General features: G+C 63.1%; 50 protein-coding genes and 5 tRNA genes (1 of these 55 only partly in view). 38 read left to right on the top strand and 17 right to left on the bottom strand.

The window, feature by feature from the left end:
* From CCOS865_RS19060 to CCOS865_RS19035, 6 genes are all read left to right on the top strand, one after another.
* On the top strand, positions 1 to 803 hold the 3' portion of the coding sequence (locus CCOS865_RS19060; protein WP_119143674.1) for a PHP domain-containing protein. 58 nt of this gene lie to the left of the window's left edge; 803 of the gene's 861 nt are visible here — the last part of the coding sequence; the start codon falls outside the window, past its left edge; it ends in the stop codon at positions 801 to 803.
* Between the two features lie 13 nt (positions 804 to 816).
* Complete coding sequence (locus CCOS865_RS19055; RefSeq protein WP_119143866.1) at positions 817 to 1,446, top strand: L-threonylcarbamoyladenylate synthase; 630 nt, start codon at positions 817 to 819, stop codon at positions 1,444 to 1,446.
* Between the two features lie 110 nt (positions 1,447 to 1,556).
* On the top strand, positions 1,557 to 2,270 hold the full coding sequence (locus CCOS865_RS19050) for a segregation and condensation protein A (RefSeq protein ID WP_167469081.1): 714 nt from the start codon (positions 1,557 to 1,559) through the stop codon (positions 2,268 to 2,270).
* Positions 2,271 to 2,291: 21 nt separating this feature from the next.
* A complete protein-coding gene (gene scpB / locus CCOS865_RS19045; RefSeq protein WP_119143672.1) occupies positions 2,292 to 3,077 on the top strand; it encodes an SMC-Scp complex subunit ScpB in 786 nt (261 codons plus the stop codon).
* 158 nt (positions 3,078 to 3,235) lie between these two features.
* Complete coding sequence (rluB, locus tag CCOS865_RS19040) at positions 3,236 to 4,351, top strand: 23S rRNA pseudouridine(2605) synthase RluB (RefSeq protein WP_119143670.1); 1,116 nt, start codon at positions 3,236 to 3,238, stop codon at positions 4,349 to 4,351.
* A gap of 708 nt (positions 4,352 to 5,059) precedes the next feature.
* The gene (locus tag CCOS865_RS19035) at positions 5,060 to 6,478 is read left to right on the top strand and encodes an amino acid permease (RefSeq protein ID WP_167469079.1); all 1,419 of its coding nucleotides are present in this window, start codon (positions 5,060 to 5,062) and stop codon (positions 6,476 to 6,478) included.
* Positions 6,479 to 6,611: 133 nt separating this feature from the next.
* On the opposite strand, the gene CCOS865_RS19030 is transcribed toward CCOS865_RS19035, so the two are convergent.
* Positions 6,612 to 7,496: a LysR substrate-binding domain-containing protein gene (locus CCOS865_RS19030; protein ID WP_119143666.1), complete on the bottom strand. Its 885-nt coding sequence runs from the start codon at positions 7,494 to 7,496 to the stop codon at positions 6,612 to 6,614.
* A 151-nt stretch (positions 7,497 to 7,647) separates the two neighbouring features.
* On the opposite strand from CCOS865_RS19030, the gene ydiJ reads away from it, so the two are divergent.
* The gene (ydiJ, locus tag CCOS865_RS19025) at positions 7,648 to 10,668 is read left to right on the top strand and encodes a D-2-hydroxyglutarate dehydrogenase YdiJ (RefSeq protein WP_119143664.1); all 3,021 of its coding nucleotides are present in this window, start codon (positions 7,648 to 7,650) and stop codon (positions 10,666 to 10,668) included.
* A gap of 138 nt (positions 10,669 to 10,806) precedes the next feature.
* Here ydiJ and CCOS865_RS19020 read toward each other — a convergent pair whose 3' ends face one another.
* The 3 genes from CCOS865_RS19020 to phhA form a co-directional block, all read right to left on the bottom strand.
* The gene (locus tag CCOS865_RS19020) at positions 10,807 to 12,006 is read right to left on the bottom strand and encodes an MFS transporter (protein ID WP_119143662.1); all 1,200 of its coding nucleotides are present in this window, start codon (positions 12,004 to 12,006) and stop codon (positions 10,807 to 10,809) included.
* A 420-nt stretch (positions 12,007 to 12,426) separates the two neighbouring features.
* Positions 12,427 to 12,783, bottom strand: a complete 357-nt coding sequence (locus CCOS865_RS19015) for a 4a-hydroxytetrahydrobiopterin dehydratase (protein ID WP_119143661.1) — start codon at positions 12,781 to 12,783, stop codon at positions 12,427 to 12,429.
* A gap of 39 nt (positions 12,784 to 12,822) precedes the next feature.
* The gene (gene phhA, locus CCOS865_RS19010; RefSeq protein WP_119143659.1) at positions 12,823 to 13,611 is read right to left on the bottom strand and encodes a phenylalanine 4-monooxygenase; all 789 of its coding nucleotides are present in this window, start codon (positions 13,609 to 13,611) and stop codon (positions 12,823 to 12,825) included.
* A gap of 256 nt (positions 13,612 to 13,867) precedes the next feature.
* Here phhA and CCOS865_RS19005 point away from each other — a divergent pair, with 256 nt between their 5' ends.
* Positions 13,868 to 15,427, top strand: a complete 1,560-nt coding sequence (locus tag CCOS865_RS19005; RefSeq protein ID WP_119143658.1) for a sigma-54-dependent transcriptional regulator — start codon at positions 13,868 to 13,870, stop codon at positions 15,425 to 15,427.
* Between the two features lie 83 nt (positions 15,428 to 15,510).
* Here CCOS865_RS19005 and CCOS865_RS19000 read toward each other — a convergent pair whose 3' ends face one another.
* A complete protein-coding gene (locus CCOS865_RS19000; RefSeq protein WP_119143656.1) occupies positions 15,511 to 15,768 on the bottom strand; it encodes a DUF2790 domain-containing protein in 258 nt (85 codons plus the stop codon).
* Between the two features lie 408 nt (positions 15,769 to 16,176).
* On the opposite strand from CCOS865_RS19000, the gene acs reads away from it, so the two are divergent.
* From acs to mgtE, 21 genes are all read left to right on the top strand, one after another.
* Complete coding sequence (acs, locus tag CCOS865_RS18995) at positions 16,177 to 18,138, top strand: acetate--CoA ligase (protein WP_119143654.1); 1,962 nt, start codon at positions 16,177 to 16,179, stop codon at positions 18,136 to 18,138.
* A gap of 523 nt (positions 18,139 to 18,661) precedes the next feature.
* Positions 18,662 to 19,447 carry an ABC transporter substrate-binding protein gene (locus CCOS865_RS18990; protein WP_119143652.1) on the top strand — a complete coding sequence of 262 codons (786 nt, stop codon included), beginning with the start codon at positions 18,662 to 18,664 and terminating at the stop codon, positions 19,445 to 19,447.
* Between the two features lie 91 nt (positions 19,448 to 19,538).
* Positions 19,539 to 20,228 carry an ABC transporter permease gene (locus CCOS865_RS18985; RefSeq protein WP_119143650.1) on the top strand — a complete coding sequence of 230 codons (690 nt, stop codon included), beginning with the start codon at positions 19,539 to 19,541 and terminating at the stop codon, positions 20,226 to 20,228.
* Complete coding sequence (locus CCOS865_RS18980) at positions 20,225 to 20,923, top strand: ABC transporter permease (RefSeq protein ID WP_119143648.1); 699 nt, start codon at positions 20,225 to 20,227, stop codon at positions 20,921 to 20,923. The genes CCOS865_RS18985 and CCOS865_RS18980 overlap by 4 nt, the downstream gene beginning before the upstream one ends.
* Positions 20,924 to 20,945: 22 nt before the next feature.
* A complete protein-coding gene (locus CCOS865_RS18975; protein ID WP_119143645.1) occupies positions 20,946 to 21,710 on the top strand; it encodes an ABC transporter ATP-binding protein in 765 nt (254 codons plus the stop codon).
* A 99-nt stretch (positions 21,711 to 21,809) separates the two neighbouring features.
* Positions 21,810 to 22,790, top strand: coding sequence for a transcriptional regulator ArgR (argR, locus tag CCOS865_RS18970; RefSeq protein ID WP_119143644.1), 981 nt, complete (start codon positions 21,810 to 21,812; stop codon positions 22,788 to 22,790).
* Positions 22,791 to 23,061: 271 nt separating this feature from the next.
* Positions 23,062 to 24,270 carry an aspartate aminotransferase family protein gene (locus CCOS865_RS18960; protein ID WP_119143642.1) on the top strand — a complete coding sequence of 403 codons (1,209 nt, stop codon included), beginning with the start codon at positions 23,062 to 23,064 and terminating at the stop codon, positions 24,268 to 24,270.
* 148 nt (positions 24,271 to 24,418) lie between these two features.
* Positions 24,419 to 25,438, top strand: coding sequence for an arginine/ornithine succinyltransferase subunit alpha (gene aruF, locus CCOS865_RS18955; protein ID WP_119143640.1), 1,020 nt, complete (start codon positions 24,419 to 24,421; stop codon positions 25,436 to 25,438).
* A gap of 80 nt (positions 25,439 to 25,518) precedes the next feature.
* Positions 25,519 to 26,550, top strand: a complete 1,032-nt coding sequence (gene astA / locus CCOS865_RS18950; protein ID WP_119143638.1) for an arginine N-succinyltransferase — start codon at positions 25,519 to 25,521, stop codon at positions 26,548 to 26,550.
* Positions 26,547 to 28,010, top strand: a complete 1,464-nt coding sequence (gene astD, locus CCOS865_RS18945) for a succinylglutamate-semialdehyde dehydrogenase (protein ID WP_119143636.1) — start codon at positions 26,547 to 26,549, stop codon at positions 28,008 to 28,010. The genes astA and astD overlap by 4 nt, the downstream gene beginning before the upstream one ends.
* Positions 28,011 to 28,033: 23 nt before the next feature.
* The gene (gene astB, locus CCOS865_RS18940) at positions 28,034 to 29,383 is read left to right on the top strand and encodes an N-succinylarginine dihydrolase (RefSeq protein WP_119143634.1); all 1,350 of its coding nucleotides are present in this window, start codon (positions 28,034 to 28,036) and stop codon (positions 29,381 to 29,383) included.
* Positions 29,384 to 29,396: 13 nt separating this feature from the next.
* Entirely contained in the window at positions 29,397 to 29,690 is a 294-nt protein-coding gene (locus tag CCOS865_RS18935; protein WP_119143632.1) for a topoisomerase II, read from the top strand.
* Positions 29,691 to 29,700: 10 nt separating this feature from the next.
* The gene (gene astE, locus CCOS865_RS18930) at positions 29,701 to 30,708 is read left to right on the top strand and encodes a succinylglutamate desuccinylase (protein WP_119143630.1); all 1,008 of its coding nucleotides are present in this window, start codon (positions 29,701 to 29,703) and stop codon (positions 30,706 to 30,708) included.
* A 342-nt stretch (positions 30,709 to 31,050) separates the two neighbouring features.
* The gene (gene alaS, locus CCOS865_RS18925; RefSeq protein WP_119143628.1) at positions 31,051 to 33,675 is read left to right on the top strand and encodes an alanine--tRNA ligase; all 2,625 of its coding nucleotides are present in this window, start codon (positions 31,051 to 31,053) and stop codon (positions 33,673 to 33,675) included.
* Between the two features lie 85 nt (positions 33,676 to 33,760).
* Positions 33,761 to 34,996: an aspartate kinase gene (locus tag CCOS865_RS18920; protein ID WP_119143626.1), complete on the top strand. Its 1,236-nt coding sequence runs from the start codon at positions 33,761 to 33,763 to the stop codon at positions 34,994 to 34,996.
* Between the two features lie 167 nt (positions 34,997 to 35,163).
* On the top strand, positions 35,164 to 35,352 hold the full coding sequence (gene csrA / locus CCOS865_RS18915) for a carbon storage regulator CsrA (RefSeq protein ID WP_119143624.1): 189 nt from the start codon (positions 35,164 to 35,166) through the stop codon (positions 35,350 to 35,352).
* A 72-nt stretch (positions 35,353 to 35,424) separates the two neighbouring features.
* Positions 35,425 to 35,515, top strand: a tRNA-Ser gene (locus CCOS865_RS18910).
* A 109-nt stretch (positions 35,516 to 35,624) separates the two neighbouring features.
* Positions 35,625 to 35,701 (top strand) — tRNA-Arg (locus CCOS865_RS18905).
* 72 nt (positions 35,702 to 35,773) lie between these two features.
* Positions 35,774 to 35,850: transfer RNA gene (locus tag CCOS865_RS18900), tRNA-Arg, on the top strand.
* Between the two features lie 73 nt (positions 35,851 to 35,923).
* Positions 35,924 to 36,000, top strand: a tRNA-Arg gene (locus CCOS865_RS18895).
* Between the two features lie 397 nt (positions 36,001 to 36,397).
* On the top strand, positions 36,398 to 37,840 hold the full coding sequence (gene mgtE, locus CCOS865_RS18890; RefSeq protein WP_119143622.1) for a magnesium transporter: 1,443 nt from the start codon (positions 36,398 to 36,400) through the stop codon (positions 37,838 to 37,840).
* Positions 37,841 to 37,978: 138 nt separating this feature from the next.
* On the opposite strand, the gene CCOS865_RS18885 is transcribed toward mgtE, so the two are convergent.
* Positions 37,979 to 38,305 (bottom strand): Arc family DNA-binding protein, encoded by a 327-nt coding sequence (locus CCOS865_RS18885; RefSeq protein ID WP_003254499.1) that lies wholly within the window; start codon positions 38,303 to 38,305, stop codon positions 37,979 to 37,981.
* 345 nt (positions 38,306 to 38,650) lie between these two features.
* Here CCOS865_RS18885 and phnN point away from each other — a divergent pair, with 345 nt between their 5' ends.
* The 4 genes from phnN (at position 38,651) to CCOS865_RS18870 (ending at position 40,152) form a co-directional block, all read left to right on the top strand.
* The gene (gene phnN, locus CCOS865_RS18880) at positions 38,651 to 39,262 is read left to right on the top strand and encodes a phosphonate metabolism protein/1,5-bisphosphokinase (PRPP-forming) PhnN (RefSeq protein ID WP_119143620.1); all 612 of its coding nucleotides are present in this window, start codon (positions 38,651 to 38,653) and stop codon (positions 39,260 to 39,262) included.
* Positions 39,263 to 39,376: 114 nt separating this feature from the next.
* Positions 39,377 to 39,453: transfer RNA gene (locus CCOS865_RS18875), tRNA-Arg, on the top strand.
* Positions 39,454 to 39,567: 114 nt separating this feature from the next.
* Positions 39,568 to 39,723 (top strand): hypothetical protein, encoded by a 156-nt coding sequence (locus CCOS865_RS28220; RefSeq protein WP_167469078.1) that lies wholly within the window; start codon positions 39,568 to 39,570, stop codon positions 39,721 to 39,723.
* A gap of 6 nt (positions 39,724 to 39,729) precedes the next feature.
* Complete coding sequence (locus CCOS865_RS18870; protein ID WP_119143618.1) at positions 39,730 to 40,152, top strand: type II toxin-antitoxin system YafO family toxin; 423 nt, start codon at positions 39,730 to 39,732, stop codon at positions 40,150 to 40,152.
* Positions 40,153 to 40,260: 108 nt separating this feature from the next.
* Here the strand turns inward: CCOS865_RS18870 and CCOS865_RS18865 are convergent, their stop codons facing one another.
* The 3 genes from CCOS865_RS18865 to CCOS865_RS18855 form a co-directional block, all read right to left on the bottom strand.
* Complete coding sequence (locus tag CCOS865_RS18865) at positions 40,261 to 41,634, bottom strand: LLM class flavin-dependent oxidoreductase (RefSeq protein WP_119143862.1); 1,374 nt, start codon at positions 41,632 to 41,634, stop codon at positions 40,261 to 40,263.
* A 139-nt stretch (positions 41,635 to 41,773) separates the two neighbouring features.
* Complete coding sequence (locus CCOS865_RS18860) at positions 41,774 to 43,027, bottom strand: HipA domain-containing protein (protein WP_119143616.1); 1,254 nt, start codon at positions 43,025 to 43,027, stop codon at positions 41,774 to 41,776.
* Positions 43,024 to 43,251 (bottom strand): helix-turn-helix domain-containing protein, encoded by a 228-nt coding sequence (locus CCOS865_RS18855; RefSeq protein ID WP_119143614.1) that lies wholly within the window; start codon positions 43,249 to 43,251, stop codon positions 43,024 to 43,026. The genes CCOS865_RS18860 and CCOS865_RS18855 overlap by 4 nt, the downstream gene beginning before the upstream one ends.
* A gap of 515 nt (positions 43,252 to 43,766) precedes the next feature.
* On the opposite strand from CCOS865_RS18855, the gene CCOS865_RS18850 reads away from it, so the two are divergent.
* Entirely contained in the window at positions 43,767 to 44,765 is a 999-nt protein-coding gene (locus CCOS865_RS18850; RefSeq protein WP_119143612.1) for a sensor domain-containing diguanylate cyclase, read from the top strand.
* Between the two features lie 58 nt (positions 44,766 to 44,823).
* On the opposite strand, the gene lpdA is transcribed toward CCOS865_RS18850, so the two are convergent.
* From lpdA to CCOS865_RS18830, 4 genes are read right to left on the bottom strand one after another with little or no spacing between them, the layout of a single operon-like run.
* Complete coding sequence (lpdA, locus tag CCOS865_RS18845; protein WP_119143610.1) at positions 44,824 to 46,203, bottom strand: dihydrolipoyl dehydrogenase; 1,380 nt, start codon at positions 46,201 to 46,203, stop codon at positions 44,824 to 44,826.
* A 2-nt stretch (positions 46,204 to 46,205) separates the two neighbouring features.
* Positions 46,206 to 47,489 (bottom strand): dihydrolipoamide acetyltransferase family protein, encoded by a 1,284-nt coding sequence (locus CCOS865_RS18840; protein WP_119143608.1) that lies wholly within the window; start codon positions 47,487 to 47,489, stop codon positions 46,206 to 46,208.
* Positions 47,490 to 48,548 carry an alpha-ketoacid dehydrogenase subunit beta gene (locus CCOS865_RS18835; protein ID WP_119143607.1) on the bottom strand — a complete coding sequence of 353 codons (1,059 nt, stop codon included), beginning with the start codon at positions 48,546 to 48,548 and terminating at the stop codon, positions 47,490 to 47,492.
* Between the two features lie 2 nt (positions 48,549 to 48,550).
* Positions 48,551 to 49,783: a 3-methyl-2-oxobutanoate dehydrogenase (2-methylpropanoyl-transferring) subunit alpha gene (locus CCOS865_RS18830; RefSeq protein WP_119143605.1), complete on the bottom strand. Its 1,233-nt coding sequence runs from the start codon at positions 49,781 to 49,783 to the stop codon at positions 48,551 to 48,553.
* Positions 49,784 to 49,980: 197 nt separating this feature from the next.
* On the opposite strand from CCOS865_RS18830, the gene bkdR reads away from it, so the two are divergent.
* The gene (gene bkdR / locus CCOS865_RS18825; RefSeq protein ID WP_027593063.1) at positions 49,981 to 50,466 is read left to right on the top strand and encodes a Bkd operon transcriptional regulator BkdR; all 486 of its coding nucleotides are present in this window, start codon (positions 49,981 to 49,983) and stop codon (positions 50,464 to 50,466) included.
* Positions 50,467 to 50,617: 151 nt separating this feature from the next.
* Positions 50,618 to 51,943 carry an MFS transporter gene (locus CCOS865_RS18820; protein WP_119143603.1) on the top strand — a complete coding sequence of 442 codons (1,326 nt, stop codon included), beginning with the start codon at positions 50,618 to 50,620 and terminating at the stop codon, positions 51,941 to 51,943.
* A 135-nt stretch (positions 51,944 to 52,078) separates the two neighbouring features.
* On the opposite strand, the gene CCOS865_RS18815 is transcribed toward CCOS865_RS18820, so the two are convergent.
* The 4 genes from CCOS865_RS18815 to flgA form a co-directional block, all read right to left on the bottom strand.
* Complete coding sequence (locus CCOS865_RS18815) at positions 52,079 to 52,822, bottom strand: flagellar brake protein (protein ID WP_119143601.1); 744 nt, start codon at positions 52,820 to 52,822, stop codon at positions 52,079 to 52,081.
* Positions 52,823 to 52,902: 80 nt separating this feature from the next.
* Positions 52,903 to 53,370, bottom strand: a complete 468-nt coding sequence (locus CCOS865_RS18810; RefSeq protein ID WP_119143599.1) for a flagella synthesis protein FlgN — start codon at positions 53,368 to 53,370, stop codon at positions 52,903 to 52,905.
* A 47-nt stretch (positions 53,371 to 53,417) separates the two neighbouring features.
* Complete coding sequence (gene flgM, locus CCOS865_RS18805; protein WP_119143597.1) at positions 53,418 to 53,732, bottom strand: flagellar biosynthesis anti-sigma factor FlgM; 315 nt, start codon at positions 53,730 to 53,732, stop codon at positions 53,418 to 53,420.
* 152 nt (positions 53,733 to 53,884) lie between these two features.
* Positions 53,885 to 54,637 carry a flagellar basal body P-ring formation chaperone FlgA gene (gene flgA, locus CCOS865_RS18800; RefSeq protein ID WP_119143595.1) on the bottom strand — a complete coding sequence of 251 codons (753 nt, stop codon included), beginning with the start codon at positions 54,635 to 54,637 and terminating at the stop codon, positions 53,885 to 53,887.
* A 65-nt stretch (positions 54,638 to 54,702) separates the two neighbouring features.
* Between flgA and CCOS865_RS18795 the strand changes: the two genes are divergently transcribed.
* Entirely contained in the window at positions 54,703 to 55,632 is a 930-nt protein-coding gene (locus CCOS865_RS18795) for a chemotaxis protein CheV (RefSeq protein WP_119143593.1), read from the top strand.
* A gap of 51 nt (positions 55,633 to 55,683) precedes the next feature.
* Positions 55,684 to 56,511, top strand: a complete 828-nt coding sequence (gene cheR / locus CCOS865_RS18790; RefSeq protein ID WP_119143591.1) for a protein-glutamate O-methyltransferase CheR — start codon at positions 55,684 to 55,686, stop codon at positions 56,509 to 56,511.
* The last annotated feature ends 342 nt before the right edge of the window (positions 56,512 to 56,853 follow it).

Below are 56,853 nucleotides of genomic sequence, written 5' to 3'. Positions count from 1 at the left end.
TTCTGGTCGCCCGCGCCCATGAGCACGGCGTGCAGACCCTGTCGCTGACCGACCACGACACCCTCGAAGGCCTGCCAGAGGCCCGCCAGGCCTGCCTGGAACGGGGTATGCACTGGGTCAGCGGGGTGGAGTTGTCGTGCACCTGGGGCGGCGCCACCATCCACATATTGGGTTACGATTTCCCCCTCGATGCCCCCCCGTTGCTGAAGGCGATCGAGGCGTTGCACCAGGGCCGCTGGCTGCGTGCCGAAGAAATCGACCGGCGCCTGGCGGCCAAGGGCATGCCCGCCACCCTCGAGGGCGCGCGCGCGGTGCAGCAGGAGCTGGGCGACAGCGGCAACGCCCCGGCGCGGCCGCATTTTGCCGAGTACCTGGTGCGTGCCGGGCACGTCAAGGACCGCGGCGAGGCGTTTCGCAAGTGGCTGGGCGCCGGCAAGCTGGGCGACGTCAAGCTGCACTGGCCGACCCTCGAGGACACCGTGGCGACCCTGCGCCAGTCGCATGCCTGGGTCAGCCTGGCGCATCCGATGCACTACGATCTGACCCGCAGCAAGCGCAGACGGCTGATTGCCGACTATATTCAGGCAGGTGGGCAAGCCCTTGAAGTGGTCAATGGCATGATGCCCGCCGAGCAGGTGGGCACGATGTCCATCCTCACCCGTGAATTCGGCCTGCTGGCAAGCGCTGGCAGTGACTTCCACGGCCCCGGCACCTGGGGCGAGATCGGTGCCTACCGGCCATTGCCCGAGGACCTGCCACCTCTGTGGCGCCGATTCAAGCATGAACAGCCTATGGCGTTATGAACAGGACGACTTCGTGAGCCAATTTTTCCAGATTCATGCGGAAAACCCGCAAGCGCGCCTGATCAAACAGGCCGTTGAAATCATCCGCAAGGGCGGCGTGGTGGTCTACCCGACCGATTCGGCCTACGCAATGGGCTGCCAGATCGGTGACAAGACGGCCATCGAGCGCGTGCGCCGCCTGCGCCAACTGGACAAGCACCACAACTTCACCCTGCTGTGCTGCGACCTGTCGCAGATGGGCCTGTTCGCCAAGATCGACACCGGCACCTTTCGCTTGCTCAAGGCGCATGTCCCGGGCCCGTACACCTTCATCCTCAACGCCACCCGCGAAGTGCCGCGGCTGCTGATGCACGAGAAGCGCCGCACCATCGGCCTGCGCGTGCCGTCCAACCCGATCGTGCTGGCCCTGCTCGAAGAGCTCGGCGAGCCGCTGATGAGCGTCAGCCTGATCATGCCGGGCGACGACGAGCCGATGACAGACCCGTACGAGATCCGCCAGGCCCTGGAGCATCACGTCGACCTGATCATCGACGGCGGCTTCGGCGACCTCAAGGCGTCCACCGTGATCAACCTGGCCGGCGACGAGCCGGAGGTGATCCGGGTCGGCTGCGGTGACCCCGCGCCCTTCATGGTCAACGCGTGAGCCAGCTGATCGAGGCCGAGCCGCCCCTCAGCGAAATCGACGCACCGCAGCAATTGCAGCTGGCGCTGGTCTATGGCGAAGCGTTCAACGAGCTGCCGCTGGACCTGTACATCCCGCCGGACGCCCTCGAAGTGATCCTCGAAGCCTTCGAGGGGCCGCTCGACCTGCTGCTGTACCTGATCCGCAAACAGAACATCGACATCCTCGACATCCCGGTGGCGGAAATCACCCGCCAGTACATGTCCTACGTCGAGCTGATGAAGTCGGTGCGCCTGGAGCTGGCCGCCGAATACCTGCTGATGGCCGCGATGCTCGCCGAGATCAAGTCGCGCATGCTGTTGCCGCGCTCCAGCGAGATCGAGGAGGAGGAGGGCGACCCCCGCGCCGAGCTGATCCGCCGCCTGCAGGAGTACGAGCGCTTCAAGGCCGCCGCCGAGGGCATCGACCAGCTGCCGCGGGTGGGCCGTGACGTCGTCATCCCTCAGCTCGAGGCGCCGCAGGCCAAGGTGCGCAAGCTGCTGCCGCAGGTCAGCCTGGAAGAGGTGCTGCTGTCGATGGCCGAGGTCATGCGCCGCAACGACCTGTTCGAGAGCCACCAGATCACCCGCGAGACGCTGTCGACCCGCGAGCGCATGAGCGATGTGCTCGAACGCCTCAAGGGCGGGGCCTTCGTGCCCTTCGTCGAGCTGTTCACGGCCGAGGAAGGCAAGCTTGGCGTGGTGGTCACCTTCATGGCGATTCTCGAACTGGTGAAGGAATCGCTCATCGAACTGGTGCAGAATGAGCCTTTCGCCCCGATCCACGTCCGCGCCCGGACCGAGTGAAGCAAGCAGACCTGAAGACCCATGAACCTGAATGAGCCGCGTGACCTGGCGTCGCTGATCGAGGCGTTTCTGCTGGCCTCGGGCAAGCCGCAATCCCTGGAACGTCTTTACGAACTGCTGGAAGAGGCCGAGCGCCCTGCGCCTGCCGTGTTCAAGAAGGCCCTTGAGGTGCTGGCCAAGTCCTGTAACGGCCGCGCCTTCGAGCTGAAGGAGGTGGCCAACGGCTACCGCCTGCAGATTCGCGAAACCTATGCGCCGTGGGTGGGCCGGCTGTGGGAAGAGCGTCCGCAGCGGTACTCGCGTGCGTTGCTCGAGACCATGGCGCTGATCGCCTATCGCCAGCCGATCACCCGCGGCGAGATCGAGGATGTGCGTGGGGTGGCGGTCAACACCAACATCATCAAGACCCTCATGGAACGCGAGTGGATTCGTATCGTGGGCTACCGCGAGGTGCCTGGGCGGCCGGCGATGTTTGCCACGACCAAGGCGTTTCTCGATCATTTCAACCTCAAGAGCCTCGACGAGTTGCCGGCCTTGGCCGAGCTACGGGAGATGGAGCCCGAGCCGATGGTCGACCCTGATGAGGCGCCGGTGCCGGCGCACCTGCAGGCCCTGGCGGATGCCAGCCTGGGTGAAGAAGAGGCCGAGGCGGGCGAGCCCGTCGAGGAAACCAGCTTCCGTAGTTTGCTGGTAGAACTCGATGCGATGGAGGAGGGGCTCAAGATCGATTTCGAAGACCTGCGTGAAGAACCGCAGGATCTCGAGGCAGAATCTCCGGTTGAAGATGAGCCCGAGCCAAAGTCCTGACCCGCTCGAAAAGCGACCGCTTGGCGCAAATCCCGGCTGTAGGCACAAAACCCGCTACTCTCCAGTGCGTTCGCCCAGCGAAGCGCGTATGATGCGCGCCCCTCTGGCCCATTCGTTGCCAGAACCCGCATTTCATTCTTACACCGGGAGGTGCCCAGATGAGTGACAAAGACCTGCTAGATCCCCAACCAATCCCTCCATCCGGCGAAAAGCTGCAGAAAGTCCTCGCCCGTATCGGCGTGGGTTCGCGCCGTGATGTCGAGGCGTGGATCAGCCAAGGCCGCATCAAGGTCAACGGCGTTGCCGCCACCTTGGGCCAGCGTGTCGACCTGCACGACGCGATTTCCGTCGACGGCAAGCTGATCAAGCGTGTGGAGGCCTCCGAGGCCACCCGCCGGGTGATCATGTACAACAAGCCCGACGGTGAGATCTGCACCCGTGACGACCCGGAAGGCCGCCCGACCGTGTTCGACCGCCTGCCGCGCCCGAAAGAAGGCCGCTGGATCAACATCGGTCGCCTCGACATCAACACCACCGGTCTGCTGCTGTTCACCACCGACGGTGAGCTGGCCAACCGCCTGATGCACCCGTCCTACGAGATGGACCGCGAATACGCCGTGCGTGTGCGTGGTGAAGTCGACGACGAAATGGTCGACCGCCTCAAGGCGGGCGTGGTCCTCGAAGATGGCCCGGCGAAGTTCACCGACATCCAGAAGGCGCCAGGCGGCGAAGGCTTCAACCACTGGTACCACTGCGTGGTGATGGAAGGTCGCAACCGTGAGGTGCGTCGCCTGTGGGAGTCCCAGGGCGTGATCGTCAGCCGCCTGAAGCGCGTGCGTTTCGGCCCGGTGTTCCTCAACTCCGACCTGCCGATGGGCCGCTGGCGCGAAATGAGCCAGTACGAAATCGACATCCTTGCCGCTGAAGTGGGCCTGCAGCCGGTAGCGCTGCCGACCTTGAACCTCAAGGCCAAGGACAAGATGGAGCGCATGCAGCGCAAGTCCAGCCGTCCGCTGGGCCGTGGCGAGCGCGTGCGCGACCTGCGCCCGGCGCAGGAAGGCCAGGCCGAACGCCCGGCGCGTCAGCCGCGCGAAGACAACACGGCACGCAAGGGCGCCCGCCCGAGCGGCAGCACCGTTGCCGAGCGTCCGAGCGACATGCGCAAGCGCACCAACAAGCCTGAGGGCGGTCGCCCGACTGGCGGCAAGCCTGCTGGTGGCCGACCTGCGGGTGGCAAACCCGCTGGTGGCGGTCGCGGCAAGCCACGCGGCTGATCCGGTCGTTTGCAGTAAAGAGCCAGCCTTCGGGCTGGCTTTTTTGTGCCTGCGAGATTTTGGGGCCGCTTCGCGACCCTTTCGCGACACAAGGCCGCTCCCACAGGGACGGCGCCCTTATGTGGGAGCGGCCTTGTGTCGCGAAAGGGCTGCGAAGCGGCCCCGGCTTTGTGTGGCAAACTTTCTATCCACCTTGTAACGCAATATTTACGATTTTGGCGGGTTTGGCTGGCTAGGCATTGAACTGTAAACAAAAGTTGCCGAATCCCTCGTGCCAGAGCGGTTGCCAGCGGCTCCCCCCTATTGCCCAAGCCCCCGCCACACGCTGATATAGCGCCCATGCCGTGTGCATGACCAGGCCGCAGAGCCCGGTTCTTAGAACAACAAATGGAGGCGCTATGTACGCCGATCACTCCGCCTTATCAGGCAATTACCACAGGCCCGGTGCGCTTTTCCTACAGGAAATGACGCAACGCGTTGACCCCTGCGCGCTCGCGAGGGTATACAATGCGCCGCGTTTTACCTGTGACCCCCTTGCGTACCGCGCACTCCTGCTGACTCCCGGTTGACCGTCCAGGGCATTTTGCTGCCCGCCGCGTCCCCCGAGTCGAGGAAAAATCCAAGGTAACCACCTTGCCCATTCCGCTGCGCCACGAGCGCGGTGGGTCCGATTCCGTCACAGATAAAAACAAGCAGGTGACTCTGTTCATGAGTGGACAAGAAATGCAGTCAGGCGAGCTCAAGCGGGGCCTGAAAAACCGCCATATCCAGCTGATCGCGCTGGGTGGCGCGATTGGTACCGGCTTGTTCCTGGGTTCGGCCGGGGTGATGAAGTCTGCCGGTCCGTCGATGATCCTCGGCTACGCGATCTGTGGCTTCATCGCCTTCATGATCATGCGCCAGCTGGGTGAGATGATCGTCGAGGAGCCGGTGGCCGGCTCCTTCAGCCACTTTGCCCACAAGTACTGGGGCGGTTTCGCCGGCTTCCTGTCGGGCTGGAACTGCTGGGTGCTGTACATCCTGGTGGGCATGTCGGAGCTCTCTGCGGTGGGCAAGTACGTCCACTACTGGTGGCCGGAGATCCCGACCTGGGTCACCGCTGCGGCGTTCTTCCTGCTGATCAACGCCATCAACCTGATGAACGTCAAAGTCTTCGGCGAGGCCGAGTTCTGGTTCGCGATCATCAAGGTCGCCGCGATCGTCGGCATGATCGGCCTGGGTGCCTACCTGCTGACCAGCGGCAGCGGCGGCCCTGAAGCCACAGTGACCAACCTGTGGGCGCATGGCGGCTTCTTCCCGAATGGCGTCAGCGGCCTGGTGATGGCGTTGGCGATCATCATGTTCTCCTTTGGCGGCCTGGAAATGCTCGGCTTCACCGCCGCCGAGGCCGACAAGCCGAAGACCGTGATCCCCAAGGCGATCAACCAGGTCATCTACCGCATCCTGATCTTCTACATCGGTGCGCTGGTGATCCTGCTGTCGCTGACCCCATGGGACACCCTGGTCGCCAGCATCGATGCCTCGGGCGGCAGCTACGGCAGCAGCCCGTTCGTCCAGGTGTTCTCGCTGCTCGGCAGCGACGTGGCCGCCCACCTGCTGAACTTCGTGGTGCTCACTGCAGCGCTGTCGGTGTACAACAGCGGCACCTACTGCAACGCGCGCATGCTCTACGGCATGGCCCAGCAGGGTGATGCGCCGGCCGGCCTGGCCAAGATCGACAAGCGCGGCGTGCCGGTGCGCTCGATCCTGGTCTCGGCGGCGGTGACACTGGTTGCCGTACTGCTCAACTACTTCATGCCGCAGCATGCCCTGGAATTGCTGATGTCGCTGGTGGTTGCGGCGCTGGTGATCAACTGGGCGATGATCAGCTACTCGCACCTGAAGTTCCGTCAGCACCTCGACCGTACCGGTCAGCAGCCGCTGTTCAAGGCGCTGTGGTACCCCTACGGCAACTACGTGGTGCTGGCCTTCGTGGTGTTGATCCTGGGCATCATGCTGATGATCCCGGGGATCCAGATCTCGGTGTACGCGATCCCGGTGTGGCTGGTGGTGATGTACGTGGCCTATGCGCTCAAGAGCAAGCGTGCCGCTCAGGGCAATGGCGCTGAGCAGTCGATCGCCAAGTAAGCGCTGATCGAGTCATCTGAAACCCGATGCCGGCGACCTGGCATCGGGTTTTTTGTTGTCTGGCCGGGCCTCTTCGCGGGTAAACCCGCTCCTACAGGGTTTAGCGTGATTAACCGCTACGGCCCGACAAGGCTCAGATCTGCTCCAGCAGCCAGCTGCGAAACGCCCGCAACGATGGCAGTGCCTCGTTGCGCGGCGGGTAGATCAGGTAGTAACTGCGCTGGCTGGCGATGGCCAGGCCTGGGCTGAACAACTCGCCCTTGGCCAGCTCCTCCTCGACCAGGATCCGCGGCACCAGGCCGATGCCGATCCCCGCCCGGACCGCCTGGATCAGGTGCGACGTCAGTTCGAAGCTAGGGCCCAGGCGCATCGACCGGTGGGCCAGGCCATGGTGGGAAAACCACTCGCCCCAGGCATGCGGGTTGTTCGCCACGTTGAGCAGCATCTCGCCACTGACCCGCGCCGGGCTCCAGCCCTGTGCATCGCCAGCGGCGTCCGGCGGCAGGATCACCACCAGCTCCTCGGCATGCAGGCGATGGCAGATCAGCCCCGGCAGGTCGTGGCTGGCGACGCCGATCGCCGCGTCGATCTCGCTGGTGTCGAAGTTGATCGCTTCGATGCGTGAATGAATGTGCACCAGCATCCCTGGGTGCGCGCCGTAAAAAGCGTGCAGGCGCGGCAGCAGCCATTTCGAGCCAAAGGTCGGCAGGGTGGCCAGGCGCAAGGTGCCGACCCCGGACTGATAGGCCAGCGCCTGCAAGGTCGCGCTGCGGATGCGCCCGAGCGCCTCGCTCAGCTCGCCCTGGTACAGCCGCCCGACGTCGGTCAGCTGCACCTGGCGGCCCTCGCGGCGGAACAGGGTCAGGCCCAGTTGCTGCTCCAGCGCCTGCACCTGGCGGCTGACCGCGCTCTGGGTCAGCGACAGCTCGGCGGCGGCGCGGGTGTAGCTTTCATGACGTGCCGCGGCCTCGAAAGCCAGCAGCAACGACATCGAAGGCGTCAGGTGGCGGTAATTCATTCATAAAGCTCATCAATAGCGGCAGGAATATCCATTTGCCCCTGGCTGGAAAGTACAGGAACATTGGCACATTCGTCATCCCTGCCAGCAGCACTCATGCCGGGATGACAGGTTTACCGTGAATCAGCCCATATCAAGAGGCCATCCAACGATGATCGCCCAGCTGTCTACCAGCGCACCTGCCGTCAATTACCCGGAATTCCTCGAAGCCCTGCGTGGCAGCGGCTTCCGTGGCCAGATCAGCGCCGACTACGCGACCCGTACCGTGCTCGCCACCGACAACTCGATCTACCAGCGCCTGCCCCAGGCGGCGGTGTTCCCGCTGGATGCCGACGATGTCGCCAAGGTCGCCGCGCTGATGAACGACCCGCGCTTCCAGCAGATCCGCCTGACCCCGCGTGGCGGCGGTACCGGCACCAACGGCCAGTCGCTGACCGACGGCATCGTCGTCGACCTGTCGCGGCACATGAACAACATCCTCGAGATCAATCTCGAGGAGCGTTGGGTGCGGGTTCAGGCCGGCGTGGTCAAGGACCAGCTCAACGCCGCGCTCAAGCCTCACGGGCTGTTCTTTGCGCCCGAGCTGTCGACCTCCAACCGCGCCACCGTTGGCGGCATGATCAACACCGACGCCAGTGGCCAGGGCAGTTGCACTTACGGCAAGACCCGCGACCACGTGCTCGAGCTGCACAGCGTGCTGCTCGGTGGCGAACGCCTGCACACCCTGCCGATCGATGCTGCCGCGCTGGAGCAGGCCTGCGCCGCGCCTGGCCGTGCCGGCGAGGTTTATCGCATCGCCCGCGAGATCCAGGAAACCCAGGCTGAGCTGATCGAAAGCACCTTCCCCAAGCTCAACCGCTGCCTGACCGGCTACGACCTCGCGCACCTGCGCGACGAGCAGGGCCGCTTCAACCTCAACAGCGTGCTGTGCGGCGCCGAAGGCTCGCTGGGCTATGTGGTCGAGGCCAAGCTCAACGTGCTGCCGATCCCCAAGTACGCCGTGCTGGTCAACGTCCGCTACACCAGCTTCATGGACGCCCTGCGCGACGCCAACGCACTGATGGCGCACAAGCCGCTGTCGATCGAGACGGTCGACTCCAAGGTGCTCATGCTGGCGATGAAGGACATCGTCTGGCACAGCGTCGCCGAGTACTTCCCGGCCGACGCCGAGCGACCGACCCTGGGCATCAACCTGATCGAGTTCTGCGGCGACGAGCCGGGCGAGGTCAATGCGCGGGTGCAGGCGTTCATCGAGCACCTGCAGAGCGACCAGGGCGTCGAGCGAATCGGGCACACCCTGGCCGAGGGCTCGGAAGCGGTGACGCGGGTGTACACCATGCGCAAGCGCTCGGTGGGCCTGCTCGGTAACGTCGAAGGTGAGGTGCGTCCGCAACCCTTCGTCGAAGACACCGCAGTACCGCCGGAGCAGTTGGCCGACTACATCGCCGACTTCCGCGCGCTGCTCGACAGCTATGGCCTGGCCTACGGCATGTTCGGCCACGTCGATGCCGGCGTGCTGCACGTGCGCCCGGCGCTGGACATGAAGGACCCGGCCCAGGCCGCGCTGGTCAAGCCGATCTCCGATGCGGTCGCGGCGCTGACCCAGCGCTACGGTGGCTTGCTTTGGGGCGAGCACGGCAAGGGCCTGCGCTCGGAGTACGTGCCGGACTACTTCGGCGCGCTGTACCCGGCACTGCAGCGCCTCAAAGGCGCGTTCGACCCGCACAACCAGCTCAACCCCGGCAAGATCTGCACCCCGCCGGACAGCGCTGAAGGCCTGACCAAGGTCGATGGCGTGACCCTGCGCGGCGACCTCGACCGGACCATTGATGAGCGTGTCTGGCAAAGCTTTGGCAGCGCTGTGCACTGCAACGGCAACGGTGCCTGCTACAACTACGACCCCAACGACGCCATGTGCCCGTCGTGGAAGGCCACCCGCGAGCGTCAGCATTCGCCCAAGGGCCGCGCCTCGCTGATCCGCGAATGGCTGCGCCTGCAGGGTGCGGCGGACATCGACGTGCTGGCCGCAGCGCGCAGCAAGGTGTCCTGGCTCAAGGGGCTGCCAACGCGGCTGCGCAACAACCGTGCGCAGCAGCAGGGGCAGGCCGACTTCTCCCATGAAGTGTATGACGCCATGGCTGGCTGCCTGGCGTGCAAGTCCTGCGCGGGGCAGTGCCCGATCAAGGTCAATGTGCCGGACTTCCGCTCGCGCTTCCTCGAGCTCTACCACGGCCGCTATCAGCGCCCGCTGCGCGACTACCTGATCGGCTCGCTGGAGTTCAGCATCCCGTACCTGGCGCATGCGCCGGGGTTGTACAACGCGGTGATGGGCTCTAAGTGGGTGAGCACGCTGCTGGCGGACAAGATCGGCATGGTCGACAGCCCGCTGATCAGCCGCTTCAACTTCCAGGCCACCTTGACCCGCTGCCGCGTCGGCGTGGCCAGTGTGCCGGCGCTGCGCGAGCTGACCCCGGCCCAGCGCGAGCGCAGTATCGTGCTGGTCCAGGATGCCTTCACCCGCTACTTCGAGACGCCGCTGCTGGCGTCGTTCATCGAGCTGGCCCATCGCCTTGGGCATCGGGTGTTCCTCGCGCCCTACAGCGCCAACGGCAAGCCGCTGCACGTGCAGGGCTTCCTGGGGGCCTTCGCCAAGGCGGCGATTCGCAATGGCAGCCAGCTCAAGGCCCTGGCCGACTGCGGCGTGCCGTTGGTAGGCCTGGACCCGGCGATGACCTTGGTCTATCGCCAGGAGTACCAGAAGGTGCCGGGGCTGGAGGATTGTCCGAAGGTGCTGTTGCCGCAGGAGTGGCTGATCGACGTGCTGCCTGAGCAGGCGGCGGCCAACCCCGGCAATTACCGCTTGATGGCGCACTGCACCGAGAAGACCAACGTGCCGGCCAGTACCCGTCAGTGGGAGCAGGTGTTCGCGCGGATGGGGCTCAAGCTGGTCACCGAGGCCACCGGTTGCTGCGGCATGTCGGGCACCTATGGCCACGAGGCGCGCAACCAGGAGACCTCGCGGACCATCTTCGAGCAGTCGTGGGCGACCAAGCTGGACAAGGAAGGCGAAGCGTTGGCGACCGGCTATTCGTGCCGCAGCCAGGTCAAGCGTCTGGCGGATCGACAGATGCGCCATCCGCTGGAAGTGGTGTTGCAGTTCGCCCAGCGCTAGTCAGCCAGGTAGAGGTCGGCTGTGCCGGCCTCTTCGCGGGTAAACCCGCTCCCACAGGATCCCTGCAATGTCCGAATCCTAGGGTTAGCTCAGATCCCTGTGGGAGCGGGTTTACCCGCGAAAAGCCCGCGCAGATCTTCAGCCAGGTCGCGGTGCGTCGCGCAATCGGCGCGCCTGGCGATACAGGTACAGGCTCAGCACCAGCCCGCAACACGACGCCGCCGCGGCAAACAGGAACATCGACGCGAAGCCAAAACCCGATGCCACCGCACCCACCAGCGGCCCGGTGATCCCCAGCGACAGATCGATGAACAGCGAATACGCCCCCACCGCCGCCCCGCGGTTGGCTGCCGACACCTGGTTCACCGCTTCCACGCCCAGCGCCGGAAACACCAGCGAGAAACCGAAGCCGCTCAATGCCGCCCCGGCCAGGGCAATCTCCGCAGTCGGTGCCTGCCACAGCATCAGCAGCCCCAGCGTCTCCACTGACAGGCAGACGATCGCCACGCGAAACCCGCCAATCCGGTTGATCAGGTTGCCGAACAGCAACCGTGCACAGATGAAGCTGGCGCCGAACAGGCTCAGCGTCAGTGCAGCGCTCGGCCAATCCCGGCTGGCGTAGTACAGGGTGATAAACGTGGCGATGGTGCCAAAGCCGATCGACCCCAGGGCCAGCCCGGACCCATGCGGCAAGACCTTGCCCAGCACCTGCAGGAACGGCAGGCGCACGCCGCTGACGATCGGCGCTGCACGCTTGGGCCAGGCCAGCAGCAGGCCGATGACAGCCAGCAGGATGATGCTCACGCCCATGCTCCACAGCCCCCACTGCTTGACCATCAGCACCCCGAGCGGTGCGCCGACGGCCAGTGCGCCATAGCTGGCAATGCCGTTCCAGGAGATCACCTTGGCCGTGTTTTGCGCGCCAACCCGGCCGATCCCCCAGCCAATCGAGCCGGAGCCGACCAGGCTTTCGGCGCTGCCGAGCACCAGGCGGCCGATCAGCAGGCAGCTCAGGCTCAGCCAGGGCAGGTGGCTGAGGAAGGCGCAGGCAAGCATGAACACGCCACTCATGCCGCAGCCGAGCAGGCCATACATGACGGCCTTCTTGCTGCCGAGGTTGTCGATGATGCGGCTGGCGGTGGGGCGGCTGAGCAGGGTGGCGAGGTACTGCACGCTGATCACCAGGCCCGCGACGACGGCGCTGAAGCCCAGCTCGTTGTGCACGTAGCCAGGTAGCACGGCCAGGGGGATGCCGATGTTCAGGTAGCCGATAAAGGTGAACAGGACGATCGAGACGACTTGCAGGGTGACCGCAAGGGGGCGCGGTGAGTCGGGCATTGAAGGGCTTCGTGGGCAGGGGGTCTGGACGGTGTGAAAACGCGATGACGTGGGAGTTCCCGTGAGTCAGCCGTTTTCACACTGTCGTGCGCGGTTATTCCTGATCAGCGCTGGATGTATCGTCGCCATCCTCGACGGCAGGCGTCGGTTCGGAGTGAGCGGCAACGGTGTGCTCTTCTGGGTTCAAGCTTGGGAAGGGAAGATTCGGGATTTCATGCATCTCGTCGTTCCTCGCAAGTGTGAGTGAAAAGGCTGCGCCAGGCGCGTTCGTGGCTTTTAAAAAGCTTGGGCAGGATACAGCAGTCTGCATGACAGTTTGAACTTTTCGGCTGTCAGTTGTCGGTTTTGCGGGCGGATACCGGACGGGGCGGGGCTGGAGAGCAATCGCGGGGCTAGCCCGCGATCGGCTGGCGGCGGGGTTTACTTGCGGCCTTCGGCGGTTTCGGCAACCTTGTCGGTGCGCGCGCACATGATGAAGTCGTTGCGGTGCAGGCCCTTGATCGAGTGGCTCCACCAGGTCACGGTGACCTTGCCCCACTCGGTCAGCAGGCCTGGGTGATGGCCTTCAGCCTCGGCAATTTCGCCAACCGCGTTGGTGAACGCCAGCGCGTGCTTGAAGTTCTTGAACAGGAACACCCGCTCGAGCTCCATGTGCCCGTCACGGGTTTCGATGTTCCAGTCGGGGATCTCGCGGATCAACTGCGCCAGTTCATCGTCGCTGACTTTCGGCGCATCGGCGCGGCAGGCTTCGCAGTGAGCTTGGTTCAAGGCATTCATGGGTGTCATTCCGATTTGAGTTGTTATCGTCAAGGCGGCTCAGGCCGCGACCTTGGGTGGAAACTTCGGTGCGTGCAGGCCGAGCTGCATGCCCTGCTGGACCATCGCCATGATGTCTTCGTGGGCGAGGTCGAACAGGCGCTTGAGGTTCGGCAGGACGAAGTACACCGGCTGCAGGATGTCGATGCGGTACGGCGTGCGCATCGCTTCGACCGGGTCGAACGCCTGGTGCTCGGGCGCGTCGGACAGGCTGTAGACGGTTTCCTTGGGTGACGAGAGGATGCCGCCGCCATAGATCCGCCGACCCTGCGGCGTGTCCATCAGGCCGAACTCGATGGTCATCCAGTACAGGCGCGCCAGGTACACACGCTGTTCCTTGGTCGCGGCCAGGCCGAGCTTGCCATAAGTGTGGGTGAATTCGGCGAACCACGGGTTGGTCAGCAGCGGGCAGTGGCCAAAGATCTCGTGGAAGATGTCCGGCTCCTGCAGGTAGTCCAGCTCCTCGGGCGTGCGAATAAAGGTGGCGACCGGGAAGCGCTTGCTGGCGAGCAACTCGAAAAAGGTCTGGAAGGGGATCAGCGCGGGTACCCGGGCGACCTGCCAGCCGGTGGTGGCCCCCAGCACCTTGTTGACCTCGCCAAGCTGCGGGATGCGCTCGTGCGGCAGCTTGAGCTGCTCGATGCCGTCCAGGTATTCCTGGCAGGCGCGGCCCTCGATCACTTTCAGCTGGCGGGTGATCAGGGTGTTCCAGACCGCATGTTCCGCTTGCGGGTAATCGATAAAACCGTGCGCATCGGGCTCGCGTGCCACGTAGTGCGTCTGTTTCATGCGGCTCTCCTGGTGAAGGGCTTTATTGTTTTGATCGCGACATGGCTAAGAAATATCCCCTCGGCGTTGGCTTTGCACGGGGTGTGAGGCGTTTTCAGAGGGGCCCGCACGCTGTTTTCGTAACGTAAATTTTACAAAACAGGGTATCTCCAGGAAAATCACGCAGATCAAGCCGACCTATTGCCGTTTTCTGTCAGCTTATCTTTACGACTTTTCCGCGTGCCGATGAAAAATCTGGCCGCTTAGAGAGCTCTCCATGCGTATCAAAGTGCATTGCCAGAACCGCATCGGCATTCTTCGAGACATCCTCAACCTGCTCGTGGAGTACGGCATCAACGTGTTGCGCGGCGAGGTTGGGGGTGACCACGGCAATGCCATCTACCTGCATTGCCCGAACCTGGTGAACCTGCAGTTCCAGGCGCTACGGCCGAAGTTCGAGGCGATTGCCGGGGTATTTGGCGTCAAGCGGGTAGGGCTGATGCCCAGTGAGCGTCGGCATATGGAGCTCAACGCCTTGCTCGGCGCGCTGGAGTTTCCGGTGCTGTCGGTCGACATGGGCGGCAGCATCGTCGCTGCCAACCGAGCGGCGGCGCAGTTGCTCGGGGTGCGGGTCGACGAAGTGCCGGGTCTGCCGCTGGCGCGCTACGTCGAAGACTTTGACCTGCCCGAGCTGGTGCGGGCCAACAAGTCGCGGATCAACGGCCTGCGCATCAAGGTCAAGGGTGACGTGTTTCTCGCCGACATCGCGCCGTTGCAGTCCGAGCACGACGAGAGCGAGGCGCTGGCCGGGGCAGTGCTGACCCTGCACCGCGCCGACCGCATCGGCGAGCGCATCTATAACGTGCGCAAGCAGGAGCTGCGCGGCTTCGACAGCATCTTCCAGAGCTCGAAAGTGATGGCGGCGGTGGTCCGCGAGGCGCGGCGCATGGCGCCGCTGGATGCGCCGCTGCTGATCGAGGGCGAAACCGGCACCGGCAAGGAGCTGCTGGCGCGTGCCTGTCACCTGGCCAGCCCGCGCGGCCAGGCGCCGCTGATGGCGCTCAATTGCGCCGGGCTGCCGGAGTCGATGGCCGAGACCGAGCTGTTCGGCTACGGCCCGGGTGCCTTCGAGGGTGCGCGCGCTGAAGGCAAGCTCGGGCTGCTGGAGCTGACGGCGGGCGGCACGTTGTTTCTCGACGGCGTGGCGGAGATGAGCCCGCGGCTGCAGGTCAAGCTGCTGCGCTTCCTGCAGGATGGCTGTTTTCGGCGGGTGGGTAGTGACGAGGAGGTGTACCTGGATGTGCGGGTGATCTGCGCGACCCAGGTCGACTTGTCCGAGCTGTGCGCCCGGGGTGAGTTCCGTCAGGACCTGTATCACCGGCTGAATGTGCTGTCGCTGCATATTCCGCCCCTGCGCGAATGCATGGACGGCCTGGAAGGGCTGGTGCAGCACTTTCTCGACCAGGCCAGCCGGCAGATCGGTTGCCCGTTACCGCGGCTGGCGCCGGCGGCAATGGATAAACTCGCGCACTATCATTGGCCGGGCAATGTTCGCCAATTGGAAAACGTATTGTTCCAGGCAGTTTCATTGTGTGAAGGCGGGGTGGTGAAGAGCGAACATATCCGGTTGCCGGATTATGGTGTGCGCCAACCGTTGGGCGAGTTTTCCCTGGAAGGTGAACTTTCGCAAATTGTCGGGCGGTTTGAAAAAGCCGTATTGGAATCGCTGGTGGCGGAGTTTCCCAGTAGTCGGGCGCTCGGTAAACGACTGGGTGTGTCGCATACAACGATTGCCAACAAGTTGCGCGAATATTCGCTAAATAAAACAGGTGATTAATGGCACTTTAATAAATACTGCTGCCCCTGTGGGAGCGGCCTTGTGTCGCGAAAGGGCCCCGCAGGGGCCCCAGTTCGCCACGCTTAACCGTTAGAGCAACCGTTGCCCATCACGCGGTATTCGAGAATGTGCTTCTGGCCTTTGGAATCTTCATAGGTCATGCGTGCGGGTACCACTTCGCAGACGTTGGGCACTTCGCTCATGGACAGCACGCGGGCAATGTCCAGGTGTTGCGAGTAGCTGTACGGTTCCACCGGAATCTGCTCGACATCGTTTGCAACTTCGCCGGCCATCGCCGCGCTGCAAAGACCGCCAAGTACCAATGCCAGTAACGCTTTCATGTTCTATTTACCTGTCTAAGGTCGAGAGAGGGCGCGCGGCGTTCATCACGCCGCGTGTACAACGGGTTTTAAACTTTCGCAGTGAGAGGGATTAACGCTTGCCTTCGTGGGGGCTGTTACCAGAAGTTAATCGCTTTGCCGTTGTTGGCGAGATGAATTCTAGGCCTCGGCCCCTGGCTGAAACAGAGCGGGTTTTGATAAAGACTGTTGACAGAATCTGTAACAATCCCCGGCAGGCTACTTTCAGGTTGCTGGCTAATTGCCGGCGTCGCGCGGACTAGAGCGGTCGCGCAAAATCGCTCGGGTTGCGCAGGGGTGTGCTACTACCAACGTCGAATGGCCATTGGCGCTCTGGTACAGTTACAAACGTTCCCATACAAAAACAACTATTACACCGAGGTAACACAGATGAGTGCGGCTCCACTGTATCCCGTTCGTCCCGAGGTTGCGGCCACTACCCTGACCGACGAGGCCACCTACAAGGCCATGTACCAGCAGTCGGTGATCAACCCCGACGGCTTCTGGCGCGAGCAGGCCCAGCGCCTGGACTGGATCAAGCCGTTCACCAAGGTCAAGCAGACCTCCTTCGACGACCACCATGTCGACATCAAGTGGTTTGCCGACGGTACCCTCAACGTGTCCTACAACTGCCTGGACCGTCACCTCGAAACGCGCGGTGACCAGGTAGCGATCATCTGGGAAGGCGATGACCCTTCCGAAAGCCGCAACATCACCTACCGCGAGCTGCACGAGCAGGTCTGCAAGTTCGCCAACGCCTTGCGCGGCCAGGATGTGCACCGCGGCGACGTGGTGACGATCTACATGCCGATGATCCCCGAAGCCGTGGTCGCCATGCTGGCCTGTGCGCGGATCGGCGCGATCCACTCGGTGGTGTTCGGCGGCTTCTCGCCCGAGGCCCTGGCCGGGCGCATCATCGACTGCAAGTCGAAGATCGTCATCACCGCCGACGAAGGCGTGCGGGGCGGCAAGCGTACCCCGCTCAAGGGCAACGTCGACCTGGCGCTGACCAACCCGGAAACCAGCAGCGTGCAGAAGATCATCGTGTGCAAGCGCACCGGTGGCGAGATCGCCTGGCACCAGCACCGCGACATCTGGTTCGAAGACCTGATGAAGGTTGCCTCCAGTCACTGCGCGCCGAAGGAAATGGGCGCCGAAGAAGCGCTGTTCATCCTCTACACCTCCGGCTCCACCGGCAAGCCCAAGGGCGTGCTGCACACCACCGGCGGCTACATGGTGTACGCCGCGCTGACCCATGAGCGGGTGTTCGACTACCGCCCGGGTGAAGTCTACTGGTGCACCGCCGACGTCGGCTGGGTCACCGGCCACAGCTACATCGTCTACGGCCCGCTGGCCAATGGCGCCACCACCGTGCTGTTCGAGGGCGTGCCGAACTACCCGGACATCACCCGCGTGTCGAAGATCATCGACAAGCACAAGGTCAATATCCTCTACACCGCGCCGACCGCGATCCGCGCGATGATGGCCGAAGGGCAGGCCGCCGTGGCCGGTGCCGACGGTTCCAGCCTGCGCCTGTTGGGTTCGGTGGGTGAGCCGATCAACCCTGAAGCGTGGAACTGGTACCACCAGGCGGTCGGCAAGTCGCGCTGCCCGATCGTCGACACCTGGTGGCAGACCGAAACCGGCGGCATCCTGATCAGCCCGCTGCCTGGCGCCACCGCCCTCAAGCCAGGCTCGGCGACGCGGCCGTTCTTTGGTGTGGTGCCGGCGCTGGTCGACAACCTGGGCAACCTCATCGAGGGGGCCGCCGAGGGCAACCTGGTGATCCTCGATTCGTGGCCAGGCCAGTCGCGTTCGCTGTACGGCGACCATGACCGTTTCGTCGACACCTACTTCAAGACCTTCCGCGGCATGTACTTCACCGGTGACGGTGCGCGTCGCGACGAAGACGGCTACTACTGGATCACCGGTCGCGTGGATGACGTGCTCAACGTGTCCGGTCACCGCATGGGTACCGCCGAGATCGAAAGCGCGATGGTCGCCCATGCCAAGGTCGCCGAGGCTGCCGTGGTCGGGGTCCCGCACGACATCAAGGGGCAGGGCATCTACGTCTATGTGACGCTCATTTCCGGTGTCGAGCCGAGCGAGCAGCTGCGCCTGGAGCTGAAAAACTGGGTGCGCAAGGAGATCGGCCCGATCGCCTCGCCGGATGTCATCCAGTGGGCGCCTGGCCTGCCCAAGACCCGTTCGGGCAAGATCATGCGGCGCATCCTGCGCAAGATCGCCACGGCCGAGTATGGCGCGCTGGGGGATATCTCGACGCTGGCCGACCCAGGCGTGGTGCAGCACCTGATCGATACCCACAAGCAGATGAACCTGGCCTCGGCCTGACCCTGCCGGGGCCGCCCGACGGCCCCGGCTTGCAGGCCCATCAGCGAACCCCGCCACGCAACGGCGGGGTTCTTGCATTCTGTTACCTCGACAGTTACCTCGACATTCATCGGTAACCGTTTTCTGTCACGCCTGCGCGCAACAATGGGGCACTCAGAAACATCAAGGCGCAAAAATCGGGCGTTTTCGCACCCATCGCGTGCGCTGCGTCACGCTACACTTGCCGGAATACAAGGCTTTGCCAATAATAGGCGCACTTATTGCTTTGCTTACAGGTTGTTTTTCCTTTGGCTCTTGCATAATGAGCGAGAGCTGTCAATATCGCCCGCCGCGGTTTCAAGCGCTTCTATAACTAGTTGTCGCTTTGAAGAAATATCGACTAACGGGCTCTCGCTAGAATGCCAGTCACTCGCTCGTGGTCTGCGACATTGGTCGATACCCTGCGCGGCTCGCGTTGTACCCATTCGCATTCGGGCAGCTGTTACCCCTGCCTTGTATTGCCCCGTACCGATGGAGTTACCTGATGAAGAAGCTTGCACTGCTTGGCGCCCTGGCGCTGTCCGTGTTTTCCCTGGTATCGCACGCTGATGTAAAGCCGCTGAAAATCGGTATTGAAGCCGCCTACCCACCGTTCGCCTTCAAGCAGCCCGATGGCAGCATCGCCGGCTTCGACTACGACATCGGCAACGCCCTGTGCGCAGAGATGAAGGCCAAGTGCACCTGGGTCGAGCAAGAGTTCGACGGCCTGATCCCGGCCCTCAAGGTGCGCAAGATCGACGCTATCCTGTCGTCCATGTCGATCACCGATGACCGCAAGAAGTCGGTCGACTTCACCAACCGCTACTACCTGACTCCGGCCCGCCTGGTGATGAAGCAGGGCGCCACGGTCAGCGACTCGCTGGCTGAGCTCAAGGGCAAGAAGATCGGTGTTCAGCGCGGTTCGATCCACAACCGTTTCGCCAACGAAGTGCTGGCCCCGCAAGGCGCCACCGTCGTGCCGTACGGCACCCAGAACGAAATCTACCTGGACGTCGCTGCCGGCCGCCTGGACGGCACCGTGGCTGACGCTACGCTGCTGGAAGACGGCTTCCTGAAGACCGACGCCGGCAAGGGCTTCGCCTTTGTAGGCCCGGCCTTCACCGACGCCAAGTACTTCGGCGACGGCATCGGCATCGCCGTGCGCAAGGGCGACACGGAAAACGCCGAGCGGATCAACGCCGCCATCGCCGCGATCCGCGCCAATGGCACGTACAAGCAGATCCAGGACAAGTACTTCAATTTCGACATCTACGGCCCTGAAGCCAAGTAAGACGTCGAGCGTCACCTGTGCAATGGTGCAAACAGCAGAGGCTCTGAGGTTTGCACCATTTTTCATTCCCAAGGTCTGAGGAATCCCAATCATGTTGAAAGGCTACGGGGCAGTCATCCTCGATGGGGCGTGGCTGACGCTGCAGCTCGCCCTGTCGTCGATGGCCCTGGCCATCGTCCTTGGCCTGATCGGCGTGGCGCTACGCCTGTCGCCGGTACGCTGGCTGGCCTGGCTGGGCGATATGTACGCCACGGTGATCCGCGGCATTCCGGATCTGGTGCTGATCCTGCTGATCTTCTATGGCGGCCAGGACCTGCTCAACCGGCTGGCGCCGTTGCTCGGCTACGATGATTACATCGACCTCAATCCGTTGGTGGCGGGTATCGGTACGCTCGGGTTCATCTTTGGCGCCTACCTGTCGGAAACCTTCCGTGGGGCCTTCCTGGGCATTCCCAAGGGCCAGGCCGAGGCGGGTATGGCCTATGGCATGAGCAGCCGGCAGGTGTTCTTCCGGGTGATGGTGCCGCAGATGATCCGCCTGGCGATCCCGGGCTTCACCAACAACTGGCTGGTGTTGACCAAGGCCACGGCGCTGATTTCTGTCGTCGGCCTGCAGGACATGATGTTCAAGGCCAAGCAGGCGGCCGATGCCACCCGCGAACCCTTCACCTTCTTCCTGGCGGTGGCGGCGTTGTACCTGGTGCTCACCAGTGTCTCGCTGCTGGCGTTGAAGTATCTCGAGAAGCGCTACTCGGTAGGCGTCAAGGCGGCTGAACTATGATCTTTGACTACAACGTCATCTGGGAAGCGCTGCCGCTGTACCTCGGTGGCCTGCTGACCACCCTCAAGCTGCTCGCGTTTTCGCTGCTGTTCGGCTTGCTGGCGGCGGTGCCGCTGGGCCTGATGCGGGTCTCCAAGCAGCCGCTGGTGAACATCAGCGCCTGGCTCTACACCTATGTCATCCGCGGTACGCCGATGCTGGTGCAGCTGTTCCTGATCTACTACGGGCTGGCCCAGTTCGAGGCCGTGCGCGAGAGCATCTTCTGGCCGTGGCTGTCGAGTGCGACCTTCTGCGCCTGCCTGGCGTTCGCCGTCAACACCAGTGCCTACACCGCAGAAATCATCGCCGGCAGCCTCAAGGCCACGCCGCATGGCGAGATCGAGGCGGCCAAGGCAATGGGCATGTCGCGCTTCAAGATGTACCGGCGCATCCTGCTGCCCTCGGCCATGCGCCGGGCGCTGCCGCAGTACAGCAACGAAGTGATCATGATGCTGCAGACCACCAGCCTGGCGTCGATCGTCACCCTGATCGACATCACCGGTGCCGCGCGCACGGTCAATGCCCAGTACTACCTGCCTTTCGAGGCCTATATCACGGCGGGCGTGTTTTACCTGTGCCTGACCTTCATCCTCGTGCGCCTGTTCAAGATGGCCGAACGCCGCTGGCTCGGCTACCTGGCGCCGCGCAAGCACTGACCGCTCTGTGAGAACCGACAGTATGTACAAACTCGAAGTCCAAGACCTGCACAAGCGCTATGGCAGCCATGAAGTACTCAAGGGCGTGTCCCTGGCTGCCAAGGCAGGCGATGTGATCAGCATCATCGGCTCCAGTGGTTCGGGCAAATCGACCTTCCTGCGCTGCATCAACCTGCTCGAGCAGCCGCATGCCGGCAAGATCCTCCTCAACAACGAGGAGCTCAAGCTGGTGGCCGGCAAGGAGGGCGCGCTCAAGGCCGCCGACCCGCGCCAGTTGCAGCGCATGCGTTCGCGCCTGTCGATGGTGTTCCAGCACTTCAACCTGTGGGCGCACATGACCGCTCTGGAAAACATCATCGAAGCGCCGGTGCACGTGCTGGGCATGAGCAAGAAGGAGGCGCTGGAAAAAGCCGAGCACTACCTGAACAAGGTCGGCGTCGCCCACCGCAAGGATGCCTACCCGGGGCACATGTCCGGCGGTGAGCAGCAGCGCGTGGCGATTGCCCGGGCACTGGCCATGGAGCCGGAAGTGATGCTGTTCGACGAGCCGACCTCGGCGCTCGACCCGGAGCTGGTCGGCGACGTCCTCAAGGTCATGCAGGCGCTGGCCCAGGAAGGCCGAACCATGGTCGTGGTGACGCATGAAATGGGCTTTGCCCGTGAAGTCTCCAACCAGCTGGTGTTCCTCCACAAGGGCGTGGTCGAGGAGCGCGGCGACCCGCGTGAAGTGCTGGTCAATCCGCAATCGGAGCGGCTCAAGCAGTTTCTCTCCGGCAGCCTGAAGTAAAGGCTGCACCTTTGCACCAGAATAGGGCATGCTGCGCAGCGAGCGCAGCCTGACCCGGCGCCACTGACTCGAATCACCTCAGGTTTCGGACCACGCCCTATGACCACCCAGCGAATCGGATTTCTCATCTGGCCCAGCACCAAGCCGTTGACCTTGGCGTTGGCCGAGGAAGCATTGCAGGTGGCTCAGCGGGTGCATCCGGAGGTCGTCTACGAACTGGCGTTTCTCCAGGCCGAACCCAGCGAGCAGGTGGGCTGGCGTTTGCCGGGCGAAGCCTGGAACGGTCGCCTGGAGGGCTTCCAGAAGCTCTTCCTGCTGGCCGACGAGCCACCCCAGGCCGTCACTGCCGCGCTGTCCAGCAGCCTCAAGCAACTGGCCCGCAGTGGTTGCATGATCGGCGCCTTGTCCGCTGGGGTGTATCCACTGGCCCTGCTCGGCTTGCTCGATGGCTATCGGGCGGCGGTGCATTGGCGCTGGCAGGATGATTTCGGCGAGCGCTTCCCCAAGGTGATCGCCACCAGCCATCTGTTCGACTGGGACCGCGACCGCCTGACCGCCTGCGGTGGCATGGCCGTGACCGACCTGCTGCTGGCGGTGCTGGCGCGCGATCATGGTGCCGAGCTGGCGGGGGCGGTGTCCGAGGAACTGGTGGTCGAGCGCATCCGCGAGGGTGGCGAGCGTCAGCGCATTCCCCTGCAGAACCGCCTCGGCTCCAGCCATCCGAAGCTGACCCAGGCAGTGCTGTTGATGGAGGCCAACATCGAAGAGCCGCTCACCACCGACGAGATCGCCCAGCATGTGTGTGTCTCGCGTCGGCAGCTCGAGCGGATCTTCAAGCAATACCTCAACCGCGTGCCCAGCCAGTATTACCTTGAGCTGCGCCTGAACAAGGCGCGGCAGATGCTCATGCAGACCAGCAAGTCGATCATCCAGATCGGCTTGTCGTGCGGGTTTTCGTCCGGGCCGCACTTCTCCAGCGCCTACCGCAACTTCTTTGGCGCCACCCCGCGCGAAGACCGCAACCAGCGCCGCAGCAACAGCCCGTTCGAGCTCAGCCCGGCGCCTGCCGAGCGCGGCTGACAGCGCCTCGCCGGGGCTGATCCCACGCACCCGCGGGCGAAGGGGTGAACACCTGTTCACCCATTTAGCGCTGGCCTCTCCCCGGCACTCCTTGCCTCCTTTACACTGCGCGATTGCGACACTGTTTGTCGCATTGCCGAAAGCCTGGGCTAAACAGGGTTTTGCGCTGTAACAAGTTGTCGCTTGGCCGCAAGGACAGGCGCCGATCAGTCCTTACAATCCCCCCATCGCTCGCCACTTCCAGGCCAGCGTTCCGCTTCAGGAGACTCAGATGTCCGTTGAGCAAGCCCCGGTGCAACGTGCCGATTTCGACCAGGTCATGGTTCCCAACTACTCCCCGGCGGCGTTCATTCCTGTGCGCGGCGAGGGCTCCCGCGTGTGGGACCAGTCGGGTCGCGAGCTGATCGACTTCGCCGGTGGCATCGCGGTAAACGCCCTCGGCCATTGCCACCCGGCACTGGTCAAGGCCCTGACCGAGCAGGCCAATACCCTCTGGCACGTGTCCAATGTGTTCACCAACGAGCCAGCCTTGCGCCTGGCACACAAGCTGGTGGACGCGACCTTTGCCGACAAGGCGTTCTTCTGCAACTCCGGCGCCGAGTCCAACGAGGCCGCCTTCAAGCTGGCCCGTCGCGTCGCGCATGACCGCTTCGGCCCTGACAAGCACGAAATCATCGCCACCGTGAACAGCTTCCACGGGCGTACCCTGTTCACCGTCAACGTCGGTGGCCAGCCCAAGTACTCCGACGGTTTCGGCCCGAAGATCGCCGGCATCAGCCATGTGCCGTACAACGACCTGGAAGCGCTCAAGGCGCAGATCTCCGACAAGACCTGCGCCGTGGTGATCGAGCCGATCCAGGGCGAGAGCGGGGTGGTCCCGGCCGACCTGGCCTACCTCGAAGGCGCACGCAAGCTGTGCGACGAGCACAACGCCCTGCTGATCTTCGACGAAGTGCAGACCGGCGTTGGCCGTACCGGCTCGCTGTACGCCTACCAGCACTACGGCGTGACCCCGGACATCCTGACCAGCGCCAAGAGCCTGGGCGGCGGCTTCCCGATCGGCGCCATGCTGACCACCGATGACCTCGCCAAGCACCTGGTCGCCGGTACCCACGGCACCACCTATGGCGGTAACCCGCTGGGCTGCGCGGTCGCCTGCGCGGTGCTGGACGTGATCAACACCCCTGAAACCCTCGCCGGGATCAAGGCCAAGCACGCGCGCTTCAAGGCACGCCTGGAGAAGATCGAGCTGTTCAGCCAGGTGCGTGGTGTGGGCCTGTTGATCGGCTGCGTGCTGACCGATGCCTGGAAAGGCAAGGCCAAGGACGTGCTCAATGCCGCTGAAAAAGAAGGCCTGATGGTGCTCCAGGCGGGCCCGGACGTCGTGCGTTTCGCGCCGAGCCTGGTGGTCGAGGACGCCGACATCGATGAAGGCCTGGACCGCTTCGAGCGCGCCGTGGCCACCCTGATCCAGGGCTGACAGCCCTGCGGTCCTGTCGCCGGCCAGGGGTTGATCCTGGCCTGGTCGGCGATACCTGAATTCCAGCGCGGGTGCGTTTCTGCAAGGGTGCACCCGCCGTTTTTCCGTGCCGAAACCGTGCGGCCGTATACCCGAAAGGAGTGACACCATGCTGGTAATGCGCCCCGCGCAAATGGCTGACCTGAATGAAGTGCAGCGCATGGCTGCGGACAGCCCCGTAGGTGTCACTTCGCTGCCTGATGACGCTGCGCGTCTGGGCGACAAGATCGCCGCGTCGGAAACCTCGTTTGCCGCCGAAGTCAGCTTCAATGGCGAAGAGAGCTACTTCTTCGTGCTCGAAGACAGCGTGACCGGCAAGCTGGCCGGCTGCTCGGCGATCGTCGCCTCGGCGGGGTACTCCGAGCCGTTCTACAGCTTTCGCAACGAGACCTTCGTGCACGCCTCGCGCGAGCTGAAGATCCACAACAAGATCCACGTCCTGTCGCTGTGCCACGACCTCACCGGCAACAGCCTGCTGACCAGCTTCTACGTCCTGCCCGAACTGGTCGGCAGCGGCCTGGCCGAGCTCAATTCGCGCGGTCGCCTGCTGTTCATGGCCGCCCATCCCGAGCGCTTCGCCGACTCGGTGGTGACCGAAATAGTTGGCTACAGCGACGAGCGGGGCGAGTCGCCGTTCTGGGACGCGATCGGCCGCAACTTCTTCGACCTCAACTATGCCGAGGCCGAACGGCTGTGTGGCCTGAAGAGCCGGACCTTTCTGGCCGAACTGATGCCGCACTACCCGATCTACGTGCCGCTGCTGCCGGACGAAGCCCAGGAAGCCATGGGCCAGGTCCACCCGCGGGCGCAGATCACCTTCGACATCCTCATGCGCGAAGGCTTCGAGACCGAGCACTACATCGACATCTTCGACGGCGGCCCGACCCTGCATGCGCGCGCTTCGGGCATCCGCTCGATCGCCCAGAGCCGGGTAGTGCCGGCCAAGCTCGAAGACACGCCGGTCAAAGGCGGGCGTCCGTACCTGGTGTGCAATGGCCAGCTGCAGGACTACCGCGCAGTACTGCTGGAGCTGGATTGGGTGCCGGGCAAGCCGGTCAGCCTGAGCAGCGAAGCGGCCGATGCCCTGGGTGTCGGTGAAGGTGCAAGCGTGCGCCTGGTCGCCGTTTGATGCCCGTGGCCGGATAGCCAGGGCCAGCGACCCGGAACAGTGTTTCGCGGCAGGCACAGACCGCCGCACAAGGAGATAGCATGATCGTTCGTCCTGTACGCAGCAGCGATTTACCTGCGCTGATCGAATTGGCGCGCAGCACCGGCACTACCGGGCTGACTACCTTGCCGGCCAACGAAGAGCGCCTGGCCCAGCGCGTGCGCTGGGCCGAGAAGAGCTTTAGCGGCGAAGCCGGGCGTGGCGACACCGACTACCTGTTCGTGCTGGAGAACGATGAAGGCCTGGTGGTCGGCATCAGTGCCATCGCCGGCGCCGTCGGCCTGCGCGAGCCTTGGTACAACTACCGGGTCGGCCTGACCGTCAGCGCTTCGCAAGAGCTGAACATCTACCGCGAGATCCCCACGCTGTTCCTCGCCAACGACCTGACTGGCAACTCCGAGCTGTGCTCGCTGTTCCTGCGTAGCGACCACCGCAGTGGCCTCAATGGCCGCCTGCTGTCCAAGGCGCGGATGCTGTTCATTGCCGAGTTCCCCGAGCTGTTCGGCAAGAAGGTCATCGCCGAGATGCGCGGGATCTCCGACGCCGCCGGCCGCTCGCCGTTCTGGGAGTGCCTGGGGCGGCACTTCTTCAAGATGGAGTTCAGCCAGGCCGACTACCTGACCGGCGTCGGCAACAAGTCGTTCATTGCCGAGCTGATGCCCAAGTTCCCGCTGTACACCTGCTTCTTGTCCGAGGCGGCGCGCGAGGTCATCGGCCGGGTGCACGTCGACACTGAGCCGGCCCTGGCGATGCTCGAGCGCGAAGGCTTCAACTATCAAGGCTATGTCGACATCTTCGACGCCGGCCCGGCCATCGAGTGCGAGACCGCGAAGATCCGCGCCGTGCGCGAAAGCCAGACCTTGGTGCTGGCCGTCGGCACCCCAGGCGACGACGCCACGCCTTACCTGATCCACAACCGCAAGCGCGACGACTGCCGCATTACCGCTGCGCCCGCACGCCTGGCCGCCGGTACCCTGGTGGTCGATCCGGCCACCGCCAAGCGCCTGCGCCTGGGCGTCGGCGACCATGTGCGTGCGGTGCCGCTGTCTGCCAGCCGGGAGGCCCAGCAATGACCACGCACTACATCGCCGGGCACTGGCACGCGGGGCAGGGCGAGCCCCTGCAGTCGTTGAACCCGGTCAGCCAGGCCGTGCTCTGGCAGGGCCAGGGCGCTGACGCCAGCCAGGTCGAGGCCGCCGTGCAGGCAGCGCGCCGGGCCTTCCCGGGCTGGGCGCAGCTGAGCCTGGATGCGCGCATCGCATCGCTCGAGGCGTTTGCCGACCAGCTCAAGGCGAATGCCGACGACCTGGCGCGCTGCATCGGCGAAGAAACCGGCAAGCCACTGTGGGAGTCGGCCACCGAAGTCACCAGCATGATCAACAAAGTGGCGATCTCGGTGCAGAGCTACCGTGAGCGCACCGGCGAAAAGAGCGGCCCGCTGGCGGATGCGACCGCTGTGCTGCGGCACAAGCCGCATGGCGTGGTGGCGGTGTTCGGCCCGTACAACTTCCCCGGCCATTTGCCCAACGGGCACATCGTGCCGGCGTTGCTGGCGGGCAACTGCGTGGTGTTCAAACCCAGCGAGCTGACGCCCAAGGTCGCCGAGCTGACCGTCAAATGCTGGATCGCCGCCGGCTTGCCAGCGGGTGTGCTCAACCTGCTCCAGGGCGCGCGCGAGACGGGTGTGGCGCTGGCTGCCAACCCCGGCATCGATGGCCTGTTCTTTACCGGCTCGAGCCGCACCGGCAACCTCCTGCACCAGCAGTTCGCCGGGCGCCCGGACAAGATCCTGGCCTTGGAAATGGGCGGCAACAACCCGCTGCTGGTCGACCAGGTCAAGGACCTCGATGCGGCGGTCTACACCATTATCCAGTCGGCGTTCATCTCTGCGGGCCAGCGCTGCACCTGTGCCCGCCGCCTGCTGGTGCCCCAGGGCGACTGGGGTGACGCGCTGCTGACCCGCCTGGTCGAGGTGTGCCGCAGCATCACGGTCGGTGCTTTCGATCAACAGCCCGCGCCGTTCATGGGCTCGGTGATCTCGCTGGAGGCCGCCCAGGCATTGCTCGACGCACAGCAGGCGCTGCTCGGCAACGGTGCTACGGCGCTGCTGGCAATGACCCAGCCGCAGGCCGGCGCCGCGTTGCTGACCCCGGGCATCCTGGATGTCACTGGCGTCGCCGAGCGGCCGGACGAAGAGCTGTTCGGCCCGCTGCTGCAGGTCATCCGCTACAGCGACTTCGACGCCGCCATCGACGAGGCCAACGCGACCCAGTACGGCCTTGCCGCGGGCCTGCTGTCCGACTCGCGCGCCCGCTACCAGTACTTCTGGCTGCGCAGCCGTGCCGGCATCGTCAACTGGAACAAACAGCTCACCGGCGCCGCCAGCAGCGCGCCGTTCGGTGGCGTCGGCGCCAGTGGCAACCATCGCGCCAGTGCCTATTACGCGGCGGACTACTGTGCGTACCCCGTGGCTTCGCTGGAGACCGCCAGCCTTGCCCTGCCGGCGACATTGACGCCGGGCGTCACCCTATAACAAACGGTCTCGGAGCCTAGCCGATGAAATCCTACGAAGTGAATTTTGATGGCCTGGTGGGGCCGACCCACAACTACGGCGGCTTGTCGTACGGCAACGTGGCCTCGCAGAGCAATAGCCAGCAATGCTCCAACCCGCGTGAAGCGGCGCGCCAGGGCCTGGCCAAGATGAAGGCGCTGAGCGACCTGGGCTTCAAGCAGGGCGTGCTCGCCCCGCAGGAGCGTCCGGACGTCGCCGCCCTGCGTCGCCTGGGCTTCAGTGGCAGCGATGCCGAAGTGATTCGCCGCGCCGCCAAGGAGGCCATGCCATTGCTGGTCGCCAGTTGCTCGGCGTCGAGCATGTGGGTGGCCAACGCGGCCACCGTCAGTCCGAGTGCCGACACCGCCGATGGCCGTGTGCATTTCACCGCCGCCAACCTCAACTGCAAGTACCACCGCAGCATCGAGCACCCGACCACCAGCCGCGTGCTGGCGGCGATGTTCGCCGATGAGCAGGTGTTCGCCCACCACCAGGCGCTGCCGGCGGTGGCCCAGTTCGGCGACGAAGGCGCGGCCAACCACACGCGCTTCTGCCGTGCCTACGGTGAGCCGGGCGTGGAGTTTTTCGTGTATGGCCGCAGCGCGTTCGACAGCCGCTATCCGGCGCCCCAGAAGTACCCGGCGCGGCAGACGCTCGAGGCCTCCCAGGCCGTGGCCCGTTTGCATGGCCTGAGCGACGATGGCGTGGTCTACGCTCAACAGAACCCGGCCGTGATCGACCAGGGCGTGTTCCACAATGACGTGATTTCGGTGGGTAACGGCGAGGTGCTGTTCTATCACGAAGACGCCTTCCTCGAGACCGACGCGGTGCTTGCCCAGCTGCAGGCTAAACTGGCCAGCAAGGGCGGCAACTTCCAGGCGATCCGTGTGCCGCGTGCCGCGGTGGCGGTCGAGGACGCGGTGCGCTCCTACCTGTTCAACAGCCAGTTGCTGTCGCGCGCTGATGGCTCGATGCTGCTGGTGGTCCCGGAAGAGTGCCGCAACAACGAGCGGGTGTGGAATTACCTCGGCCAACTGACCACCCAGGGTGGCCCGGTCAAGGAGGTCAAGGTGTTCGACCTCAAGCAGAGCATGCAGAACGGCGGCGGCCCGGCTTGCCTGCGGTTGCGCGTGGCCCTGAAGGAAAGTGAACTGGCAGCGGTCAATCCAGGCGTTATCATGTCGCCGTCGCTGTACGACACCCTAGTCCAGTGGGTCGACCGGCACTACCGTGATCGCATGAGCGATGCGGACCTGGCCGACCCGCAACTGCTGGACGAATGCCGTACGGCCCTGGATGACCTGACTCAGATCCTTACGTTGGGTTCGGTCTATCCGTTCCAACGCCAACCTTGAAGAGAGAATTGTAATGTCCGACGCCCTGCGCCTGATCCTGGAAGATGAAGATGGTACCCAGCTGGAAACCTCCTGCACCCGTTTCGCGGTGGTCTGGCAAGGTAAAGAGGTGTGGATCCAGCAGGACGGCCGCGGCCAGCTGCTGATCGGCGTCGATGTCGCCGAAGGCGATGCCGAGTTCGCCAACCTGCTGCTGCGCCCGATGGCCACCAACCTGGTCAGCCTGCAGCTGGAAATGGAGCCGGCTGAGCTCGGCGACGACGATGATGATCACGTCCACGGTCCTGATTGCGGTCACCACCACTAAGGAAGCGTCTATGCTCGCCCTCGGCAAATTGCTTGAACTCACCTTGGCCGGCCGTGAGCCCGCCCAGCAGACGCAAGTGACGGTCGAGGGTGTGCGACTGCGCTGGCGTGGCGAGGGGGCGCTCGAGGTCAGCCCGCCCGAGGGCAAGGACAACGGCCTGGACCTGTTGCTGTCTGCCGGTATCCATGGCAACGAGACGGCGCCGATCGAGCTCCTTGAAAAGCTCTTGCACGGTGTCGCCAGTGGCGAGATCAAGCCGAGGAGCAGGGTCCTGTTCCTGTTTGGCAACCCTGAAGCGATCCGTAAAGGTGAGCGCTACATCGAGCAGGATATCAACCGCCTGTTCAATGGCCGCCATGAGCAGGCGAGTGGTCCCGAGGCCCAGCGTGCAGCGGTACTGGAGAAATTCGCCGAAACCTTTTTCAAGGTGCCGGGGCGCGACCGCCTGCACTACGACCTGCATACCGCGATCCGCGGTTCGAAGATCGAGCAGTTCGCCCTTTACCCCTACAAGGAAGGCCGCCAGCACTCGCGTCGCGAGCTGGTGCGCTTGCGCGAGGCGGGCATGGAGGCGGTGCTGCTGCAGAGCAAACCGTCGATCACTTTCAGTGCGTTCACCTACGAGCAGCTCGACGCTGAGGCGTTCACCCTGGAGTTGGGCAAGGCGCGGCCGTTCGGGCAGAACGAGCAGGTCAATCTCGACAGGCTGGAAACGCGCCTGCGGCAGATCATCGAGGGCAACGAGCCAGCGGCCGACGATACGCTCGATGGCTTGCAGCTGTTCAGCGTGGCGCGCGAGATCATCAAGCACAGTGATCACTTCCGCCTGCACTTGCCGGCGGATATCGAGAACTTTACCGAGCTGAGCAAGGGCGCGCTGCTGGCCGAGGACCTGGCCGAGACGCGCTGGGTGGTCGAGGAGGAGGGTGCGCGGATCATCTTCCCCAACCCCAAGGTGCGCAACGGGCTGCGGGCGGGGATTTTGATCGTGCCGGACTCGGGACAGCGGTTGGGCTGAGCGTCCGCGTTGCCTTCTTCGCGGGTAAACCCGCTCCTGCGGGGGCGGGTTCAGCCGCGAAAAGGGCGCCCCTGTTTTGGATCCTACCCGGGATGAAATCCTTTTAATTAACTCGCTATTCCATTTTCCCTTCCCCTGAGCGGTAATTGGCTTGCCACTGGCCAAAGGCTCGTCATAGCATCCCGGTCATGTATTCGCTCGCGTTGACCTGAAATTCCGTCAGATCGCCGCTTTCCAGCGCATAAACACACTGCACCGAGATTGCAGGACCGATATAATGCGGCCCTTTGCCGTCGTTTCGACGCGTTTGCCTTAACGGCCGCCGTTTCCGTGGAAGAACCTATGAAAAGCGCAGAAATCCGTGAAGCCTTCCTTCGCTTCTTCGAGGAGCAGGGGCATACCCGAGTTGCCTCCAGCTCCCTGATTCCGGGCAATGACCCGACCCTGCTGTTTACCAATGCCGGCATGAACCAGTTCAAGGACTGCTTCCTCGGCCAGGAAAAGCGCGCCTACACCCGCGCCACCAGCAGCCAGAAGTGCGTCCGCGCCGGCGGCAAGCACAACGACCTGGAAAACGTCGGCTACACCGCGCGTCACCACACCTTCTTCGAGATGCTGGGTAACTTCAGCTTCGGCGACTATTTCAAGCGCGACGCGATCACCTTTGCCTGGACCTTCCTGACCTCCGAGCAGTGGCTGAACCTGCCCAAGGAAAAGCTCTGGGTCACCGTCTACGCCAGTGACGACGAAGCCTATGACATCTGGACCAAAGAGGTCGGCGTGCCGGCCGAGCGCATGGTCCGCATCGGCGACAACAAAGGCGCACCGTACGCCTCCGACAACTTCTGGACCATGGGCGACACCGGCCCGTGCGGCCCGTGCACCGAGATCTTCTACGACCACGGCGCCGACATCTGGGGCGGCCCACCCGGCTCGCCAGAAGAAGACGGCGACCGCTACATCGAGATCTGGAACAACGTCTTCATGCAGTTCAACCGCACCGCCGATGGCGTCCTGCACCCGCTGCCAGCGCCGTCGGTCGACACCGGCATGGGCCTGGAGCGGATCAGTGCGGTGATGCAGCACGTGCACTCGAACTACGAGATCGACCTGTTCCAGAACCTGCTGTCGGCCGCCGCCACCGCTATCGGTTGCAGCAACGACGCCCAGCCGTCGCTGAAAGTCGTCGCCGACCATATCCGTTCGTGCGGCTTCCTGATTGCCGACGGCGTGCTGCCGTCCAACGAAGGCCGTGGCTACGTGCTGCGCCGGATCATCCGCCGCGCTTGCCGCCACGGCAACAAGCTGGGCGCCAAAGGCAGCTTCTTCTACCAGATCGTCGCCGCACTGGCCGCCGAGATGGGCGAAGCCTTCCCTGAGCTGCAAAGCCAGCAGGCGCACATCGAGCGCGTGCTCAAGAGCGAAGAAGAGCAGTTCGCCAAGACCCTCGAGCAGGGCCTGCGTATCCTCGAGCAGGACCTCGCCCAGCTGCAGGGCAAAGTCGTTCCGGGCGACGTGGTGTTCAAGCTGTACGACACCTACGGCTTCCCGATGGACCTGACCGCCGACATCGCCCGCGAACGCGAGCTGACCATCGACGAGGCAGGCTTCGAGCGCGAAATGGACGCCCAGCGTGAGCGTGCGCGTTCCGCCAGTTCCTTCGGCATGGACTACAACAGCCTGGTCAAGGTCGACGTCGCGACCGAGTTCCTCGGCTACAGCGCCACTGAAGGCCAGGCCAAGGTCGTTGGGCTGTACAAGGACGGCCAGGCCGTCGAGCAGCTGAGCGAAGGCGAGCAGGGCGTGGTGATCCTCGACCGTACCCCGTTCTACGCCGAATCCGGCGGCCAGGTCGGCGACACCGGTTACCTGCTGGCAGGCGGCGTGCGCTTTGACGTGCGTGACACCACCAAGACCGCTGGCGCATTCCTGCACCACGGTGTGGTCGCCAGCGGCGCGCTGAGCGTCGGTGCCCAGGTCGAAGCCAAGGTCGATGCCGAGGTCCAGCACGCGACCTCGCTGAACCACTCGGCCACCCACCTGCTGCACGAAGCCCTGCGCCAGGTGCTCGGCGAGCACGTCCAGCAGAAAGGCTCGCTGGTCGACAGCCAGCGCCTGCGTTTTGACTTCAGCCACTTCGAGGCGGTCAAGCCAGAGCAGCTCAAGGCCCTGGAAGACATCGTCAACCGCGAAGTGCGCAAGAACACTGAAGTGGTGACCGAAGAAACCGATATCGAAACCGCCAAGCGCAAAGGCGCCATGGCGCTGTTCGGTGAGAAGTACGGCGACACCGTGCGCGTGCTGAGCATGGGTGGCGATTTCTCGGTCGAGCTGTGCGGCGGCATCCATGCCAAGCGCACCGGCGATATCAGCCTGTTCAAGATCATCAGCGAAGGCGGCGTGGCCTCTGGCGTGCGTCGTATCGAAGCGGTTACCGGGGCTGCGGCGCTGGCGTACCTGAACGCTGCCGAAGAGCAGGTCAAGGAAGCTGCGCAACTGGTCAAGGGCAACCGTGACAACCTGATCGACAAGCTGTCGGCGGTGCTCGAGCGCAACCGTCAGCTGGAGAAGCAGCTCGAACAGCTGCAGGCCAAGGCCGCCAGCGCCGCCGGGGATGATCTCTCCAATGCGGCCGTTGAGGTCAAGGGTGCCAAGGTACTTGCCGCGCGCCTGGATGGGCAGGACGGCAAGGCCCTGTTGGCCCTGGTCGATCAACTGAAGAACAAGCTCGGCCACGCAGTGATCCTGCTGGGCAGCGAGCATGAGGGCAAGGTCGTGCTGGTGGCTGGCGTGACCAAAGACCTCTCCGGCCAACTCAAGGCCGGCGATCTGATGAAGCAGGCCGCTGCGGCGGTGGGCGGCAAGGGCGGTGGTCGTCCGGACATGGCCCAGGGTGGTGGCGTCGACGTCGCCGCGCTGGACAATGCCCTGGCCCTGGCTGTGCCGTTCGCCGAACAGGGGCTTTGAGATGGGTTGGCCCGTGGTCTAGTCACGGGCCATCTCATGTTGGATTGTTTATTGGGTGCCCATCGTGGGCAGAGGCAGCTTTGAAATGGCGTTGATCGTACAGAAATTTGGCGGCACCTCTGTCGGTTCCATCGAGCGGATCGAGCAGGTTGCCGACAAGATCAAGAAATTCCGTGAGTCAGGCGATGACCTGGTGGTCGTACTCTCGGCCATGAGCGGCGAGACCAACCGCCTGCTCGACCTGGCCAAGCAGATCACTGACACGCCGGTTCCGCGTGAGCTGGACGTGATCGTCTCGACCGGCGAGCAGGTGACTATCGCCCTGCTGGCCATGGCCTTGATCAAGCGGGGCGTACCGGCGGTGTCCTACACCGGCAACCAGGTGCGCATCCTCACCGACAGCGCGCACAACAAGGCGCGCATCCTGCAGATCGACGACCAGAAGATCCGCGCCGACCTCAAGGCAGGTCGCGTGGTGGTGGTAGCCGGTTTCCAGGGTGTCGACGAGCACGGCAGCATTACCACCCTCGGCCGTGGTGGCTCCGACACCACCGGCGTGGCCCTGGCGGCGGCGCTCAAGGCCGACGAGTGCCAGATCTACACCGACGTCGACGGTGTCTACACCACCGACCCGCGCGTGGTGCCCCAGGCCCGTCGCCTGGAGAAGATCACCTTTGAAGAGATGCTGGAAATGGCCAGCCTCGGTTCCAAGGTGCTGCAGATCCGTTCCGTCGAGTTCGCCGGCAAGTACAACGTACCGCTGCGCGTGCTGCACAGTTTCAAGGAGGGTCCAGGTACCCTCATTACCATTGATGAAGAGGAATCCATGGAACAGCCGATCATTTCCGGTATCGCCTTCAACCGTGATGAAGCCAAGCTGACCATTCGCGGCGTGCCGGATACCCCGGGCGTTGCCTTCAAGATCCTCGGTCCGATCAGCGCCTCGAACATCGAAGTGGACATGATCGTGCAGAACGTCGCGCACGATAACACCACCGACTTCACCTTCACCGTGCACCGCAACGAGTACGACGCGGCGCTCAAGGTGCTGGAAAACACCGCACGCGAAATCGGCGCCCGTGAAGTCATCGGCGACACCAAGATCGCCAAGGTGTCGATCGTCGGTGTCGGCATGCGCTCCCATGCGGGCGTTGCCAGCCGCATGTTCGAAGCGCTGGCCAAGGAGAGCATCAACATCCAGATGATCTCCACCTCCGAGATCAAGGTCTCGGTGGTCATCGAAGAGAAGTACCTGGAGCTGGCGGTGCGTGCCCTGCACACCGCCTTCGAGCTGGACGCCCCTGCCCGACAGGGCGAGTAAGGCGCTGCCTCGAAGGGCGCGGCTTGCCGCGCCCTTCGCGTTTCTGGTCGTCGGAGGGTAACCCTGTCCTATACCCTCCGGCGCCCATACGGGCCCTGCCACCGTCCCCGGCACGGCCCTGCTACCTCAGACTGTTATCCCTGATTGAACTGCGTAAGGAGAAAGCTATGTTGATTCTGACTCGTCGGTGCGCCGAGAGCCTGATCATTGGAGACGGTGAGATCACCGTTACGGTCCTGGGTGTCAAAGGTAACCAGGTACGAATCGGCGTCAGCGCGCCCAAAGAAGTGGCCGTTCACCGCGAGGAAATCTACCTGCGGATCAAGAACGAGAAGGGCGAAGAGCCAAGCCTTTAATTTTTTTGAAGTTTTTTTCAAAAAAAGGTTTGCAAACGAGGAGGGCTCTGTTTAATATACGCCTCGTGTTGCGGTGAGGTGGCCGAGTGGCCGAAGGCGCTCCCCTGCTAAGGGAGTATACCTCATAAGGGTATCGGGGGTTCGAATCCCCCCTTCACCGCCATTATTCATGTAGGGCGCTTCAACTGGGTAAGAACGCTAAGTCGTTGAAATTAAACGAAAAAGTTCTTGCTAAAACGGTAAAGCGATCTATAATGCGCGGCAAGTTACACGGACTCATAGCTCAGCTGGATAGAGTACTCGGCTACGAACCGAGCGGTCGCAGGTTCGAATCCTGCTGAGTCCACCATATAACATGACGATCTTGCTAGCAGGGTCGGATTGTTCAACCAGTGGTAATCTGGTCTAAAACTACCAACTTGGACTCATAGCTCAGCTGGATAGAGTACTCGGCTACGAACCGAGCGGTCGCAGGTTCGAATCCTGCTGAGTCCACCATATAGCACGGCGGTTGTGCTTGCACAGGCGCCTTGTTTCAACCAGTGGTAACCTGGTCTAAAACTACCAACTTGGACTCATAGCTCAGCTGGATAGAGTACTCGGCTACGAACCGAGCGGTCGCAGGTTCGAATCCTGCTGAGTCCACCAGATACATCAAGAAGCCCGCTTTCATAGCGGGCTTTTTGTTGTCCGCAGTTTCACTGATGTGTCAGTGATGTCCGGCTAGACTCCAGGTCAAGCCCCGCAGGCCGCGCCTCGCGCCTCGCCTCCAGAGAACACGCATTGTGCTTTTTCATCGACGCCTGCCGTCGCACTGATGGCTTCGAGCGTTGTCATAGCTTTATCGCGCAAACGATTGTTCTGGCCAAAAATTTAAGCGATCCGACAGCTGTTGCAGTGTATGATTGCGCCCGTCAGCCCCGCCGGGGCTTGTGGAATACCACCATGGACTTACCCAGTAGTTACTCCCTAACCCGCTTTGCCAAGTTAGATCTGACCGATTGATTCTCCCGGCGTGCTCCGCTGCTGGGAGTGGAGTTCGCCTATGACTGAAGTAGAAGTAAAGAAAGCCCCCGAGAGCCTGCAGGATCGCCTGGGCCAGGTCATCGACCTGCTGCAGCGTCAACGGGTGGTAGAAGACCTGACGCACCGTCAGGAAGGTCATCATCATGACCTGGTGGAAAACCTCGTCCACCGTCAGAACCTGGTCGAGCTGCAGCGCAAGCTCGACGATCTGCACCCTGCCGACATCGCCTACATTCTTGAAGCCCTGCCGCTGGACGACCGCCTGACCGTATGGCAGCTGGTACGCTCCGAGCGCGACGGCGACATCCTCCTCGAAGTGTCCGACGCGGTGCGCCAGACCCTGATCGCCGACATGGACGATCACGAGCTGCTGGCTGCGGCCAAGGAGATGGACGCCGACGAACTCGCTGACCTGGCGCCCGAGCTGCCGCGCGATGTCGTCCACGAGCTGATGGAAACCCTCGATGGCCAGCAGCGCGAGCGCGTCCGCTCGGCCCTGAGCTACGACGAGGAGCAGGTCGGTGCGCTGATGGACTTCGAGATGGTCACCATCCGCGAAGACGTCAGCCTCGAGGTAGTCCTGCGTTACCTGCGCCGCTTGAAGGAGCTGCCAGGCCATACCGACAAACTGTTCGTAGTCGATCACGACGGCATCCTCAAGGGCGTGCTGCCGATCAAGCGTCTGCTGGTCAACGATCCGGAGAAGCAGGTAGCCGATGTCATGGCCACCGACCCCGTGAGTTTCCACCCAGACGAAGATGCCTACGACGCGGCGCAAGCGTTCGAGCGTTATGACCTGGTGTCGGCACCGGTGGTGGACAAGAGCGATCGCCTGATCGGCCGTCTGACCATCGATGAGATGGTCGACCTGATCCGTGAGGAGAGCGAAAGCGAAGTCCTCAACATGGCCGGTCTGCGCGAAGAAGAAGACATCTTCGCCTCGGTCTGGCGTTCACTGCGCAACCGTTGGGCGTGGCTGGCGATCAACCTGGTGACGGCGTTTCTCGCCTCGCGGGTGATCGGCCTGTTCGAAGGCTCGATCGAGAAGCTGGTGGCCTTGGCGGCGCTGATGCCGATCGTGGCGGGTATTGGCGGCAACTCGGGTAACCAGACCATCACCATGATCGTTCGCGCCATGGCGCTGGACCAGGTGAGCCCCGGCAACACGGCACGGCTGATGCGCAAGGAGCTGGCGGTGTCGCTGATCAACGGCCTGGTCTGGGGCGGTGTGATCGGGGTGGTGGCGTTCTGGTTGTATGGCAGTTGGTCGCTCGGCCTGGTAATGACCGCGGCGATGACCCTGAACCTGTTGCTGGCTGCGCTGATGGGCGTGTTGATCCCGATGACGCTGGTGCGCCTGGGGCGCGACCCGGCAATGGGCGCGAGCGTGATGATCACTGCCGTCACCGACAGCGGCGGGTTCTTCATCTTCCTCGGCCTGGCGACCCTGTTCCTGCTCTGATCCCGCACCCAAGGGGGCTCACCCCCCCCTGTAGGAGCGGGTTTACCCGCGAAGAGGCCGGTACAAACAGCCACAAAACCATCATCCAGAAACGAAAAAAGCCAGCATCAGCTGGCTTTTTCGTATTCGCATTTCAGATCAGGACGCGTCGGCGGCCATTTCCACATCGTGGGCGATCAATGCGACCAGCGCGTTCTGCTGGCGGTGGGAGAGTTGGCGGAACCGCTGCAGCAGCTCACGCTCATGCAGGCTCAGCTCCGGGCTGTCGAGGCGCATGCTCAGCTCGTCGCCCAGCGCGCCTTCCTGGATGAGGCTCTGCTCCAGGCGTGCGATGATTTCGGAGTTCATGCTGCGGTGATGGTTGCGCGCTACCTCGGCAATGCGCTCACGCATCCCGTCTGGCAGGCGGACGACAAACTTGTCAGCGGTGCGGCTGGAATAGATAGCCTGTTTCATTGGGCGCATATAAATTGACCGGTTTTCTGGTTCAGGGGAAGCGGTTCTCAAATTGGCCGCACGGTGGAAAATACGACCGTGGCGACTGCAAAATGTTCAACCGTCATGTAATTTTGGAAGCTCATCTTGCCTCAACGTCGCCGTTTCCTTGGCGTCAATTCTGTGACAAATAGTGATCCGGCTGAAGGCTTTTTGCCAGTACCAATTATCAGAAATGAGCACTGGTTTGAAAAGTCTTGCGTTGGCCGGGCTGTCTAACTGTCAGACCTCTGCCGCCAAAATCTGGTAACGGGCGGAAAAGGGCAGGGAAAACACCAAGAAACCGCAAGGTCCCCAACAGAGAGCATAGTGGCTATGCAACATGACGCAAGCGGCACGCCGTGTACGGCAGGGCGGCTGATATTCCTGGTTGGACCATCAGGATCGGGAAAAGATTCCCTGATCGATGCCGCGCGGGCGAAATTGGCCTCGCAAGGGATTGAAATCGCTCGCAGGGTCATTACCCGCTCGGCCGAGGCCAAGGGCGAATCGGCACAAGGTGTCACGCCGGAGCAGTTCGAGGTGATGCGCAAAGCCGGGGATTTTGCCATGGATTGGCAGGCAAATGGCCTTCAGTATGGGATTCCTGCGCAGATCGATGATTGGCTGCAGGCGGGCCGGCCTGTGCTGGTGAATGGCTCGCGGGGTTACCTGGCCGAGGCGCGTCGGCGTTATCCCGACCTGTTGGCCATCCGTCTGCAGGTAGCGCCGCAGGTGCTGCGTCAGCGGCTGATGGCACGGGGACGCGAAACACCCGAAGAGATAGAGCGGCGGCTGCAACGCGGTGCTCAGTTGCAAGAGGGCATCGATCCCCAGGTGCAGGTGCTGGACAACTCCACCTCACTGGAGCATGCCGTCACGGCGTTGCTTGACCTGTTGCGCGAGCAAGGTCTGATGAAGGCGCCGGGGCAGGGCTGTCCGCGCTGATAAATCGCGGAAAAGGATTACCTGCAAAAAGCCCGAATCAGGCATGACAAACGGCGCCCTGCTGGTTAACATGCACGCCGTCCCGCCCATTCGGCGCTCGCCGAGGGTACTTGTGTCCCAGTAGCTCAATTGGATAGAGCATCCCCCTCCTAAGGGGAAGGTTGGCCGTTCGAACCGGCCCTGGGACACCATATCTAGCAACGCTTCCAGCGCTATCGTGAGCGTCTCTGAGGCAGCGCTACGTTGATCAGAGATGATCCATCGCCTATCCTGAGTCTCTAGACACCCGCAATTAGGAGGCGGAAATGATCGTTCAAGCCGCACCTCAGAAAAAGGTCATTGCCAAGCGCAAGAAGACCGATAAGCAACTCACTCCCGAGGACGTGCGCATCGCAGCACGTGGGGGGGAGTCTGCATTCCGCTACTACGTCGAGAACGGGAAGCTTCCAGCCTCTAAGTGAGATTTTTTGTCAGCAGTCAAGGTTTCTGACCTCTTCAAAGAATCTCTAGGGTGGTACGACTTTTTCGTCGAATTCCACGACTACAAGCTCTGTGGCGACCTGCCCGACATTTTTGGTCGCGATGAGGAGCTTGATCTCGATGATATGTATCACGTCCATCTTGCGACGACAGACGCTGTGCAAGCCAGGTGGCGTGCAGCACGGATGCAGTTCAGGCGTACGACAGATCCTGATCATCCCGAAGAGGATTTCTGGCTGATCTACGCGTACGATCCGTTTCGAGATGAGTATCTGCTGCTGACGATCGTTGGCCCCAATGCGCACAATAGGCAGCAGTGGGGCTCGTACCTACGAGACCTGCACAACGACATCGTTGATCCATGGATCAAAGGGCAGCGCGTCTATTCCGATCCAGACGAAGACGCATAGCCGGCTGACCAGGGTTGGCACAGCCGGCGTCAGTTGTCGCTACCTCCCAGGCTTTCGCGGCGAGCTTATGAGCGTTGCACTTTTCCTTGCCTCTGCGCGTGGCCGCAATCATTCGAAGCGGAACGACGCCCCGTACGCCGAATCCGGCAGATGACTGCTAGCATCCTCACGCAACCGCGAACGGAACGTCCCGCGCTGTGGCTCTGTACGGTACAGCCCACGCTTCTGCAGTTCAGGAATGATCAGCTCGACAAAATCCTCAAGGCTGCCCGGGCTGATCAACGGGTTGATCATGTAGCCACTGGTGCCTGAAATCCGCGCGTGTTCTTCGATCCGGTCTGCCACTTGTTGCGGGGTGCCGACCAGGATCAGATCGCTGCCGCGCGTGACCTGGGCGAAACGCTGCTTGACGTCGCCAGCCGTCAGCGGCTTGCCGCTGCCGTCGGGGTGCATCACGTACGAGGTCATGCCTTCGGTATGGGTCGACAGCGCGTCGCCGTCGGCGTAGCGGCTGATATCGATGCCGGTGTCGCCGGCGTAGCTGACCAGTTGCGCCTGCAGGTGATAGTTGCTTTGCAGTTGCTCATATTTACGCTGCGCCTCGATTTCGCTCTTGGCGGTGACGATGCGCAGCACGGTCAGGGACTTCACGTCGGTGCGCTGGCGGCCGCGCGCCTCGGCCATGCTCCAGATCTGCTCGAGCCCGTCGCGGATCTCCTGCGGGTTGGACTTGGCGACGAAGATCAGCTCGGCGTGCTTGGCGGCGAACTCCCGGCCGCGTCCCGACCAGCCGGCCTGGATCAGCAGCGGCGTGCGCTGCGGCGACGGCGAGGTGAGGTGCGGGCCAGCCACCCGGTAGTGTTCACCGGCATGATTGATCGGCCGAACCCGGTCGCCGCGGGCGTACAGCTGGCGCGCCTTGTCAGCGACCACGGCGTCGTTGGCCCAACTGCCTTCCCAGAGCTTGTAGACCACGTCGAGAAACTCCTCGGCGCGCTCATAGCGGTCGTCATGCTTGATCATCTGCTCCAGGCCGAAGTTGCGTGCGGCGCTGGACAGGTAAGAGGTGACGATGTTCCAGCCGACCCGGCCATTGGTGAGGTGATCGAGCGTGCTGAAGCGCCGGGCATGGGTGAACGGATGCTCATAGCTGGTGGTGACGGTGACGCCGAACGCGAGGTTCTCGGTGACGGCGGCCAGTGCCGGAATGATCATCAGCGGATCATTGGCCGGGGCCTCCACCGCCCATTTCATCGCCGCATCGGCGTTGCCGCCAAACACGTCGTAAAAACCCAGCACATCGCCGAAGAACAGCATGTCCAGGTTGGCCTGGTCGGCGATGCGGGCAAGGTTCGACCAATAGCTCAACGAGTTGATCGTCAGGCGCTCATCGGCAGGGTGGGTCCACAGGCTGGGGGCGCCGCCACAGCCGACGCTGGCTTGTTCGTACAGCGCGAAAAGCAAAGGTTTCGGATCAGCCATCATCGTCCCTGCATGAAATCGTTGGGCGGTTGGCAGACTGCTGGGGGATGAGCGTCGCCAGGATGGGCGCGATTAAATAGGAATAAGTAAGTTAAAAATAATAATATTATGGAATATGCTGTGACCCAGATGATCTATCTCAGCGGCGCAGTCTTGCGCTCATGTCGGCGATCACCCCATGCGCGATGCGCCTGACGAGCCTGCTTTCTCCGGCTTTCATGCCGTTGGCGTGCTCGTCGAGGTGCTTCCTCGCGGCGTTGCCAACACCCTCTACAAGCTCATCGATGATCCTGCTACCGAGAGCTCTGTTCAGCCCAATGGCTTCACCCAAGCTCAGAACGCTGGTTCTGGTGAGCTCAGCGTGCGTACGAACTCCCTCCGGCCTCCATACCAGCTCAGCATCAAGCCAGGGCGCGGCAGGCTCCCCATAGATCGCCGTACACAGTAGATCGTAATGCGGGGCCAGGTAATACGCGTCACCGCGGACGAAGAACGAGAGATTCTTCAAGTGGGCGTCGTTGTTGCCAACCAGGAAGTTGAACACCAGCCATTTGAACAGCTGAATCCTTGTCTGGGCCACGTTACGCACCAGCGCGAGGATTTTCTGCAGCGTTTCCACCGTCGCTTGTTGGTACTTGAAGCTTTTATCCAGCCCCAGCACCTGGCATGCATCCAGGGTATGCGCCCTGATGAGCTCACCGTCCACCCGGGCCCGATCAAAGCGTTCGATGAGGTACACAGGCTCAGGCACCCGGCGAATGCTCACAGGCGGTACGCCGAGCTTCACTGCCTGGGCAATGCTCATCACAAACCACTCGTTGACCACGGTTGCGTCGTACAGGTCGCGCTGTGGGTGATCGGGCTTGAGGATGTGGGTCGAGGGTGTGCTGCCCACGGGTTCGAACAGGCCTTGGTCATTCAGCACTACGGGCAGCTTGTGCTGGGCGCCGGCCAGTGACATGCGCTTGGGCGCGCCAGTGGCCAGCGCCACGCGGGGCAGATTGAGGATCCTTGCGCTCAGGGCTGAATCCGTGAGTGCCTTGAGCCCTCCCTCCGATGGCATCTGCGCCTCTGCAAGCAAGGTCACGGCGCCGGCAGATTCGGCCCCGTAGTAACCCAGCAGGCCAAAGGCATCGGCAAATTCGATGTTCGCATCGCTTGCCAGCAATGAACGCGCCTGCTCTTCGGGAAGCAAGTTATCGAAGAACCACTGCACGGGTCGCTGCGATGAGTCGTCGATAAGGGTGTGCTTGGCTCTCGCTAACGCGGGAGACAAGTCGAAGCCTTCAGCACTGGAGACCCACGCAGGCGTGTACCGCAGGCTCCAGACGCCAGCGTCATCTTGCAAGGTGGCGACGTGACGGCCATTGATGATGACTTCAAGGCTTCTCATTTTTCCGGGAGGTCCATGTAGAGCTGGATACCGAGTTCCTGCAGTACCTGGAGCACGGTGGCCAGAGAGACAGTGCCTTTGCCTTTCTCGATATCCCTCATCAGCACATGACTCTTGCCCACGATCAGCGCCAGGTCTGCCTGGGTGATCTGCTGGCTTTTTCGAACTTGACGGACCGCGGCACCCACGTCGTCAGCGTTGCGGATCTTTAAAAGGGTATTCATGAAGGGGCAACCTGCCAGACGGCAAACGCATTTGAAACTAAAGTATAGCTTCGATTATGCCGGTGGAACGCCAATTTCTATAAAAACGAAACTATGTTTGCGCTTTTATCCAAACGATTCAGTTGGGTTACCTAAACGAAATTATAATTTCGTTTCTAGGGAGGAAGGTTCTGGAGCAAGCCGAAACGAAACCCGGGTTTCGTTTTGCCTGAAGCAGCGGCGGGTGCTCAGGCCAGTCGCCGCATGGCAATGCATAACCCTGTGGCTCAGCTGAGCGCCCAGACCATTGAGACTGATCACCATGAGTCCTCCTAGACATGTCGAATGCCCGTTGAAAGGGGCAAGCGCTGTGCCAGCAGCCGAGACCCGCCAAATAGGCCGTCGAAGCTATTCCGGCCAGCACCCGGTCGGCATATGCTTGCCAGGCAACGGAACAGGATTGCCGCCAGCGGCAACACAACAAAAGCTCAGCTTCTTGAACGGGGCGTGGTTGCTGGACACTACGGGGGATAGGCATGAGTCAGGAATCAAAGCCGGTACCGGCGGGCTTCAGCGATCAGCAGTTACATACCCTGTTCGAGTTGGTCAGCGATGGCATCTGGGATTGGGATGCCAACACGGGTTACGTCTACCGCAATCCGGGTTGGTACGCGATGCTCGGCTACCAGAGCCATTCGCTGGACAACAGCGTGCTGACCTGGGAAAGCGTGATCCACCCTGAGGACTATCCGCGGGTGATGGCGCATTTCGAGGCCTACATCGACAAGCGCAACGAGCGTTACCGCATCGAGTACCGCTGCCGCTGCCAGGACGGCAGCTACCTGTGGGTCGAGGACAGCGGGCATATCATCGACCGCAATGACGATGGCTCGGTGGCGCGCATGCTGGGCGCTCACCGCAATATCGATGCCGGCAAGCGCCTGGTGGCCGGGTTGGAGCAGAAGAACCACAACCTCGAAGCGTTGGTCGCCGAGCGCACCCGTGAGCTGTCGTGGGTCAACCAGCAGTTGCAGCGCCAACTGGACGAGAACCGTGAGCTGGCCGAGCGCGATGCGTTGACGCGCATTGCCAACCGCTATCTGCTGGAAAAGACCTTGCGTGAGCAATGCGAACGGGCGCGGCGGTTTCGCCAGGGGTTTGCCTTGATCGCGATGGACGTCGATGATTTCAAGCCAATCAATGACCGCTATGGCCATGCCCGTGGCGATGCGGCGCTGGTCGGGCTGGTCGAGTGCGTGCGTCAGTGCCTGGGTGAGCAGGACCTGCTGGCGCGCTGGGGCGGCGATGAGTTCGTGGTGGTCTTGCCGCGGGCGGCGCTGGCTGACGCCGTGCGGGTGGCAGAGGCGATTCAGCAGGGTGTGGCGGCGATCGAGGCGGTGGGCGAGTGTCGCCTGAGCTTGAGTTATGGTGTGGTGCAGTGGCAGGAAGGGGAGGATCAGGTCGGGTTGCTGGAGCGAGCGGACCAGGCGCTGTATCGGGCCAAGGCGGCGGGCAAGAACGTCATCAGTCACTAAAAAAGACCCGCTACGCCTTGGGGTGCAGCGGGTCAAATCGGCCTTCGCCGCTTCAGTGTCAGATATGCAGGGCCTGCCCCAAGGCCCGCAGCGCAGCTTCCTGCACCGCTTCGCCCAGGGTCGGGTGAGCGTGAATGGTGCCCGCGATGTCTTCCAGGCGAGCGCCCATCTCCAGCGACTGGGCAAACGCCGTCGACAGCTCCGACACCGCCACCCCCACTGCTTGCCAGCCGAGGATCAGGTGGTTGTCGCGCCGAGCGACCACCCGCACGAAGCCGCTTTTCGACTCCAGCGTCATGGCCCGCCCGTTGGCGGCGAACGGGAACTGCGCAACGATGCAGTCCAGGCCCTGCTCACTGGCCTGCTCCGGCGTCCTGCCAACCACCACCAGCTCCGGATCGGTGAAACACACCGCGGCAATCGCCGCCGGCTCGAAGCGCCGCGCATGCCCGGCAATCAGCTCGGCGACCATTTCGCCCTGGGCCATGGCCCGGTGGGCAAGCATCGGTTCGCCAGTCAGGTCACCAATCGCCCAGACATTGCGCATGCTGGTCTGGCAGCGATCATCCACGGCCAGCGCCGCGCCGTTCATCTTCAGCCCCAGGCTTTCCAGGTTGAAACCCTGGGTGCGCGGCCGGCGGCCGACGGCGACCAGCACCTGGTCGGCTTCGACGTGCAGTGCCTCACCCTCGGCGGTACGGGCCCGCAGGCTGCCCTGCTCATAACCTTCGACGCTGTGCCCCAGGTGCAGGGCGATGCCGAGTTTTTTCAGTGACTCCACAACCGGCGCGGTCAGCTCGGCGTCATAGGTCGGCAGGACCCGCTCGCGCGCTTCGACCACGCTGACCTGCACGCCCAGCTTGCGGTAGGCGATGCCCAGCTCCAGGCCGATGTAACCGCCGCCGACCACCACCAGGTGCTTGGGCAGCGCGCTTGGCGCCAGGGCTTCAGTGGACGAGATGATCGGCCCGCCCAGCGGCAGCATGGGCAGCTCGACGCTGCTCGAGCCGGTCGCCAGCAGCAGGTGATCGCACTGGATGCGCTGGCCGTCGACCTCGACGCTTTTGCCGTCGATGACCTTCGCCCAGCCATGGATGACCGTCACACCGTGCTTTTTCAGCAGGGCGGCGACGCCGCTGGTCAGGCGGTCGACGATGCCGTCCTTCCAGGCGACGCTGCGGCTGATGTCCAGGCGCGGCGAGGCCACGCTGATGCCCAGCGGCGAGTGCTCGGCGTGGCGGGCGGTCTGGTGGAACTGCTCGGCGACGTGGATCAGCGCCTTGGACGGGATGCAGCCGATGTTCAGGCAGGTGCCGCCAAGGGCCTGGCCTTCGACCAGTACGGTGGGGATGCCCAGTTGCCCGGCGCGGATCGCCGCGATATAGCCACCAGGGCCGCCACCGATGATCAGCAGCGTGGTGTTGATAGTCTGTTGCATGCTCACTCCACGAACAGGCAGGCGGGCTGTTCCAGCAGGCCGCGCACGGCCTGGATGAACAGGGCGGCGTCCATGCCGTCGACCACGCGGTGATCGAACGAGCTGGACAGGTTCATCATCTTGCGCACGACGATCTGGCCGTCGACCACCACCGGCCGCTCGACCATGCGGTTGACGCCGACGATGGCCACTTCCGGGGTGTTGACCACCGGCGTGCTGACGATGCCACCGAGCGCACCGAGGCTGGTCAGGGTAATGGTCGAGCCTGACAGTTCGTCACGGCTGGCCTTGTTGTTGCGCGCGGCGTGGGCCAGGCGGGTGATCTCGCTGGCGTTGCTCCACAGGCTGCCGGCTTCGGCATGGCGCAGCACCGGCACCATCAGGCCGTTGTCGCCCTGGGTGGCAATGCCGACGTGCACTGCGCCATGGCGGGTGATGACCTGGGCCTCGTCGTCATAGGTCGCGTTGATCTGCGGGAAGTCGCGCAGGGCCACGACCATGGCGCGCACCAGGAACGGCAGCAAGGTCAGTTTGCCGCGGCTGTCGCCGTGCTTGAGGTTGAGCTGCTGGCGCAGCGCTTCCAGGGCGGTGACGTCGATCTCCTCGACATAGCTGAAGTGGGCGACGCGGCGCTTGGCGTCCTGCATGCGCTGGGCGATCTTGCGGCGCAGGCCGATCACCGCCACCTGCTCGCTGTCGGTACGCTTGGCGTAACCGCTGGGCGCCTGGCCAGCTTGAGTCTGCGGCTTGCTCATGAAGCCATCGAGGTCTTCATGCAGGATGCGCCCGGCAGGGCCGCTGCCGTGCACGTAACGCAACTCGATACCGGCGTCCAGCGCGCGCTTGCGCACGGCAGGGGAGGCCAGCGGTTTTTCATTGGCCTGACGCGGGACGATCGCGGCGGCGCTCGGCGTCGCGACAGGCGGGTTGGCCGGCGCTGCAGGTACGGCGCGCTGCTCGGGTTGGCTCGGCGCTGGCGCTGCCGCAGGCGCTGGCTGGGCCTCGGCTGGCTTGGCTTGTGGCGCCTCCACATGGTTGCCGCTGCCTTCGACTTCGATGCGGATCAGCTCGCTGCCCACCGCCATGACTTCGCCGGGCTGGCCGCCCAGGGCCATGACCTTGCCGCTGACCGGCGAGGGGATTTCGACCGTGGCCTTGTCGGTCATGACATCAGCCACCACCTGGTCTTCGGCGATCACATCGCCGACCTTGACGAACCATTCCACCAACTCGACTTGCGCGATGCCTTCACCGATGTCCGGCATCTTGATGACGTGCGTGCCCATTCAGACCTCCATGACCCGTTTCAATGCCGCACCGACCCGCGATGGACCTGGGAAGTACGCCCATTCCTGTGCGTGCGGGTAGGGCGTGTCCCAGCCGGTGACGCGCTCGATCGGCGCCTCCAGGTGGTGGAAGCAATGCTCCTGGACCAACGCCACCAGCTCGGCACCAAAGCCGCAGGTGCGCGTCGCTTCGTGGACCACCACGCAGCGGCCGGTCTTTTTCACCGACTCGACGATGGTCTCCAGGTCCAGCGGCCACAGGCTGCGCAGGTCGATGACTTCGGCGTCGACGCCGGTTTCTTCGGCCGCCACCTGCGACACGTACACCGTGGTGCCATAGGTCAGTACGGTGACGTCGTTGCCGGGGCGGGTGATCGCCGCCTTGTCCAGCGGCACCTTGTAGTAGCCGTCCGGCACGGCGCTCTGGGCGTGCTTGGACCACGGCGTCACCGGGCGGTCGTGGTGGCCGTCGAACGGGCCGTTGTACAGGCGCTTGGGCTCGAGGAAGATCACCGGGTCGTCGCATTCGATCGAAGCGATCAGCAGGCCCTTGGCGTCATACGGGTTAGACGGCATCACCGTGCGCAGCCCGCAGACCTGGGTGAACATCGCTTCCGGGCTCTGGCTGTGGGTCTGGCCGCCATAAATGCCGCCGCCGCAGGGCATGCGCAGGGTCAGCGGCGAAATGAACTCGCCGGCCGAGCGATAGCGCAGGCGGGCCATCTCCGAGACGATCTGGTCGGAGGCGGGGTAGAAGTAGTCGGCGAACTGGATCTCGACCACCGGCCGCAGGCCATAGGCGCCCATGCCCACTGCGGTGCCGACGATGCCGCTCTCGGAGATCGGCGCGTCGAACACGCGCGATTTGCCGTACTTGGTCTGCAGGCCTTCGGTGCAACGGAACACGCCGCCGAAGTAACCGACGTCCTGGCCGTAGATCACCACGTTGTCATCGCGCTCGAGCATGACATCCATGGCCGAGCGCAGGGCCTGGATCATGGTCATGGTGGTGGTGGACATGGCGGTTTCCAGGTCGATGCTGCTGTTGTGATCGTTCATGTTCAGACCCCCAGCTCTTGGCGCTGACGGCGCAGGTGATCGGGCATGTCCTTGTACACGTCCTCGAACATCGAGGCGGCACTGGGGATCTGGCCGTTGCTCATGGTGCCGTACTGTTCGGCTTGCTTCTGCGCCTTGATGACCTCGGCTTCGAACTCGGCGGTGACCGCCTGGTGTTCTTCCTCGGACCACTGGCCGATGTGGATCAGGTGCTGCTTCAGGCGGGCGATCGGGTCGCCCAGCGGGAAGTGGCTCCAGTCGTCGGCAGGGCGGTATTTTGACGGGTCGTCGGAGGTCGAGTGCGGGCCGGCACGGTAGGTGACCCACTCGATCAGGGTCGGGCCCAGGCCGCGGCGAGCACGTTCGGCGGCCCAGCGCGAGGCGGCATAGACCGCGACGAAATCGTTGCCGTCGACCCGCAGCGAGGCGATCCCGCAGCCCACGCCACGGCCGGCAAAGGTGGTCGACTCACCGCCGGCGATGGCTTGGAAGGTGGAAATCGCCCATTGATTGTTGACCACGTTGAGGATCACCGGCGCGCGGTAGACGTGGGCGAAGGTCAGGGCGGTGTGGAAGTCGGACTCGGCGGTGGCGCCGTCGCCGATCCATGCCGAGGCAATCTTGGTGTCGCCCTTGATCGCCGAGGCCATGGCCCAGCCGACGGCCTGGACGAACTGGGTCGCCAGGTTGCCGCTGATGGTGAAGAAGCCGGCCTCGCGCACCGAGTACATGATCGGCAACTGGCGCCCCTTGAGCGGATCGCGCTCATTGGACAGCAGCTGGCAGATCATCTCGACCAGCGACACGTCGCGGGCCATCAGGATGCTTTGCTGGCGGTAGGTCGGGAAGCACATGTCGCTGCGGTTCAGCGCCAGCGCCTGGGCGCTGCCGATGGCTTCCTCGCCGAGGCTCTGCATATAGAAGGACATCTTCTTCTGGCGCTGGGCAACCACCATGCGGCTGTCGAAGATGCGCGTCTTGAGCATGGCGCGCATGCCCTGGCGAAGCACTTGCGGGTCGATGTCGGCGGCCCAGGGGCCGAGCGCGTTGCCGTGCTCGTCGAGCACCCGCACCAGGCTGCTGGAGAGGTCTGCGGTGTCTGCAGGTTCTACATCGATAGGGGGTTTGCGCACCTGGCCCGCATCGTTCAGACGCAGGTAGGAAAAATCGGTCTGGCAGCCTGGCCGGCCGGTAGGCTCGGGCACATGCAAACGCAGGGGGGCGTACTCGTTCATGCTTTTTACGCTCGCTCGGATGTTGTTTTTGTGAGCTTTGAAGCGGTCGCCGCTGACGACTGGCTTGTGACCGGTAGGTCAGCGCTAATTACATGGTAGTGGGACGGCAGGAGAATTTTTCTCTCAAGTTCATTGCGTTTGTCTGTGAGGGGAGATAAACATTCCGGATAAACACAAAAATCAGGTGAATTTGTCTCATGCGTAAATTGGATCGCACGGATATCGGCATTCTCAACAGCCTGCAGGAAAACGCCCGCATCACCAATGCGGAGCTGGCGCGTTCGGTCAACCTGTCGCCGACACCGTGTTTCAACCGGGTCAAGGCGATGGAAGAACTGGGGGTGATTCGCCAGCAGGTCACCTTGCTCTCGCCCGAGGCGCTGGGCCTGGACGTCAACGTGTTTATCCATGTCAGCCTGGAAAAACAGGTCGAGCAGTCGCTGCACCGCTTCGAGGAAGAGATCGCCGAGCGGCCCGAGGTGATGGAGTGCTACCTGATGACCGGCGATCCGGATTACCTGCTGCGTGTGCTGCTGCCGAGCATCCAGGCGCTGGAGCGCTTTCTCGATTACCTGACGCGGTTGCCGGGGGTGGCCAACATCCGCTCCAGTTTTGCCCTCAAGCAGGTGCGCTACAAGACCGCGTTGCCGTTGCCGGCCAATGGCATGACGCTAAGGGAGTGAGCGCGCCTGGCAGCCCAGGCCTGATCGCGACACGACCGGCACTGGACACGCCCCTGCGGGTTTATTTGCCCCCTGGGGGCCTGCGCCGCTGAGCATTTGCCCTTATGCTGGGCAGCACACCCGCCACCTGAACAGGGAGCTCTTGGGACGCATGCGACACATCTGGAAGTCTTTTCGCTCGCTGTATTTCGCCGCCCTGATGATGCTGATCGGCTCGGGCCTGTTGAGTACCTACCTGGCCTTGCGCCTGGCTGCCGATCATGTCGACAGCCTGTGGATCGGTGCGTTGATGGCGGCCAACTATTTTGGCCTGGCACTGGGTGGCAAGATCGGCCACCGGCTGATTGGCCGGGTCGGGCACATCCGCGCTTACGCGACCTGCGCCGGGATCGTTGGCGCCGCCGTGCTGGGGCATGGGTTGACCGATCTGCTGCCGGTGTGGGTCGGCCTGCGGATGGTGGTTGGCCTGGGCATGATGTGCCAGTACATGGTCATCGAGAGCTGGCTCAACGAACAGGCCGATGCCAAGCAGCGTGGCGCGGTGTTCAGCGGTTACATGATCGCTTCGTACCTGGGTCTGGTGCTCGGTCAGCTGATCCTGGTGGTGCATCCCCAGCTCGGCCCTGAGCTGCTGATGCTGGTCGCCATGTGCTTTGCCCTGTGCCTGGTGCCGGTGGCCATGACCCGGCGGATTCACCCGGCGCCGCTGCGCCCGGCACCGATGGAGCCGAAGTTCTTCATCAAGCGGGTGCCACAGTCGTTGAGCACGGTGCTCGGCTCGGGGCTGATCGTCGGTTCGTTCTATGGCCTGGCGCCGTTGTATGCGGCCAACCAGGGCTTGAGCACCGAGCAGATCGGTCTGTTCATGGGGTGCTGCATCTTTGCCGGGCTGGTGGTGCAGTGGCCGTTGGGCTGGCTGTCCGACCGCTACGACCGGGCAGTGCTGATCCGTACGGCGGCGGGTGGCCTGGCGTTGGCGGCGTTGCCGCTGGCGATCATGCCCAGCGTGCCGTTGGAGGTGCTGTTTGGCGTTGGCTTTGTCATTTCGCTGTTGCAGTTCTGCCTGTATCCGTTGGCGGTGGCGTTTTCCAATGACCATGTCGAGAGTGAGCGGCGGGTTTCGCTGACCGCCATGCTGCTGGTGACCTATGGCGTGGGCGCCTGTATCGGGCCGTTGGCGGCGGGTGTGCTGATGAAGCTGCTGGGGCCGCAGATGCTCTATGCGTTCTTCCTGTTCTTTGCGCTGGTGCTGGTCTGGCGGATTCGGCCGAAGGCGGTCACCGGGTTGCACCAGGTGCAGGATGCGCCGTTGGGGCACGTGGCGATGCCGGCGGCGGGTTCGCCGTTGTCGGCGGCGCTCGATCCGCGGGTGGATGAGCAGACGGTGCAGGATGTGATGCAGGCGCCCATTGCGGCGGAGGATACCGAGGAGGAGCAGGGCGCGAGTCCTGAGCCAGAGGTGAACAAGGCTGGATGAGTCGATGGTGGCTTGAGCGTATCCCTGTCATGCGAGGGCCTGAAGCGTCACCCCGCAAATGGATACGCTCAAAAATCCCACTATCCAACAAACAAAAAACCACCCGAAGGTGGTTTTTTCACGTCTGCAGGCAGATCAGTAGTCGTCTTTGTCGAACCGCCGAGCCTCACGCTGCAGCTGGTACACAAAACTCTCGATCTTGCGCTGCGCCTGGCCGTTGAGGTTATGGAACCGCACCCCGGCAAAGGTCGTGTTGATGCGCTCTTCGAAGTGCAGGTGGCGCAGTTCGACCATTACATCGGTCAGCCCCAGCGGATTGCCAGCCTTGAAGCGCTCGTAGACCTGCCCCAGTTGCAGACGCCCCTCGACATCGCCGTCAAAGCGCATCTTGCAGCCCGTGGCCGAGATGTCCAGCAGCTTGCCACGCAGTGCTCCGGTGCCCTTGATATGGGTGCCATCGAGGAACACGTCGACCAGCTGCGACAGCTTCAGCGCGGCGCGGAAGGCATTGCGGCGCTGGTGGTAAGTCATCTCCTCGGGCATCGGCCCGCGGTAGCTGCGGTGCCCGTCGACCTCGGTGATGGTCAGCGGCGTGTTGCATTCCCAGGCGATACGCACGCCGTCATGGAAGCCCTCAACGCGGAACGGCTCACCATTCTCGATGTACTTTTCACCGTCACGCGGGATCATTTCATCCAGCGCCAGGGTGTTGCTGTCACGGTCCACATGCACCACGTAGCTCTGGAATCGCTGGCTGCGCTCATGGAAGGTGATGATCAGCGGATCGTGGCTATCCAGCAGCTGGCGCAGGTTGGCCGCAATCTCCAAAGGGGTGTTCAGCACCTTTGGTGGCTGGGGAGCATCGGATTCATTGAACACGGGTTATCAATCTCCAGGCAAAAACGACACACGCAAGTTACGGCATTTTGCCAGTATGTTCCGTGCCATGATAGAAATAATCACACTTGGCTGAGCGCCCGGGGCTTGGCCATTGGCGAGGTGGCGCCACGGCTGTCGTACAGCGACGGAGAATCGCCGCCGTTGAGGATTCTGATCTGCGAAGCCGTGGCGTGCTGCTGCACCTGGATGATCCGCCCGTTGGTCTCGTTGACCTGTTGGCATTGATCCATCAACTGGTTCAGCACCGCGAGCTGCTGCATGATCACTTCGCCGTTCGGCGATTGCTCGGCTACCGCCTGCACGCCCGCGCGATTGGCACTCAGGCCAAGGCTGGCAAGCAGGTTGTTGCGTCGCTGGCCCTGCTGTTCGAGCAATACGATCAGCGACTGCTTGCGTGCCAGGATCTGCTCCAGCACCGCCATTTCACGGCCATGCAGGGCTACCGCCTCGCGCTGCAGCAGCTCGAGCAGTTCCTGGGTGGGCGCGATGTCGTCTTCAATCAATTGCAGCAGGGTAATGTCGTGCATGGCTGGCTCTTGGCTTATAGCGTCCTTGAAGTCAGCGCGCCGAAGGCTTAGCGCTGAGCTTCGAATTCAAGCAGTTTGCTGGCGACCCGGCCGGCATCGACCTGGTAGCTGCCATCGGCGATCGCCTGCTTCAACTCGGCCACGCGGGCACTGTTGACGGTCGGCTGGTCGCGCAGCTTGTCGCTGATCTTTTGCAACTGCTGGGCCTCTTGACTGAGGTGTACCGATTCTCCGCTGACGCTGGAGCGTGCGGGCGCTTCGCTGGTTTCGCCGGTTTTTTCGGCGTTGCCGGCCGCGGTGGTGCCGCGAACGCCGCCCGTGACGGACGGAGAGTTATTCAAACGACTGAAGTCGATGACCATGATCAGAAACCTCTGGGTATTGGGACGCTTGCCTTGTTTTCGGCCAACCCGAAAGAAACTTTAGGCGCGAATGCGTAGCCGCCTGTCGGCAAACTCGCACAACCCCATTTCCGACACAGTTTAGGTAAAGCGGTTCCGTACCGCCAGCCCTGTTACATCGCCACCTCGACTTGCCCGGGCGCGGTCACCCGCGCCTTGATCACCCGTTTGGAATTCAGGTTGCGGACCCGGATCTGTTCGCTCAGGCCGCCCTTGCTCAGTGCTTCGCCGGGCATCCTTACACTCAAGGTGCCGCTGCGGGCGATGATCACCACCTGGTCGCCCTTGCGGATCACCTCGGCCTGCTCCAGGTGTTGCGGCGTCAGCACCTGGTCGAGCACGGCGGGGCGTACCAGCTTCATCCCCACGGCCTGGTCCAGGCTGCCGAGAAAACCCTGGCTGAGCGTGCCGACGTCGCGTTCGCGCACGGTCACGTCGGCTTCGCCGATGACGCTTTCGCGCTTCAGCGGGCGGGCCATGACCACCACCTCGCGGTACAGCTTGACCTGAGCCGGGACAAACACCGTCCATGGCGCACTGCTGTCGCAGCGGACCCGCACCGTGACACGGCCCAGCGGCTGTGCCGGGCTTTCCAGCGAAGCGTCAAGCGCTTGGCTGCACTGTGGCATGCGCAGGCGCGGGTCGAGGTTGTTGACCTGGATCTCGTAGCGCCCCGGCGTCTGCGTGGTTGCCAGGTAGTCTTCGACGGTGAATTCAAGAAACCCTTGAGTGACACCGATAAGCTGTTCAGGCAAGGTGATCGCATCCGCCAGCGCGCGAGCGCTGGGTGCCAGCAGGCACAGCACGGCCAGCGGGCCGGCCAGCAGGCGCGTCAATCGTCGGGAAAATGTCGTTTTCGTGTACATGGCGCTAAAAAAAGCAAAGCCCGTGCCGACTTTAATAGGACGGCAGAAACGTTAAGGAGTCTGGCATGGCTGGTGTTATGGATTCGGTCAACCAGCGCACGCAGCTGGTGGGGCAGAATCGTCTGGAGCTGTTGCTGTTCCGCCTCAATGGTGCGCAGCTGTATGGGATCAACGTGTTCAAGGTCCGCGAGGTGCTGCAGTGCCCGGATTTGACCGTGTTGCCCAAGTCGCACCCGGTGGTGCGCGGCGTCGCCAATATCCGCGGCGCGACCATCCCGATCCTCGACCTGTCGATGGCAACCGGCTTGCCTGGGCTGCAGGAAGAGACGCGCAAGAGTTTCGTGATCATCACCGAGTACAACACCAAGACCCAGGGGTTTCTGGTGCATTCGGTCGAGCGCATCGTCAACATGAACTGGGAAGAGATCCATCCACCACCCAAGGGTACCGGCCGCGACCATTACCTGACCGCGGTGACCCGGGTCGATAACCGCATGGTCGAGATCATCGACGTGGAGAAGGTGCTGGCGGAAGTGGCGCCGTCCTCCGAGTCGGTGTCGGTCGGTGTGGTCGATGCCGATGTGCAGGACAAGGCCGTGCTGTTGCGCGTGCTGACCGTCGACGACTCGTCGGTGGCACGCAAGCAGGTCAGCCGTTGCCTGCAGACGGTCGGGGTCGAAGTGGTGGCGCTCAACGACGGCCGCCAGGCCCTGGACTACCTGCGCAAGCTGGTCGACGAGGGCAAGCGTCCGGAAGACGAGTTCCTGATGATGATCTCCGACATTGAAATGCCGGAAATGGATGGCTATACCCTCACGGCAGAGATTCGCAGCGATCCACGCATGCAAAAATTGCACATCGTCCTGCATACTTCCCTGTCTGGGGTGTTCAACCAGGCGATGGTCAAGAAGGTCGGCGCCGACGACTTCCTGGCCAAGTTCAAGCCGGACGACCTCGCCAAGCGGGTAGTCGACCGGATCAAGGCGACGCATTGAAACGGCCGGGGCGCGTCCCCGGCCCCAGTGATTGAATAGAGGCGGCAGCTTTTGTCTACGGGTAATTTGGATTTCGAACAGTTCCGGGTCTTCCTGGAGAAAGCCTGTGGCATCCTGCTGGGTGAGAATAAGCAGTACCTGGTCTCCAGCCGTCTCAACAAGCTGATGGAGCAGCAGGGTATCAAGTCCCTGGGCGAGCTTGTCCAGCGGATCCAGAGCCAGCCGCGCAGCGGCTTGCGCGAGCAGGTGGTCGACGCCATGACCACCAACGAGACGCTGTGGTTTCGCGATACCTACCCGTTCGAGGTGCTCAAGAACAAGGTCATCCCGGAGTTCCTCAAGGGCAACCCCGGGCAGCGTCTGCGCATCTGGTCGGCGGCCTGTTCGTCCGGACAGGAGCCGTACTCGCTGTCGATGGCCATCGACGAGTTCGAGCGTGGCAACCTGGGCCAGCTGAAGATGGGGGCGCAGATCGTTGCCACTGACCTGTCCGGCACCATGCTGACCAACTGCAAGAGCGGTGAGTACGACAGCCTGGCGATCGCCCGAGGGCTGTCGCCGGAACGCCTGCAGCGCTATTTCGACCCCAAGGGGGCGGGGCGCTATGCGGTCAAGGCGCCGATTCGCAGCCGCGTCGAGTTTCGTTCGTTCAACCTGCTCGACAGCTACGCAGCGCTGGGCAAGTTCGATGTGGTGTTCTGCCGCAACGTGTTGATCTACTTCTCGGCGCAGGTCAAGAAGGACATCCTGTTGCGCATTCACAGCACGCTGAAGCCGGGCGGGTACCTGTTCCTGGGGGCGTCCGAGGCGCTCAATGGCTTGCCGGATCATTACCAGATGGTCCAGTGCAGCCCGGGGATCATCTACCAGGCCAAGTGATTGGCGGGGTGAAAAAGACCGGTGTCGCGAGATGCCGGTTTTTTTATGCGTGTGTTCGGTGTAGATGCGTTGGGGGTTGGGCGTTGGGCTTTTTGGGGCTTATCCGTTCCCTGTGGTGGCGCTTATGGCCCCTTCCGCCCTTACGGCGGGTCACTTTTTTTCTTGGAAAAAAGTAACCAAAAACCGCTTGCTCCTACATCCGGCCCTTCGCTGCGCTGCGGGTTCCCTCACTCCGGCCTTGCTCCCGCGAGGACCGGGCTGTACGGGCCTTCCTGGCCCGCAGCCCTTGCCGGCCTTCCTGGCCGTCACCTCGCTCCGCAAGACCTCCGTTCGGCCTCCTGA

The organism is Pseudomonas reidholzensis, assembly GCF_900536025.1.
GTDB classification, from domain to species: domain Bacteria; phylum Pseudomonadota; class Gammaproteobacteria; order Pseudomonadales; family Pseudomonadaceae; genus Aquipseudomonas; species Aquipseudomonas reidholzensis.
This window is presented reverse-complemented; position numbering and strand designations above follow the sequence as displayed.

Coding starts and splice junctions, on each gene's coding strand:
- scpB (WP_119143672.1), top strand. CDS start 2,292: ATGAACCTGAATGAGCCGCGTGACCTGGCGTCGCTGATCGAGGCGTTT.
- CCOS865_RS19000 (WP_119143656.1), bottom strand. CDS start 15,768: ATGAAAGCGTTACTGGCATTGGTACTTGGCGGTCTTTGCAGCGCGGCG.
- CCOS865_RS18795 (WP_119143593.1), top strand. CDS start 54,703: ATGGCTGGTGTTATGGATTCGGTCAACCAGCGCACGCAGCTGGTGGGG.
- flgM (WP_119143597.1), bottom strand. CDS start 53,732: ATGGTCATCGACTTCAGTCGTTTGAATAACTCTCCGTCCGTCACGGGC.
- CCOS865_RS18985 (WP_119143650.1), top strand. CDS start 19,539: ATGTTGAAAGGCTACGGGGCAGTCATCCTCGATGGGGCGTGGCTGACG.
- astE (WP_119143630.1), top strand. CDS start 29,701: ATGCTCGCCCTCGGCAAATTGCTTGAACTCACCTTGGCCGGCCGTGAG.
- CCOS865_RS18850 (WP_119143612.1), top strand. CDS start 43,767: ATGAGTCAGGAATCAAAGCCGGTACCGGCGGGCTTCAGCGATCAGCAG.
- CCOS865_RS18920 (WP_119143626.1), top strand. CDS start 33,761: ATGGCGTTGATCGTACAGAAATTTGGCGGCACCTCTGTCGGTTCCATC.
- CCOS865_RS19035 (WP_167469079.1), top strand. CDS start 5,060: ATGAGTGGACAAGAAATGCAGTCAGGCGAGCTCAAGCGGGGCCTGAAA.
- bkdR (WP_027593063.1), top strand. CDS start 49,981: ATGCGTAAATTGGATCGCACGGATATCGGCATTCTCAACAGCCTGCAG.
- astD (WP_119143636.1), top strand. CDS start 26,547: ATGACCACGCACTACATCGCCGGGCACTGGCACGCGGGGCAGGGCGAG.
- CCOS865_RS18865 (WP_119143862.1), bottom strand. CDS start 41,634: ATGGCTGATCCGAAACCTTTGCTTTTCGCGCTGTACGAACAAGCCAGC.
- CCOS865_RS18885 (WP_003254499.1), bottom strand. CDS start 38,305: ATGCGCCCAATGAAACAGGCTATCTATTCCAGCCGCACCGCTGACAAG.
- lpdA (WP_119143610.1), bottom strand. CDS start 46,203: ATGCAACAGACTATCAACACCACGCTGCTGATCATCGGTGGCGGCCCT.
- aruF (WP_119143640.1), top strand. CDS start 24,419: ATGCTGGTAATGCGCCCCGCGCAAATGGCTGACCTGAATGAAGTGCAG.
- ydiJ (WP_119143664.1), top strand. CDS start 7,648: ATGATCGCCCAGCTGTCTACCAGCGCACCTGCCGTCAATTACCCGGAA.
- CCOS865_RS19020 (WP_119143662.1), bottom strand. CDS start 12,006: ATGCCCGACTCACCGCGCCCCCTTGCGGTCACCCTGCAAGTCGTCTCG.
- CCOS865_RS18990 (WP_119143652.1), top strand. CDS start 18,662: ATGAAGAAGCTTGCACTGCTTGGCGCCCTGGCGCTGTCCGTGTTTTCC.
- mgtE (WP_119143622.1), top strand. CDS start 36,398: ATGACTGAAGTAGAAGTAAAGAAAGCCCCCGAGAGCCTGCAGGATCGC.
- CCOS865_RS18960 (WP_119143642.1), top strand. CDS start 23,062: ATGTCCGTTGAGCAAGCCCCGGTGCAACGTGCCGATTTCGACCAGGTC.
- astA (WP_119143638.1), top strand. CDS start 25,519: ATGATCGTTCGTCCTGTACGCAGCAGCGATTTACCTGCGCTGATCGAA.
- acs (WP_119143654.1), top strand. CDS start 16,177: ATGAGTGCGGCTCCACTGTATCCCGTTCGTCCCGAGGTTGCGGCCACT.
- argR (WP_119143644.1), top strand. CDS start 21,810: ATGACCACCCAGCGAATCGGATTTCTCATCTGGCCCAGCACCAAGCCG.
- alaS (WP_119143628.1), top strand. CDS start 31,051: ATGAAAAGCGCAGAAATCCGTGAAGCCTTCCTTCGCTTCTTCGAGGAG.
- CCOS865_RS18835 (WP_119143607.1), bottom strand. CDS start 48,548: ATGAACGATCACAACAGCAGCATCGACCTGGAAACCGCCATGTCCACC.
- flgA (WP_119143595.1), bottom strand. CDS start 54,637: ATGTACACGAAAACGACATTTTCCCGACGATTGACGCGCCTGCTGGCC.
- csrA (WP_119143624.1), top strand. CDS start 35,164: ATGTTGATTCTGACTCGTCGGTGCGCCGAGAGCCTGATCATTGGAGAC.
- CCOS865_RS28220 (WP_167469078.1), top strand. CDS start 39,568: ATGATCGTTCAAGCCGCACCTCAGAAAAAGGTCATTGCCAAGCGCAAG.
- CCOS865_RS19030 (WP_119143666.1), bottom strand. CDS start 7,496: ATGAATTACCGCCACCTGACGCCTTCGATGTCGTTGCTGCTGGCTTTC.
- astB (WP_119143634.1), top strand. CDS start 28,034: ATGAAATCCTACGAAGTGAATTTTGATGGCCTGGTGGGGCCGACCCAC.
- CCOS865_RS18860 (WP_119143616.1), bottom strand. CDS start 43,027: ATGAGAAGCCTTGAAGTCATCATCAATGGCCGTCACGTCGCCACCTTG.
- CCOS865_RS18820 (WP_119143603.1), top strand. CDS start 50,618: ATGCGACACATCTGGAAGTCTTTTCGCTCGCTGTATTTCGCCGCCCTG.
- rluB (WP_119143670.1), top strand. CDS start 3,236: ATGAGTGACAAAGACCTGCTAGATCCCCAACCAATCCCTCCATCCGGC.
- CCOS865_RS18830 (WP_119143605.1), bottom strand. CDS start 49,783: ATGAACGAGTACGCCCCCCTGCGTTTGCATGTGCCCGAGCCTACCGGC.
- CCOS865_RS18810 (WP_119143599.1), bottom strand. CDS start 53,370: ATGCACGACATTACCCTGCTGCAATTGATTGAAGACGACATCGCGCCC.
- CCOS865_RS18855 (WP_119143614.1), bottom strand. CDS start 43,251: ATGAATACCCTTTTAAAGATCCGCAACGCTGACGACGTGGGTGCCGCG.
- CCOS865_RS18840 (WP_119143608.1), bottom strand. CDS start 47,489: ATGGGCACGCACGTCATCAAGATGCCGGACATCGGTGAAGGCATCGCG.
- CCOS865_RS18935 (WP_119143632.1), top strand. CDS start 29,397: ATGTCCGACGCCCTGCGCCTGATCCTGGAAGATGAAGATGGTACCCAG.
- phhA (WP_119143659.1), bottom strand. CDS start 13,611: ATGAAACAGACGCACTACGTGGCACGCGAGCCCGATGCGCACGGTTTT.
- CCOS865_RS19015 (WP_119143661.1), bottom strand. CDS start 12,783: ATGAATGCCTTGAACCAAGCTCACTGCGAAGCCTGCCGCGCCGATGCG.
- CCOS865_RS18975 (WP_119143645.1), top strand. CDS start 20,946: ATGTACAAACTCGAAGTCCAAGACCTGCACAAGCGCTATGGCAGCCAT.
- CCOS865_RS19005 (WP_119143658.1), top strand. CDS start 13,868: ATGCGTATCAAAGTGCATTGCCAGAACCGCATCGGCATTCTTCGAGAC.
- phnN (WP_119143620.1), top strand. CDS start 38,651: ATGCAACATGACGCAAGCGGCACGCCGTGTACGGCAGGGCGGCTGATA.
- CCOS865_RS18980 (WP_119143648.1), top strand. CDS start 20,225: ATGATCTTTGACTACAACGTCATCTGGGAAGCGCTGCCGCTGTACCTC.